The following is a 57,671-nucleotide window of genomic DNA, read 5'->3' as shown; positions in this document are numbered from 1 at the left end:
AAGCACATCCCGCACCGTGCGTGCGGCGAGTGCGGCCAGTACGGCGCTCGCGCCGAGCGTCGCCAGGTCCTCTGATCTGACACGCGGTTAGTCTCCTGACCAACTACGCCGAGCTTCGCAAAGCGCTCGGGGATCCGATTCTGGACCCCGAGCTGCTTGAGCGTTCGCTGACCCATCGGTCCTACGCCTACGAGAACGGTGGCCTGCCCACCAACGAGCGCCTGGAGTTCCTGGGCGACTCGGTGCTCGGCGTCGTGGTCACCGAGACCCTCTATCGCATCCACCCCGACCTGCCCGAGGGCAAGCTGGCCAAGTTGCGGGCGGCAGTTGTGAACGCCCGCGCCCTGGCCGAGGTCGGACAGGCCATCGGCCTCGGCCAGCACATCAAGCTGGGCCGTGGCGAGGAGGCCACCGGTGGGCGCGAGAAGGCGTCGATCGTCTCCGACACCGTCGAAGCGGTGATCGGAGCGGTCCACCTCTCCGGTGGCATCGAGGTCTCCACGGTCCTCGTCCACCGTCTCTTCGACCCGCTCATCGAGGCGGCTTCCGATCTCGGTGCCGGGCTCGACTGGAAGACCTCCCTGCAGGAGCTCGCCGCCGAGCGTGCCCTCGGTGTGCCTGAGTACGTCATCACCGACGAGGGCCCCGACCACATGAAGACCTTCACCGCGAAGGTCCGCGTCGGCGACCAGCTCTACGGCAACGGCGTCGGCCGCTCCAAGAAGGAGGCCGAGCAGGCCGCCGCGGAGACGGCCTACGGCGAGATCCAGGCCTCCGCCGCCTCGTCCGCCTGAGGGCCTGACCTGTGCCTGAGCTCCCCGAGGTCGAGGTCGTACGCGCCGGCCTCGAGCGCCACGTCCTCGGCGCCAGGATCGTCGCCGTCGAGGTCCTGCACCCCAGACCCGTACGCCGCCACCTCGCCGGTGCCTCGGCCTTCGCCGAGGAGCTGAGGGGCCGCGTCCTCATCGGCGCCCGCCGCCGCGGCAAGTATCTGTGGCTGCCGCTGGACTCGGGCGACGCCCTGATGGCCCATCTGGGCATGAGCGGCCAGATGCTCGTCCAGCCGCCCGCCTCGCCCGACGAGCGGCACCTGCGCGTCCGCCTCCGTCTCGACGGCGCCGCGGAGGGCCGCGAGCTCCGCTTCGTCGACCAGCGCATGTTCGGGGGCCTCTCGATCAGCCCCGGGGGAGCCGACCTCCCGCCCGAGATCGCCCACATCGCCCCCGACCCGCTCGAGGCCGCCTTCGATGAGGAGGCGGTCGTCCGGCGGATCCGGCGATCGTCCAGTGGCATCAAGCGCATCCTGCTCAACCAGACGGTGATCAGCGGCGTCGGCAACATCTACGCCGACGAGGCTCTGTGGCGCGCGAAGCTGCACGGCGAGCGGCCGGGGGACCGGCTGACCGGCCCGAAGGTGCGCGAGCTGCTCGGCCACGTACGCGACGTGATGACCGAGGCCCTGGGCCAGGGCGGCACCTCCTTCGACGCGCTCTACGTCAACGTCAACGGCGAGTCCGGCTACTTCGATCGGTCCCTGGCTGCGTACGGACGTGAGGGCGAGGCCTGCGACCGGTGTGGTTCGCCGATGCGCAGGATCGCCTTCATGAACCGCTCCTCCTACTTCTGTCCCACCTGCCAGCCGGCCCCTCGAGTCAGGCGAATCCAGGCGACGTAGCCCATCTGGGCTATGCCTCGGGGCCCCTTCGGGTCATCCGAATATTGCGGGCCGATGACAGTTCCCACGATTCTCAGCGTTGGTTAAGAAATCCGGATTCGGGTGGGTTAATCTCTTTGCCGTTCGTCCTGGGAGCAGCGCGCTGCACCTGCCGGGGGGCAGACGACATACCGCTGTGTTCGGGCCGGCGGTCCAGCCGGGTGGCGACGTGGTCACCCGGATCTCGGGAAAGACAAACCACGGCCCACCCCTACCGGCACAGGCGTGAACCACCACTCCCTGCCCTCGGTTGGTCAACAGCTCGACAGGACAACAGGTGGCTCCCCACAAGCTCGCCGTATCCGATCAAGCGCCCACGAAGCGCTCGCAGGATCTGGACTTACCGCAACCCCGTGTAGCCGACGCTCAGGCCGAGCGGACCCGAACCATCCCGGTCGCGATGGCGGCAGATCTCAACTACGCCAAGCCGATGTCGGTGACGATCACGTCACTGCTGGAGAACGCAGGGACCGACACCAGGTACGACCTCAAGATCCTCGTGGCCGAGGACTACCCCGCGGACGTACGCGACCAGATCCTCAGCTTCGAGACTCGCTATCCGGGCAACACGATCACGTTCGTCGTCGTCGACGACTTCGCCGACGTCAAGGTCAGCACCTCGCACCTGACGGCGCCTGCGTACTTCCGGCTCAAGCTGCCCGACCTCTTCCCGGACGTCGACAAGATCATCTACCTCGACGTCGACACGGTCGTCGAGAGCGATCTGTGGGCGCTCTACGAGCAGGACGTGCACGACGTCTACGTCGCCGCGGTGCCGGCTGCCGTCTACCACCTGCGCTCGACGGAGGCCGCCCAGGCGATGGGCCTGCCGTCCTTCCACCGCTACATCAACTCCGGCGTCATGGTGATGAACCTGGAGAAGATGCGTGAGCACGGCCTGGTCGAGGAGTTCCTGGAGCTCTCCGCCAAGGAGTTCGACTCCGATGACCAGGACATCATCAACATCGTCTGCTACGACGGCATCCGCCATCTGCCGCTCCGGTTCAACCTGATGACGAAGTACGGCCCCAAGAACGTCGAGGAGTTCTGGAGCAGGCCGGCCGTTCAGCGGGTCTGGTCCCGAGACGAGTACGACGAGGCGATGAGCTCGCCGGTCATCATCCACTTCGCCGACAAGCGCAAGCCGTGGATGGATGTCTCTGCCGACTTCGCCGACCGATGGTGGCAGTACGCGGCGATGAGCCCGATGTGCGCCGAGATCGTGGCCACCTATCTCGCCGACGCGGTCGCCGCGGCGGCCGGGACCGCCTCGGCCGTACGCACGCGGCTGAGGAGCCGGGTCGTCACCCTCGAGCAGGAGCTCCAGGGCCGTGATCAGGAGCTCGCCGACACCCGCGGCTCGGTCTCCTTCAGGATCGGGTCCCTGATGACGTCCGGACCCCGCGTCATCCGCAACTCGCTCAAGCGAGATGTCCGCCCTCCACAGCAGCGGGCCCGCGTCATCGAGAAGTAGCCCGATGCTGCGGCGGCTCATGCGCCGGTTCGATCGGAACCAGACCAACCGCGGGTCCGCCCGCACTGTCGTCACCCCAGAAACACAAGGAGGAACCATGCCTGTCGGTATGGGCGAGCAGCCGACCAACAAGCTCGGGCTGCGTCATCGGATGGTGCGCGTCGCAGAGGTGGACGGCGAGCACAAGCTGGTGCTGTTCGGTCGTCCGACCAACGGCGGTCCTGTCGTGTCCCGCTACACCCGGCTGCTCGACCAGCAGACGCGGCTGCAGACGAAGGTGGAACGCCTGCGTGGCCGGCTGGGGGAGACTCTCGCGGACGACCTGGCCCTCGATCGGCCCTACTACGTGAACCCCGACAGCGAGGAGCGGCTCGGCATCGACGAGATGGTCGCCACCCTGGCCGAGCACGACGTGATCTCCTTCGACATCTTCGACACCGCCCTTCACCGAACCGTCGAGCGTCCCAACGACGTCTTTCGGATCATGGGTTCCCGGCTGGGCATCGACAGGTTCGCGCGCATCCGCAAGAACGCCGAAGGTCACGCGCGGATGGAGAAGGGCCGCCTCCACGGCACGCGGGAGGTCACCCTCCGGGAGATCTACGCGGTGATGGAGCAGCGCTACGGCGCATCCCCGGCATGGGAGGAGATGGAGCAAGCCCTCGAGGTCGAGGTCTCCCGCGCGAACCCGTACATCAAGGCGGTCTTCGACCGGCTCGTCGCGATGGACAAGACCATCGTGTTCATGTCCGACATGTACCTCCCGCGGGACGTCCTGGAACAGATGCTCGTACGCAACGGATACACCGGCTACGAGAAGGTCTACGTCTCCAACGAGTATCTGCGCCGCAAGGGCGACGGGACCCTGCAACAGGTGCTCATCGACAACTACGGCAGCGAGATGTCGATCGTGCACGTCGGCGACGTATACGACGCGGACGTCGAGAAGTCCGTGAAGGCCGGGCTCGCGGCGGTCTACAACCCCGACCAGCACCAGCTCGTGCGGGAGCCGGACATGGGCAACCTCGCCGGGAGCTTCTACGGTGCGCTGGTCGACAACACTCTCGCCGCTGGTACCTGGACCGAGGGTCTCCACTACACGCACGGCTACCGCGTCGGCGGGATCCTCGCCCTGGGCTTCTGTGAGTTCATCGAGCAGGTCGTCCGCGAGAAGTCGGTGGACAAGGTCCTGTTCTGCGGTCGTGACTGCGACGTCCTCTCCCGGGTCTACGAGCGTGACTACGGCAGCGTGGACAGCGCCTACATCGACATCTCGCGCTACGCCGTCTCCGGGATCACGCTGGACCTGAACTTCGACGACTACATCGGCCGATCCTTCTTCCGCTGGTTCGGCGAGTCGCGCAACTCCAAGACCATCGAGCAGCTCATGTGCGACACCGGGTTCGACTACCTGGTGCCCTACCTGGAACAGGCAGACATCGAACGGTTCCTGTTCCCGGCCAGCGCCAACCGCCGGAAGCTCGAGCAGTTCTTCTGGGACCACAAGGCGGTCATCGAGGAGCACAACCGCACGAGTGCGGAGGCGGCCAAGCGCTACTTCGAGAACGCTGTCGGCGATGCTCAGCGCGTGCTGATCGTCGACATCGGCTGGAGCGGCACGTGCCTGACCGCATTGCGGCACTTCTTCCGTACGGCGATGGCCGATCGCTCGCTGGAGGTGTTCGGCGCACTGATGTGCACGAGCCGCTCCGAGCAGCTCACCGACGCCGTCGCGGACGGGTTCATCAGCCCCTATGTCTACTCGCCGTTCGCGAACATGGACCTGACCCGGTTCATGATGCCGGGTGGCCGGAACGCGGTTCGCCGCACCGACCTCCTCCACCACCCGCTGGAATATCTCTTCACCGAGGTGGCGTCCAGCGTCGTCGGCTACGGCTTCGACGAGGACGGCAACCCGATCGCGCTGCGCGGCAACAACGCGCCCCGCAATGTCGAACAGATCTCTGAGATGCAGCGCGGCATCGAGGACTTCGTGACCGCCTACCGCGACTACTCCGGTGCTCACGCCGACATCCGGCCGGTCTCACCGTACGTCGCGTTCAATCCGCTTCGGGCCGCGATCGAGAACGAGGCGTACCTGTACGAGGTCTACAAGGACTTCATCTACGACGCCACACCGGCGCTGTTCGGCGAGGAGACACACACGGAGCGTTTCGGCGATCTCTTCTCCCTCCCCGGCGCGACGACGTCGAACCCACTGGCGATCCGAGCCGCTGGGGAAGCCGGAGCGCTGGAGCCGGCAGCGTCCGCCACACCGCGCCGCATCGTCTTCATCTCGCCGGAGATGATCTATGCCGGTGCGCCACGCAGCCTCCTCCGGATGTGCAAGGTGGCAGCGGCCCGGGGCTTCGAGCCGGTCGTCTGGACGGCGAAGCCCGGCCCGTTCGCGAAGGAGTTCGAGGCATACGGCTTCCGGGTCGAGGTCGTCCGTACGAACCCCGCTCGACCGAACAAGGTGTTCAACCGCCTTCCCGATGGCGTCGAGCTGGTGGTGTGCAACACCGTCGTCACCGACGACTACGTCCGCGCACTCGAAGGTAGGGTCCCGGTCGTCTGGTACGTGCGTGAGGCCTCGAACCTCCCGGACTTCTTCAGGTCGAACCCGGAACGTCGCGAGACCCTGCGGCACAGCAAGAGCGTGTGCGTCGTCAGCGAGTACGCCGCGGCCGCCGTCGCCAAGTACGCCGAGGGCCCCATCGAGGTCGTTCACAACAGCGTCGAGGATGTCGCCGATCTCGCCGGCCCCTACGAGTTCGAGGCCGGCGGCAAGCACAGGTTCATCCAGCTCGGCACCATCGAGCATCGCAAGGGCTACGACCTGTTCGTGGCGGCGTACAAGTCGCTTCCTGCGGCCTATCGCGAGCGGGCCGAGCTGCACTTCGCCGGTGGATTCATCAACAGTGGTTCGAGCTTCAGCTCGTACCTGTTCGGCCAGATCGAGGGCGAGGAGGGAATCCACTTCCACGGACTCGTCGCCGACGAGCGCCGCAAGATCGAGCTGCTCTCGCGGATGGACACGGTGGTGGTCGCGTCGCGCGACGAGTCGTTCTCGTTGGTGGCACTCGAGGGTGCCATGCTCTCGAAGCCCCTGATCGTGACCGAGAACGTCGGCGCGAAGTACGTGGTCGATGACGACAACGGTCTGGTGATCGAGTCGGGCAGCGTCGAGGCGCTCCGCGACGCCTTCATCGCCATGATGGACAAGGACGAGCAGAGCGTCCGCGCCATGGGTGCGGCGTCGCGCCGCTCGTACGACGAGCGCGCGAGCATGGACGTGTATCACCGCGACCTGGGAGCGATGTTCAACCGCAGGATCGAGGCCGGCGTCGGCAGCAGGCGACGTGACTGGACGAGGCCGGAGGCGCCCTCGAAGCAGTCCAAGGCGGTGGCCAGGATGCGCCGCCCGCGGGTGATCGTCTCGCTGACCTCCATCCCGACGCGCACCGAGATGCTGGGCCGCTGCATCGACTCGCTGCTGCAGCAGACGATGCCGGCCGACCAGGTGGTGCTCTGGCTCTCGACTCAGAACTTTCCCCGCAAGGACGAAGATCTGCCCCGGGATCTGCTGGCCAGGGTCAGCGACCAGTTCCGCATCACCTGGGTCGACGGCGACATCGCGCCCCACAAGAAGTACTTCTACGCGATTCAGGAGTATCCCGACGACCTCGTCATCACCGTCGACGACGACGTCATCTACAGCGAGAACCTGATCGAGAGTCTCTACAAGGGACATCTGGAGAACCCCCACGCCGTCATCAGCGAGCGCGCCAATCTCGTCATGTTCCGTCCCGACGGGAGCCTGCGCGAGTACGACGGCTGGATCTACAACTGCCAGTTCCTGCGCGGAACGCCGTCCTACCAGCTGTTGCCGACCGGCATCGCGGGCGTGCTGTACCCGCCTGGTGCCCTGCCCGAGGCTGCCTTCGACCTCGATGCGATCCAGAGCACGTCCTTGCGTGCGGACGACTTGTGGCTCAAGGTCATGGCGACCCTGAACGGCTATCCGGTGTGGATGCCGCGCAAGGAGGTCGGCTACGAGACGATCGAGGAAGTGCAGTCGGTGGGGCTGTGGCGAGCGAACAGCTTCCAAGGCGGCAACGATGCGGCGCTCAACCGTGTTCTCGACCATGTCCAGGACTCCCTGGGCGTTTCCCGGGATGCCTTGCTGCAGCGCATCCGAGGCGTCGCCGAGGACGGTCGGATGATCGGCCCGGACGACATCGACACGGCGCCGCTGATCTAGCGGGACCGTACACAGTCATGTCTTCGTTCAGACGGCTCGATATCCAGGGGCTGCGCGCACTGGCCGTTGGTCTTGTCATCGCCGGTCACGCCGGAGTGCCGGGTATCCCCGGCGGATTCATCGGAGTCGATGTCTTCTTCGTGATCTCGGGGTTCCTGATCATGGGTCTGCTCGTGCGCGAGATCGATCGCGACGGTCGGGTCAGCATCTCCAGGTTCTATGTCCGGCGCGCGCTCAGGATCCTCCCGGCCGCGACGGTGACCATGGTCTCGGTCTTGGTGGCCAGCGCGCTCCTGCTTCCGGAACACCGGACCGAGTCGATCGCCGGCGACTCGGTGTGGTCGGCCGCGTTCATGGCGAATGTCCACTTCGCGCTGGATGCGGTCGACTACTTCAACACCGAGGCGCCATCACCGCTCCAGCACTACTGGTCGCTGTCGGTGGAGGAGCAGTTCTACCTCGTGTGGCCACTGGTGGTGCTGGCCGCCGCCCTGCTGGTGCGGAGATCGGCCAAGGCGTCGGCCGACACCGTGATCGCCGCGATGGCGGCGACTGTTGTCGTCGTGTCGCTCGGTTGGTCGATCCACGCCACAGCCATCAGCCCCGCGACGTCGTACTTCTCGACCTTCGCCCGTGCCCACGAGCTCGCTCTGGGCGCGCTCCTCGCCTGCCTGTTCAGGCGATACGGGCCATGGGATCGACGTGTCGGTGCGGTCCTCGGTGTCCTGGGCGCCTGCGCGTTGGTGTTCGCCGCTGCCACCTTCAGCGAGCATCTTCGGTTCCCGGGCGCGCTGGCTCTGGTGCCGGTGCTCGGAACCGTCGCCCTGTTGGCCGCGGGTCCGGATACCCCGACCGGCAAGATCCTCTCCGTCGCGCCGCTGAGGTACCTCGGAGATCTCTCCTACTCCCTGTACCTGTGGCACTGGCCGGTGCTCATCCTGGCGCCCGAGGTCCTGCCCGGCGGCGGTTGGCAGGTCGCGCTGGCCGAGATCGCTGCCGTGCTCGTGCTCTCGACGGCGAGCTACCACTGGATCGAGCAGCCGTTCCAGCAGCGACGACTCCCGGTCTTCCGGGGTGGACCCCGCACGCTGGTTCTGTGGCCGGCGGCCCTGGTGATCGCGCTGGTCGCGGGCCTCGGTGCCCAGGCGTACGCCGGGGTTCGTGCCGACCAACGTGCTGATGCGGCCGAGGCATGGTTCCAGAGCAATGGCCAGATGGCCGGGATCGATGAGCGAGCCCCTCTCGAGACGCAGATCCGCTCGGCGCTGAGGCTGGCGGACCAGGGTGCGCCCGTCCCCGCGGGAATGGCGATCGATCCCGAGGACGTCTGGGAGAAGCAGGGGTACGGATGCGCAGCCGCCACGGGTGAACGGTCCATCCCGCGGGCCGAGCACCGCAGTTCGTGTGCTTACGGCGACACCGCTAGCTCCCGGATCGTTGCTGTCGTCGGTGACTCGCACGTCGGCATGTGGCTACCTGTCCTGGACAGGATCGCCGCTGAAGAGGGCGTACGCCTGGTCGCCTTCATCAAGTACTCCTGCGGGCCCTACGACGTCGCGGTGGATACCGATCGCTTCTCCGACGAGGAGTGTGAGGACTTCCGTCGATGGACGATCCGACGACTGGCATCGATCCGCCCCGAGACCATCATCGTCGGGGCGCGCTCCGGCTTGAGGCCGCGCTCCGGCGACAGCAGGTCCTTGGACGAACAGTGGGAGGCCGGTGTGGCCCGATCCATCGACCGGCTGACGTCCATCTCGCCGGATGTGAGGATCCTTGCCGACATCCCCGACCGCGGCTCCAATCCGGCGGACTGCCTGGGAGAGGCCGATGCCCTGAGCGATTGCGTGACGAACGCTGCGAGCGAGGCGACTCGACGGAACGCGCTGGTGCGCCGTGCGATCAAGGGATCCGAGGCAACATTCGTGGCCACGGTCGACCTTGTCTGTGCCCGACGCTGCCCCTTGGTGGTCGGCGACAGGGCCGTCTACCAGGACGCGGGACACGTCTCTGCCACCTGGGCCCGATTCGTGCACGACGACTTCGCCGCCCGTCTCGGAAGTCTTGCAACGAAGTCCGGCGACGCCGTTCCCGGTCCGGACGAAGCGAATGCGGATGCGCCATGACCGGACTCCGCCCTAATCTGGCGCTGCGAAGGTGATCACGATGACTGACAGCACGACATCCCCGGCCCACCTGACCACGATCGAGGTCGGGGGACGTAGCTACGCGGTCTGCGTTCCCTACGCCGAGACCGACTACATCCAGTCGAACCTGGTGCGCACCGGTCGCCCCTACGAGGAGCAGATGCTCGAGGCGATGGTGACGGCGCTCGAGCCCGGAGATCTCGTCGTCGACGTCGGGGCGAACATCGGCAACCACACGCTGTACCTGGCGGTGGTCGGCGGGCTCCGCGTCGTCGCGTACGAGCCGAACCCCGAGCTGGTCGCGGGGATCAGGGCCAGCGTCGAGGCGAACGACCTCGGCGAGCGTGTCGTCGTCCGTGACGTCGGCGTGCACTCGAAGTCTGCGCGCGGCACGATGGCGGACCTGGACGCGGCGAACCTGGGCGCGCAGTCGGTCGCGGTCGCCGAGGAGGGCGACTTCGCGGTCGTCGCACTCGATGACGAGCAGTTTCCGGCCCGCGTGGCGGCGCTCAAGATCGACGTCGAAGGGGCCGAGATCGACGTGCTGGAGGGCGCAGCTGCACTCATCGACAGGGACCGGCCGCTCGTGTACGTCGAGTGCGGAACGCTGGCGGGATACCAGAAGGTCTCCCCATGGATGATCCGGATGGGCTACGCCCAGACGGGCACCTTCAACCTCACTCCGACCCATGCCTTCCGTCCGGCCACGGGAACGCCGGAGGAGGCAGAGGTGGTGACGGCGCTGGTGGCGGCGACCGAGGAGATCTACAGCCTCAACTCGTTGAAGCGGTCGCTCCGCGACCGGATCGGCGAGTACGAGAAGCGGCTGGGTGGGACTTCTCCCGCGGGGGACGGTGCGCCGTGAGCGACTGGCGCCAGCTGACCGAAGCCGGAGCCCGTCGGGCGCGAGGGCTGCTGCGTGGCAGGCCGACGCTCAGTGTGGTCGTGCCGGTCTACAACGTGGCGGAGTACGTCGAGAAGAGCCTGCGCAGCATCCTGGACCAGCCGCGGAGCGAGATCGCGAAGCTCGAGGTGATCGTCGTCGACGACGGCTCGACCGACGGGTCGGCGCAGATCCTGCGGCGCCTCGCCGCTGAGGAAGCCTGCGTCACCGTCATCACCCAGCCGAACTCGGGGGTGTCGACCGCGCGTCACACCGGGATCGATGCGGCGACCGGAGAGCTGCTGACGTTCGTCGATCCCGACGACACGCTTCCGCACGACGCCTGGTCGGCGATGGTGCGGTCGCTGCGGCGTACGGGCTCGGACTTCGCGGTCGGCGCGGCCGAGCGGGTCAGCGTCGAGAGCGGGGTGGAGCGCAGGTTCATGACACCGCTGATGCGCCGCAACCACGCGGAGGAGCGGCTCAGGTGCCGGATCGAGGACGCGCCGTTGATGCTTGCCGACATCTTCGTGTGGAACAAGATCTTCCGCCGCTCGTTCTGGACCGAGAACGCGATCGCCTTCCCCGAGCGCACCCGCTACCAGGACCAGGTCGCGCTCACGCAGGTGTTCCTCGCCGCGGACTCCTTCGACGTCATGACGGAGATCGTCTACGACTGGCAGGTCCGCGCCGACCGGTCCTCGGCGACGCAGCGGCGGGCGCAGATCGCGAACCTCGTCGAGCGGATCGACACCAAGCGCCAGACCGTCGAGCTCGTCCGCGCGGCCGGCTCGGCCAGGCTCATGGAGACCCTGCTCGTCGAGGTGCTGCCGATCGACATGTGGGAGCACTTCCGCGCGGCCGTTCACCCCGACACCGAGGAGCCGAGCCGCTACTGGCAGCTGCTGCGCGCCGCCGTCCTCGAGTTCTGGTACGACGCGGGGGTGCCGTTCGAGCACACGACGGTTCCGCGTGCTCAACGGCTGATGGCGTGGCTGGTCGCCCAGGACCGGGCCGAGGACCTCGTCGCGCTGATCGCGATGATCGACAGGTACGGACCCCGGGCGGCCTTTCGGCAGCATCCGTGGCGCAACGATCCGGCGCTGCCGCCGGATCTGGGCAACATCGAGAAAGTCGGTGGGAGTGCCCTGCTGACGCGGCAACCAATGCGTGGATAGGCTCGGCCCCGTGCGAGAACGTTTCCGGTTGACCCCAGGCGGCCGTTACCCCCACGAGCCTTGGTTCCACATCGGGTCCTTGGGGGTGACCACGACGTGGCTCGTCGTCTTCGCGAGCATCGTCGGGCTGGTGCTCTTCGCGGTGCTGGGCGGCGCGGGCGTCGCCGGGTTGGCTCTGGTCCAGCCCAACATCGCCGAGCTCAAGCTGTGGACGCTGCTGACGTGGCCGTTCGCCTACCCGCAGTTCGGCATCTTCGATGTCCTGGCGATCTTCTTCTTCTGGTACTTCGGCTCCGACCTCGAGCGCAACGAGCTCGGCCGGGTCCGGTTCGCCTGGCTGCTGGTGGTGTTCACCGCGGTGCTCTCGGTCCTGGCGGTGTTCTTCGGCGCGCTGCTGGATCCCTCGTACGCCCTCTTCGGTCTCGGCATGCTCGAGATGATGGTCGTGCTGCTGTGGATCGCGCAGTGGCCCGACCGGATGTTCATGTTCAACATCCCGGCCTGGCTCTTCGGCGTGATCCTGGTCGGCATCCAGCTGATCCAGTACCTCGGCTACCGCAGCTGGGTGATGCTGCTCGTCTTCGTCGTCGGGCTCGGCATCAACGCCTTCGTGGCGCGCCAGTTCGGGCTGCTCGACCGGTTCCCCTGGATCCCGCAGGTGGCCGGCTCGCCCGGGCAGCCGAAGCCGGCCAAGCCCGCCAAGGCCAAGAAGCGCAGGTCGGGTCCGACCGTGGTCACCGGTCCCTGGGAGTCCTCGACCGTCTCCAAGGACGACCAGCGGATGGACGAGCTCCTCGACAAGATCCACGCCGAGGGTGCCGACTCGCTGACGAGCAAGGAGAAGAAGGAACTCATGCAGCTGCGGGAGCGCCGGCGCCGCGGCTGAGGCGGAAATGAGCCGAAGTTGAGTGTGATCCACTCAGGTTTCGGCCGTATTCGCGGGGAATGCACGGACGTAGGTCCCGGCTTTGGACGCGTGACGTTGACGCTTGTCGATAACGGTGTCACCCTTGTAGACGGCCCGGTATCGCGGGAACTTCTAGTGATTCCAACGAAGGAAACGTATTCATGGCGAAGGCGCTGATCGGTTACATGAGCAGCGACCTGCGGACTCCCGCCCACCTCACAGCCGAGAACGCTCGGCTGCGTGCACGTGTGCGTGAGCTCGAGGAACTCGTTCTCACTCTGAAGACGGAGAACGACGCTCTGGTCGCGGCTCACACCGCAGATCTGGACACCTCGATGCAGGAGATGCAGCCCGCCTGACCTGCGGGCAACTCTGCAACACCACGAGCGAGCGCTATTTTCAAGGCTGGCCTCGCTCAGGGGGAACCGACTCTGTACCCAGGGTCGGTTTCGACCTTTTCGGGGGTCTCGACAGACTCGGCCTGCTCGACCGCCGGACGTAGATGGTCGCCGAGCGTTCACCTCGGGTTCGGCCGATGGGCGCCGGTGGCAACCCGGCGTCGCTAGGCTCGCGCGGTTCGCCACCGCCGGTGGCCCGTCTCGTGATCCCCCAGGAGCTCTCCGTTGTCCTCGTTGCGCCACCACCCGGTCCTGCGGTCCGCGGCTCGCCGCCTTCCCGACCCGCTCAAGGAGCAGATCAGGGCGGCGCTGGCCCGCCGTGAGCGACGCGGCCGCAAGCCGGTCATCGGGCTCGCCGGGTTCTTCGGGGCGGGCAACTACGGCGACGAGCTGTTCCTGTCGGTCTACGAGCAGTACTTCGGCGACGAGTTCGAGCTGCGGGTGCTCGCCGACAACATGACCAAGCCTTACTACGACCGGCCGCTGGCCCAGATCGTCGACGAGGTCGACGCCGTTCTCATCGGCGGCGGAGACATCCTGCAGTCGTGGCAGGCGGACCCGCGCTACTTCAACCACAAGATGCTGGCCAAGCCCGTCTTCGTGGTCGGGATCGGTGTGCCGATCTACCGCAACACCGAGATCAAGCCCCACATCATCGAGAGGCACAAGGCGTTCCTCGAGCACCCGAACGTGAAGTTCATCGGCGTCCGCGACCAGCCGACCGCCGACTGGATCCTCGCGAACATCTCCGCCGAGCTGGACATCAAGGTCTCCCCCGACATGGTCTGCGCGCTCGACCTTCCTCCGGCGACCAAGCCGGAGGGGGCGCCGATCCTCGGCGTGGTCACCCGCTACCGCCCCAACCTGGAGGAGCCCGACGACTACTCGCGCGTCGAGGAGATGGCCGGCAAGGCGATCGCGGACGGCTGGCGCGTACGTCATCTCATCCTCGGCACGATGGAGGTCGGTCGCCGCGACGTGGCCAACGCCGACGACCTCGACATCCCGGGCAAGGAGGTCGTCTACACCGAGGACCTCGACGAGCTCACCCGGGCGATCGGGGAGTGCACCGCGTTCGCGAGCATGAAGTTCCACGGCTCGGTGGTGGCCACGATGTACGGCGTGCCGTCGATCGTGATGATCGCGACCAACAAGAACCGCAACTTCATGAAGCGCATCGGGCTGGAGGCCAACGTCTCCGCCTTCGATGCCGCCGACCTGGCCGAGAGGTTCACCGAGCGGGTCGTCCCCGACCCCGAGGCGGTCGCCGGTCTGCGTACGGCCGCGGACGCCCACCTGCGGGAGCTGCGGGCCGAGGTGAAGCAGACGCTGGGGCTCTGACTCCGACTGTCGTGGGGCCGAGGTCCCCAGATCGACCGACCCGGCAGGTTATCCTCGACCCGCTGGGGTTCCCCTGAGCAGCGGCGATTAGATTTGCTGGCTCACCTCAGCCACGCTGATGTGTTGCGAACTGTGTACGACCACGTGGTCCTGAGCCGGGGGAGAAGCCGATGTACCTCAAGCGTCTGACGCTGAAGGGTTTCAAGTCGTTCGCCTCCGCGACGACCCTCGAGCTCGAACCGGGCATCACCTGCATCGTCGGCCCCAACGGCTCGGGCAAGTCCAACGTCGTCGACGCGCTCGCCTGGGTCATGGGTGAGCAGGGCGCCAAGAGCCTGCGCGGCGGCAAGATGGAGGACGTCATCTTCGCCGGCACCTCCGGGCGCGCGCCGCTGGGCCGCGCCGAGGTCTCGCTCACGATCGACAACACCGACGGCGCCCTGCCGATCGAGTACGCCGAGGTCACGATCTCGCGCACGATGTTCCGCAACGGCGGCTCGGAGTACGCCATCAACGGCAGCCCGTGCCGGCTGCTCGACGTCCAGGACCTGCTCTCCGACTCCGGCATCGGCCGCGAGATGCACGTCATCGTCGGCCAGGGTCAGCTCGACACGATCCTGCGCGCGACCCCCGAGGACCGCCGCGGCTTCATCGAGGAGGCCGCCGGCGTCCTCAAGCACCGCAAGCGCAAGGAGAAGGCGCTGCGCAAGCTCGACTCCACGCAGGTCAACCTGGACCGGCTCCAGGACCTGCTCGTCGAGATCCGCCGCCAGCTCAAGCCGCTCGGCCGCCAGGCGGAGGTCGCCCGGCAGGCCCAGACGGTGCAGATGGACGTACGCGATGCGAAGTCGCGCATCTACGCCGACGACCTGGTCACCGCCAAGACCGAGCTCGACAAGGAGCTGGCCGACGAGGGTGCCCTGCTGGCCCGGCGTGCCGAGGTCGAGGAGACCATCGCGGAGGGGCGCGAGCAGGAGGCCGTGCTCGAGGCCGCCCTGCGTGAGGACCTGCCGGCGCTGGCCGCCGCGCAGGAGACCTGGTTTGCGCTGAACTCGCTGCGCGAGCGGCTGCGAGGCACCCAGTCGCTGGCCTCCGAGCGGGTGCGCAACGCGGCCGGCTCCGAGGACCTGGAGGTGCGCCAGGGGCGTGACCCCGAGGAGCTCGAGGCCCAGGCCGAGGTGGCCCGCGAGCAGGAGGAGACCGCCGACGCCGAGGTCGAGGAGCTGCGCTACTCCCTCGAGGAGGCGGTCGAGTCCCGCAAGGAGGCTGAGGACGCTGCCGCCGAGGAGGAGCGCCGGGTCAAGGGGCTCGAGCGCGCCGCCGCCGACCGCCGCGAGGGGCTGGCCCGGCTCGCCGGTCAGGTCAACGCGCTCAAATCGCGGGCCGCTGCCGCCGATGACGAGGTCGGGCGCCTGACCGCCGCACGCGAGGAGGCGCTGGCTCGCGCCGAGCGGGCCCAGCGCGACTTCACCGCCCTGGAGACCAAGGTCGCCGGGCTGGACGCGGGGGAGGAGGGCCTCGACGCCGAGCACGAGGCCGCCGCCGCTGCGCTCGAGGACATCGAGGAGCGACTGGGCAAGCTGCAGGCCGAGGCTCAGCAGGCCGACCGGGACCGCTCCACCCTCGCCGCCCGCAAGGACGCGCTGGAGATGGGGCTGAACCGCAAGGACGGCGCCGGGGCCCTGCTCGGCTCCGACCTTCCCGGCGTGCTGGGTTCGGTCGCGTCGCTGCTGGCGGTGCGCTCGGGCTACGAGGCCGCGGTGGCCGCGGCGCTCGGCACCGCCTCCGACGCGGTCGTCGTCGAGTCCGCCGAGCGGGCAGTCGGTGCGATCGAGCACCTCAAGACCGAGGACCTCGGCCAGGCCGGCCTGCTCCTGGGCGGCTCGCCCGAGGAGACCGGTGGCTGGCCTTCGCTGCCTGCCGGTGCTGCGTACGCCCTGGACGTGGTCGAGTGTCAGCCGGTGCTGCGGCCCGCGGTGGCCCGGCTGCTCGACAAGGTCGCGGTCGTCGAGGATCTCGACGCCGCCCAGGCGCTCGTCGCGGCGAACCGCGAGATCACCGCGGTGACCCGCGAGGGTGACCTGATCGGTGCCCACTTCGCCTCCGGCGGCTCCTCCAGCGTGCCCAGCCTGATCGAGGTGCAGGCCGCGGTCGACGAGGCCACCGCCCAGCTCGCCGAGGCCCACGCGGTCTCCGAGCGGGCCACCTTCGAGACCTCCCGGCTGGAGGCCGAGCGGCTGGCCGCGCAGAAGCGGGTCGACGTGGCGCTGGCCAAGCTGCACGAGTCCGACGCGACCCTGGCCGCGGTGGCCGAGGAGCTCGGCCAGTTCGGTGCGCAGTCGCGCGCGGCTCGCGGTGAGGCCGAGCGGCTCCTGGCGGCCGTCGAGCAGGCCCAGGAGGCGCGCGAGAACGCCGTCGCCGGGCTCGCCGAGCTCGAGGAGCGCCTGGCGATGGCCGAGGAGGACCCCGAGGACGAGCCGGACGTCAGCGCCCGGGAGGAGCTGGCCCAGGCGGCCCGCGACGCGCGACAGCGCGAGATGGACGCGCGGTTGGCGCTGCGTACCTCCGAGGAGCGCGCCCGTGCGCTGGCCGGCCGTGCCGAAGGGCTGCTCCGTGCGGCTCGTCAGGAGCGGGAGCAGCGCGCCAAGGCCGCGGCCCGCCGTGAGCAGATGCGCCGCGAGGGTGAGGCCGCGCGAGCGGTCGGGACCGCGGTGGCGTACGCGCTGGACCGGCTCGAGGTCTCGGTGCAGCAGGCCGCCCGTGCCCGCACGGAGATCGAGGAGTCCCGCGCCGGGCGGGAGCAGGCGCTGCGCGAGTGCCGCTCGCTGCTGCGCAACCTCGGCAAGGAGCTCGAGGAGCTGGTCAACTCCGTCCACCGCGACGAGATGGCCCGCGCCCAGCAGCGGATGCGGATCGAGCAGCTCGAGGAGCGGATCCTCGAGGAGCTCGGCCTCGACGCCGAGGCGATCGTCAAGGACTACGGCCCCGACCAGCTGGTCCCGCAACACCCCGACGAGGACGGCAACGAGCGCGAGCCGATCCCCTACGTACGCGCCGAGCAGGCCAAGCGGCTCAAGATCGCCGAGAAGAACCTGCGCGCGCTGGGCAAGGTCAACCCGCTCGCCCTGGAGGAGTTCGCGGCCATGGAGGAGCGCAACAAGTTCCTCACCGAGCAGCTCGAGGACCTCAAGCAGACCCGCAAGGACCTCATGGACATCGTCAAGGAGGTCGACAACCGCGTCGAGCAGGTCTTCACCGAGGCCTGGGAGGACGTACGCGTCGCCTTCGACCACGTCTTCGCGCGGCTCTTCCCGGGCGGTGAGGGTCGCCTGGTCCTCACCGATCCCGAGAACATGCTCACCACCGGCATCGAGGTCGAGGCCCGGCCGCCGGGCAAGAAGGTCAAGCGGCTCTCGCTGCTCTCCGGCGGCGAGCGGTCGCTGGTCGCGGTCGCCTTCCTGGTGTCCCTGTTCAAGGCCCGTCCGTCGCCCTTCTACATCCTCGACGAGGTCGAGGCGGCGCTGGACGACACCAACCTCGGCCGGCTCCTGGAGATCTACGAGGAGCTGCGCGAGAACTCCCAGCTGATGGTGATCACCCACCAGAAGCGCACCATGGAGGTCGGCGACGCCCTCTACGGCGTGACCATGCGCGGCGATGGTGTCACCACCGTCATCTCGCAGCGGCTGCGCGACGCCCAGCCGGCCTGATCGCTGCTTCCCGCCGACCAACCCGGGGCGGGGACGGATATCCCGCAACCGGCACCCGGAAACGGTGCCGGACTGGTTGAATCGGTGTGTGTCGACACCAACGCCGATCGTTCGTGGATACCTCGGCCTGGTCGCGCTCGGCATGGCGATCGGCATCCCTGCCGCGCTCGCTGCAGCACTCTTCCTCGCGGTGGTCCACTGGGCCGAGGACTGGCTGTGGCACGACCTTCCCGCGGACCTGGGCTACGACTCGGCGCCCTGGTTCCTGGTGATCGGCCTGCCGATCACCGGTGCGCTGATCGTCTGGCTGGCACGTCGCTTCCTGCCCGGTGACGGTGGGCACTCGCCGGTGGACGGGCTCTCCCTGGCGCCGACACCGGTCCGATACGCGCCATCGATCGTCCTGGCGGCGCTGGGGTCGCTGCCGTTCGGTGTCATCCTCGGACCGGAGGCTCCGGTGATTGCGATCGGTTCGGCGGTCGGGATGGTGTTCGCCGGCCGCCGAACGATGAGTCCCGAGACCCAGGGTGTGCTCGCCTCGGCAGGTTCGTTCTCGGCCGTCTCGGCCCTGTTCGGCGGCCCGCTGGTCGGTGGACTGCTGCTGCTCGAGGCCGGACTGGCCACCGGCGCCCAGCTCGTGCCGGTCCTGGTCCCGGGTCTGGTGGCCGCCGCCACCGGATACCTGCTGTTCGTCGGACTCGGCGACTGGGGTGGGATCAGCTCGGCCGGTCTCCAGGTGCCTGACCTGCCGGCGTACGACGGCACACGCCTCGTCGACGTCGCGCTCGCGATCGTGGTGGGGATCGTCGCTGCGATCCTGATGGGGGTGGCCCGCAGGGGCGCCGAGCGGGTGCACACCGTTGTCACGAACAGCCGCCGGCTGCTGGTTCCGTTGGTGCTGGGCGGTCTCGCGATCGGGCTGCTGACCCTCCTCACCGAGGCATTGGGCGGTGAGCTGGACGACGTCCTCTTCTCCGGCCAGAGCGCGATCGGCGAGGTGGTCAACCAGTCCGCGGGGGTGATCGTGGTGGTCCTGCTCGCCAAGGCGCTCGGCTTCGCGGTCTGCATGGGTGTCGGCTTCCGCGGCGGAGCGGTCTTCCCCGCCGTCTTCCTCGGGGTCGGGATCGCGAGCCTGTGCGTCGCGATGTTCGACTGCTCCCCGACCTGGGCGGTTGCGGTCGGCGCCGCAGCAGGCATGACGGCGGGGACGGGCCTGCTGTTCTGCGGCATGCTCTTCGCGATGCTGCTGGTCGGGAAGGAGGGCGCCGATGCGCTGCCGGCGGCCGTGTTCGCGTGCGTCGCCGCCTGGCTGGTCCGATCCAGCATCGCCGCCCGTCTGGGCGCCCGCGAATGAGCAGCGCCCCGCAGAGACCGAGTCACCGCGATGGCCGACCGGGACACCGGCGAGACCTTGTCTCCAGCCCGCCTGACGCGGCCCCTACCGTCCCTGCACGCGGCTCAGCGCCCGCGGCGGTAGGAACGGATGAGGCAGGAGGTCGACGCGACGTACGCCGCACTGCGCGCAGCGCACATAGACGACGAGGCCCTCTGAGGTCTGGTGGCTGGACTCGGTGAGCCAGCCGTGCTCGTGGAGGGCGTCCGCGTGCCGTGACTGCTCGATTGCGCTGTCGGTCATGGTCGCCACTCTGCTGTAATGGTCTTATGCATCTCAACCCTTACGGGGAGTACGCCGTGCTCCTGGCCGCCTCGCTCGCCGACGACTGGCCCGAGGACCGGGCCGGCATCGAGGCGCGGACCCGGGAGTTCGGGATGACGATGGGCTTCGCCGCGTCCCCGGATGACCACGGGCGTACTAGGCAGGTGATCGACGAGTGGCTCCGCGTCGTCGATGCGCCCGAGCCGGGTGCAAGGGCGCGGCTGCTCAACGACCTGATGGCGCAGGCGACGGCGTATCCGCGGCTGACCGACCATGACCGGGAGGGGTGGCACCTGCACTACCGCGACGACACCAACGACTCGCTTCCTGACGTGCTGCGAGCGGTGATCAGCGTGGGCACGGCGCTGCACCTGACCACCCGGGGCATCCACCGCTTGAGCCGGTGCGCCGCGGGGAGCGTCGAGGGCGACCCGTGCTCCGCGGTGGTCGTGGACGTCACCCGCAACGGACGCCAGCGCTACTGCTCGGTCCGCTGCGCTAACCGCGCGGCCGTGCGCCGGCACCGTGCCCGACGCTCCGTCTCCGCCGGCTGATCGGCCTGGGGAGTTCGCTGACGGACAGGGCGGACCCGGGGCACACTGACCCCATGAAGTCCGTGCCGGACGGGGGCCGTGAGCTGCGGGTGCGCCTTGCCGCCGAGACCGCGAGTGTGCCCGGTGCGCGCAGATTCGTCACCGACGGGCTCGCCGAGTGGGGCCATGGGCACCTCGTCGACGATGCCGCCCTGTGCGTCACCGAGATGGCGGCGAACGCCGCCCTGCACAGCGGCAGCCCCTACATGCAGGTCCGGCTGCGCGACCTCGAGCCGGGCGTACGGCTCAGCGTCGAGGACGACGGCGCACTGATCCCGCTCCCTGCCGTCGCCCCGCCTCCGGTCGAGAGTCAGGGCACCACCGGGCGCGGGCTGGCGATCGTGTCGGTGCTGGCGAAGTCGTGGGGGATCGAGGAGCGTGCCGACGGGCGGCGCATCTGGGCCGAGCTCGCCGGCGACGGGGTCGAGCACGACGTACGACCGCCGATGGTGGCGTACGGCGATCAGGCGATGCCTCCTCAGCCGACGGCCCTGCCCGCGGACTGGGTCACCGTCCGGCTGCCCGCCTGCCCGGTGCAGCTCGGGCTCCAGATCGACCAGCGCCTCGACGACCTGGTCCGTGAGCTCCAGCTCATCGACTCCGAGGACGGCCCCACCCCGCCGCGCGAGCTCGGCGAGCTCATCGAACGGCTCGTGACCCGACCGGCCTTCGCCCGACACCTGGGTCGTCGAACGGCTTTGGACGCAGCCGCCGCGGGGCTGGAGTACGTCGACATCGAGATGACCCTTCCCCGCGAGATGGCGCCCCTGCTCCGTGAGCTGCTGGCCGCGGACAACCTGGCCGACGAGATCAGCGAGACCCACCAGCTGCTCACCCTGCGCTCCACGCCGGAGATGGTCTCGCTGCGGACCTGGTTCACCGAGAGCATCGTCGACCAGGCGGAGAGCGACGCCGACCCGGTGCCGTATGACGAATGGGTGCGGATGAGAGGCGGCCTCAGATGACGGATGGCTGGCCGAGCCCGGTCAGAGGCGGGCTCGGCGCAGAGACGTGACGTCAGGCCATCTCGGGGACGTGCAGGTGCGCGTACGCGAGGTCGAACTCGTGCACGTCGACGATCTCGCCGCCGGCATCGCTCGCGGCCCGGCTGCGCATGTCGTCGGCCGCCGAGCGGCTGGCCTCCATCGCGGCGCGGGACTCCCAGGCCGTGGTGGCGCAACCCAGGCCGGAGGACCGGTTCACCAGCAGGCTGGCGCTGCAGAACCCAGCGGTCTGCTCGAGCTCGGGAAGGATCCCGACCCGGAAGGTCTCCGCCATGGCGTCGAGGTCACCCTGCAGCCAGCTGACTCGGGCGCACTCGCCGTGCTGGCTACGGTGCATGACGAGGATCTCCCACTCGTCGACCTGCATGGAGCCGCCGAGGATGTCCTTCCCCCGATCGCGAAGCGGACGAAGCTGCTCATCGCTGGCGCGCATGGCCGCCTCGTCCTCCCACGAACTTGTTGCGATGCACTGACCAGTCTCACGGTCGACCAGCATCGAGAGGCCGCGACAGCCCTCGACGCTGTCGAGCATGGGCCCGACCTCGTTCTTGACGAATGCGATGCCCGCGTCGATGTTGCCGGGACTCCCGCGGAACGTAGTGGAACGTGCGTACACAGCCCGCTCCTTTCTGGGACAGGGCAGTGCCCGGACCGGCACCGCCGGTTCTTCCCTGTCTACTCCTCCGGGCGCGGGGACGCCATACCCAAGCTATGCACTTCCAGCCCCCGTCGGGCTCCACGGTGACGGTGTGACTTGCAGGAGCCGAGAGGTCAGTCGCCGTCGTCGGTCAGGGTGTTGGAGGGGAGCCAGTCGGCGCCGAGGAGCTGGGCGACGCCGGTGAGGCCGGTGGTGTCGCCTCCCACCGTGTCAGAGGCGGCAGCGATCCGCTCGACCATCACCCTGCCGACCTGCTCTTCGACGGTGTCCTCGGCGTAGGCGATGTGCCAGGGCGAGAGCTGGTGGTCGCGGTGGGTGCGGCCGGTCACCTGCCGCCCCGCGATGCCTGAGAAGCGGGCTTGGTGGAAGACGCCGACCCGCGGCTCGCTGCTGGCCCGGCGACCGTCGGCGAGGGTTTCGCCGGCGTGCAGGCTGATCGAGGCGACAGTGGTGAAGACGCAGACCTTCGCCTGTCCGGTCTGGAACCGGAGCCGCTCGGCCTCTGCGTCGAACCGGTCGCGGCCGTAGATCGTGGCGACTTCGAGGCCGGAGTCACGCAGTCGGTCGGCGATCGGGTCGGCGGCGGTCGCGACGAACTCGACCGAGCACGCCACCTGTCGCTCGGCCTCGACCTGCTGGACGATCCAGGCGACCGTGGAGTCGACGCGTATCAGCCCGGCCTTCTGTCGGAAGCGCAGCAGCGCTGCCCGCCCCTTTGCGACATTGCGGCCACGCCGGGCGATGTCCATCTCGCGGCAGAACTCTCCCCATTCGGCCTCGTACGCCGTCCGCTCCGACGGCGTGAGTGCCACCGGCATGCCGGAGATCGGCACCGGTCCCCATGGTGCCGCGCGGTGCAGCATCGCGGGCGGTCGCTCGTCCTCGAGCCAGCCGCGTACCAGCTTGAGGTCGGCGGCGCGCCGCGCCGGATCGGCGGTCCAGGTTGCGCCGTAGCGTCCCCGCTCGACCCCGATCCCGTTGCGCTCGAGCGCGGTGGCGAACGTGGCGCCGGGCTGGGTCGCCGAGGTCCACTCCTGCATCGGCTCGCCGAGGACCTGCGCATAGGCCGGGGCGAGGTAGGGCAGGTCGAGCGGCGTGTGCCCGGGCGTCGCGGTCGTCGCGATGACGAAGGGGGCTTTGTCGTGCGGCCGCCCGTGGCCCGAGATCCGCGCCCAGAGCTTCCACCGCTTCGTCGTCGTACGTCGCAGCGCGTGCGCCTCGTCCGCGATGATCACGTCCCACGCGTGATCCTTGACCTTCTCCAGGCGGTCCCACGTGATCACGACCCATTCGAGACCGCCGTCGCCAAGCGCGGCGATCGTGCGGCACCAGTGGCCGATCGTGATCGCGGCAGGGCGGTCGGCCACGACCAGCACCCGTCGCGCACCGCGGAGGTCGCCCACCGCTGTCGCTCCGAGGACCGCGGAGATCGTCTTGCCCACGCCGGGCTCGTCGGCCAGCAGGAACTGCCGTCCGCCTGCCGCAGCACGCGCCGCGATGGCGTCAGCAGCCTCGTACTGGATCTGCCGCGGCTCGAGCGCGTCGGTCGGCTCGAGGCTCGGTGTCGGCATGTCGGGACTGAGGGTGCTCTCGATGAACCGACCGAGCGTGTACGGACGCGGCGCGTAGGGCGCGAGGTGCGCCGGCAGCGCGCGCCCGACGTAGAGGTGGGTCTTGACTCCCGGGTGCCACGCGGCGCCTTCGACCTGGGTGCCGTACGGAACGTCGAGCACCCACAGCCGCTCGCCGGGACCGACGGCGGGCAGCGGCCGGTCCGGTTGCCGCGTCCCGCTACGGCGCGTACGCCCGCCGCGGCGACGAGCACTGGATCGGCGAGGACTGGCCACACCCAGACGCTATCCTCCAGGCGAGTCGACCCGCCGCTCATCCTCGGCGGCGGGGATTGTTCGTACGCGCGGTGGCCGGTGCGCTGCGGGGATCCTCCGGCCAGGCGTGCTTGGGATAGCGCCCGCGCAGATCAGCACGAACGCCGGGGTAGCCGTTGTCCCAGAAGGACTCCAGGTCTGCAGTGACGGCTGCCGGACGTCGCGCGGGGGAGAGCAGATGCAGCAGGAGCGGGACCCGGCCGTCCGCGAGGGCCGGCGCTGCGATCCAGCCGAAGACCTCTTGGATGCGCACAGCGAGCACCGGTTGTTCGGCGGAGTAGTCGATCCGCACGCTCGACCCGCTGGGGACCTGCACTCGCTCGGGAGCCAGATCGTCGAGCCTGCCTGCCTGCGGCCACGGCACCATCGCGCGCAGCGCGGCAGCCACGTCGACGCGACGAAGATCCTGGGCCGAGCGAACCCGCGCCAGCTGGGGCCCGAGCCACGACTGGAGGTTCTGCGTCAGTGCCGCGTCGCTCACATCGGGCCACGGGTCACCGAGCGCACGGTGCAGGAAGTCGAGGCGGGCGCGCAGCGCCGTGGCCGCCTCCGACCAGGTGAAGAGAGCGATTCCCTCCTTCGCCACGGCCTCCCGGATCGCGTCGGCCACGGCCTGCGCGGGTGGATCGCTGAGCGGGACGGAGCGGAGCTCGATCGCGCCCAGCAGCGTACGTCGGCGGGCCAGCACCCGCCCTTCGGTCCAGGTGACCTCGTCCACCTCGGTCCACAGGGACCCGGCCGCCTCCAGTGCGAGGTCCTCGGTCAGCGGGGCCGCCGATCGGATCCGGGCTTCACGCTGCCCCGCCCGCCGCTCCGCGTCGCCGACCGCGAGCCACTCCAGACCGGCCAAGGGGCCCGGGGCACGCGGATCGAGCGCCGCGCCCGTCCCGGACGCCATCAAGTAGCTCGAGTTACCGGAGCGCTTGCGTGCAATCCGGTCCGGATGCGCCAGGGCCACCACCAGGCCCACGGCCACGTCATCGGTGATCGCCCGGGCGTGGTCCGACACACCGCTCCGGCCGTCGGCGGTGCCGTCCTTCTCCACGATCTTCGCCAGCCGGGTGACCTGGCTGCGCCACGCGCTGGCCCGCTGGTCAGCGCGCAGCGACCGGAGCGCCGCAACCAGGTCTCCGCCGGGAGCGCCTACGTCCTCGCTCAGCATCGCGACCACCTCTGAGGCGCGCTTGGCTCCGACGAGACCGGCCCCGTCGATGAGGGCACGCGCCAGCCTGGGGTCGGCCGGTACGCCAGCGATCAGCCGTCCTCGCGGGGTGGCTCTCCCGTCCTCGGTCATCGCCCCCAGATCCACCAGCACCTCCTTGGCTGCCGACAGTGCGTGCGCCGGTGGCTGGTCGAGCAGCGCCAGGTCGTGCAGGTCGTGACTGCCCCAGCACGCCACCTCCAAGGCGAAGGCCGTCAGATCGGCGGTGGCGATCTCGGGCTCCGGGTGAGCGGCCAGGTGCGCGTGCTCCGTCTCGGACCAACAACGCAGCACGGAGCCCGGCCCCAGCCGTCCGGCCCGACCTGCCCGCTGCTCGGCCGCTGCCCGGCTCACCGCGACGGTGACCAGAGAAGCCAGTCCGCGACGGTGGTCGGTGCGCGGCTCGCGCGAGAATCCGGCATCCACCACGACACGTACCCCAGGTACGGTCAGCGACGACTCGGCGACCGCGGTCGAGACGATCACTCGTCGACGCGGGCCCTCGCTGAGCGCACGATCCTGCTCGGCGCCGGACAGCCGCCCGTGCAGGGCGTGCACGTTCGCGTCCACGCCGGCAAGGCGTCGTACGGTCGCCTCGACCTCCGCGACACCCGGCACGAAGACCAGGACGTCACCCTCGTGCTCGACGAGCGCACGACGTACGGTCGATGCGACATGGTCGTGGAAGGCCGGGGTGATGCCCCGGTCGTCGGTGCGGCGTACCCCCGCAGGTGGCGGGCACCAGATCGCCTCGACCGGGTGGAGCGCACCCGGGACCCGGATCACCGGAGTGCCGCCCCCACCGAGCAGCTCGGCCGTCCGCTCGGCCTCGATGGTGGCCGACATCGCCACCAGCGCCAGGCCCTCACGCAGGTTGGCCCTGATGTCGATGAGCAGCGCCAGGGTCATATCCGCGTCGAGGTGGCGTTCGTGCACTTCGTCGAGTACGACGGCGCCGACGCCGGGCAGCTCGGGATCGTGTTGGATCCGCCGGAGCAGCAGCCCGGTCGTGACGATCTCGACACGTGTACGTCGACTGGTGCGTCGGTCTCCGCGCACGGAGTATCCGACCGTCTCGCCAACCGGTTCGCCCAGGAGGTGCGCCAGCCGACGGGCAGCAGAACGGGCTGCGATGCGGCTGGGCTGCGTGACGACGACCCGTCCGGCGACCACCTCGGCGACCGCGGGCGGGACCAAGGTCGTCTTGCCGGTGCCGGGTGGCGCCTGGACCACTGCGACTCTGCGGGCACGAAGCGCTTGGTCGAGAGTGGCCAAGCCGGCGGTGACCGGGAGATCGGGCGGCGCGGCAAGCAGACTGCGCAGAGGGTCGGACACTCCTGCAGTGTGCCTGACGTCCCTCGGCCGGTGTCGCGTCGGCGCCGAGGGCTGTCACCACGGCGGCGCCCGAGCAGACGATCCCCATCGTCCGAGGCATCGCATCGGAGGTGACGATCTGGGACTGGTGGATGTGGGGAGCAATGCTGAAGGGGTCATGTGTCTCAGGCCCGTCGTGTCCACAGCCGGTCGCTGTCCGGTGTCCTCAGCGCTCCAGCCGATCGTTGCGGCATCGGCCACTCGCACTTCCGTCCATCACCGCCTCAAGCCTCGACACAGTTGGTGCGCCCCACTGGCGGCGGTGTGACTCACCTGAGCTGAGCGCGTACGACCGTCTCAATGTGCAGCCCAGGTTTCGCTCGTGTCTGGCCGTTGCCGCCAGGGTGATGCCGGATCACATCCTGGTGGCCGGCCACGGACCGTGTTAGCCGCGCGCGTGCGGCGAACTAGCCATGGTTCCCGAGTGGCCCCAGCGCCAGATCGAAGAGCACCAAGACACCTCCATCGTCCTGGAACGTGAGGGTTCTCGGCGCGGACTCTGGGGACCGGTCCCAGGACTCGGGGGCCGCGAAACCGTCAGCGGCATACTTGTGCAGCCGTGCGTCGATTGCCTCGAGAGTTCCTGCTGGGGTCGGCTCGGTAAAGGCAAGAACGAGTACGACCTCGCCTCCGGGAAGACGGATCGCATCGACCAAAGCCGCGAAGTCTTCGGAATCGAGGTCGAATGACCGCACGACTACCTGTTCGGCGTCAAGTGGAACCAGCACTACTTCGAACATCAGGGTGTGCCCGGGCCGCAGTGCCCTAATCCAGCGCACGTCGGAATACTTAACGCCGTCATTGGGGACGACGGATAGATGTTCGAAGGGGATTTGGATCGTGACGGCGCGTGTCCAACCCGCCGCGTCGGCCGTGGGCCTCGTCCACTGGTGCAAGAGCCTTCCCTGCACGGGATCAAGGCCGCCGAAGTGGGTGTCGTTCTCCTTGCGCAGGTCGATCGCTTGAAATCTCCAGTCCCCCGACTGGTGCAGGCTCACCTTGAACTCGCCTGCCGATGCCCGGCTTGCCAGGTAAACGTCGTCCGCGTTCTTCGCACCCCAGAGACGCCAAATTGTAGAGCGATGACCAGGCTCGCCTGCAGCGAACCGCAGCGCGCGGTCTTTCTTGACCGCCGGGATCGGGTGGCGTTCAACGTCCTGCCCCTCCCACTCGACCATAAGCGTTGGTTGGTCATCTATGAGTGCGACGGCGATGCTCATGTAGGTGGGCACCAAACAGATCTTAGGGTGAATACCCCGCGTTCATCGTTGTTCGTGCCGTAATGAGTGGGGGCTGATGTGCCGCGGTAGCCCTGCGGCCTCGCGATCCGCGTGACCATCCGGCAGGCATCGCGACGGTCGATCGGCTTTTCCGAAACCGGGCGCTGGATCAACGGACCGGTGGTCCGTTCGAGGAGGGCCTCCAGAACGCGGAGGACCGGGACGGCCAGCGGCATGGGTTGCGGGTTTGTCGCCCTTGCCGATCAGGTGGAGCACTCGGTGGCCCGCAGCGTTCGGCGGTAAGCGATGGCACGGACGCAGGCGCGCGGTATAGCGGTATAGAGACAAGCCGCAGCGGTGGAGACCCTAGATCCCCATCGATGACAGCACGTGTGGTCACGTTGTCAGGTGCAGAAACGCGCCATTATGCGGTATGAGCCCAACGATCACGGGATCTCGTCAGTCTGTGTGGCTCGCCGGGTCACCCGCACGCGGTACGGATATCCGTCCGCCGGGCGCAGAGTCACGCCGTACGTGGCTCCTGAACCATCGCGAAACCGTCCCGTCCACTCGTCGTCGGCCGCTGACTCCTCAACCAATGTGAGGCTGACGTCCTCAGGTATCCAGTTGTCGTAGGCCGCTCGGACGCACCACTCACCGTACTCGGTCAGTTCTTCTCGAGTGTTCAAGAACTGACCACTGGGCGAGGCTGACTGGAGCGCTGTGCGAATACCCCCCAGTGCCTTCATGGCTGCGGCACCCACCAGCGCCCCGATAGCACCGGAAGCGAGTTGGTCCGCCAGGTACAAGAGAACGCTGGCGCTTGCTCCGTCAGCGCCCCACGAGAAGTGCGCCTTTCGCACGTCGAGGTCGTAGGGCACCTGATATCGCGTCCCACGTTCCTCGGCCCAAGTCAGAGCCTCGAGTTGGCCAACGACCTCGTCGTCAGCCAGCGGCTTGCCACCCAGGTCAGGCTCGCCCAAAACCAGTAGGAAGACGACCTCCGGCGGCTGCTGGGGGTAGGCGCCGTATGCAACGCGGATGCGAACCTCGTCGAGCCGTGAGAACTCCGGGATGGACATGACTACCATGCTAGGGCGATCAGCTCGTGGTGAAGCCGGTGAACGCAACAATCACTCCATTCGCCTCGCCCATCAGCGGACAGACCTTGGGGAGTGAGGCGGCGAGTTCGTCACAGACCTCGTCCCGTGCGGCAGCAACCGCCTGGGGCAAGTCTCGGAGATAGTTTTCGCGCGGCGGAGCGAACGGGGAACAGAAGAACGACGGTGATACCGCTGGCGTGGGACGAAGACAATTGCGGAATGACGCATTCCCAGGCGGCTACGGCCCTGATGCGGTATTCTTTGGTGGCGTGACAAACTTCCTCGGGATGCTGCCGCTGAGCAGTTCCTGAAGCTCCTCTTGGAGACCTGCAGCGCAGTCGAGGCCCCCTGGTTTGTTGTGCCTGTCGAGGGGAAGGGCCGTGCTCCCGCGTATCGCGAGCGCGTGTACTGCTACGAGCTTTATCACCAGCTTCGTGTCCGAACAGAAGGCCACGCCCTTGCGGGTTCGTCGGAGTGTGTCCTCGGGGGAGATGGACAAGGCGGGACTGCACACAGTCGTCATTAACGGCAAGCACAAGCCCGACCTCGTTTGGCACGTTCCAGGCACGAACCACAACGCCGTGGTCGCTGAGGTGAAGACCACCTCCAGGTGGAACCACGCCGGTGTGAAGAAGGACCTTCAGACCCTCGCAGCGTTCCTCACAGCTGGTGATCGTTCCTATGCGCTGGGCGTGCTCTTGATGTTCGGTCCAGACGAGGAGGGCATCATCGCTGATCGCGTTCGCAAGTTGATTCCGCCCAGCGAACAATCTGCGCTTACACGGGCACGCCTGGTGTGGCATCCGAAGGCCGGCGCCACTGCCCGCGATCTCGGCCCGATCGTAGGGTGATCTCGCCGTCGTCGCGGGCTGACGCCGTCACTGTCACGGTTGGGTGACGTCCAATTTGAGGTTCTTGAAGACTGTCTGGATCGTGCTGGCGGGCATCCGACGGCGCGTCAGTGGATGTCCGAACCGCATCCGCCAACGTTGGGAGAAGCTCGCCCTCGAGCTGCGCGCGCTGGCCGCATCCCAGCTCTCGGTCATACTCTGCTCGGCGATCGCGGCGAAAAGATGCACGTCTGTGGAAGATCCCGCGTTTCACGCGTCGTAGTTGACTCGTTTGGCCTTTCCGAAGAAGTTACTGGAGGTGGTGTAGCCCAAGCTGGGCAATACGCTGAGCGCCTTCTGCTCGAGGCTCTTGCTGCCTGTGACCGCTGCCTTCACGCGCTCACCGAGTGCGCCCTTGATCCTCGGCGGTAGCGGCTTGCCAACGCTTGCGAGTGCGTTGAGCGCGATCTCTGCAGCACCGTTGTTTCCGCCGTTGGCTTGCAGGTCAAGGAGGCCATAGATCACGCTCTCAACGAGCCTGCGGCGTGAGGCGTTGTCTTGAATGTTCGCTTTGCTCCAGAGGGTGATGATCGCTTGGCGTTGGGTGTTGTTGGTCGCGCCTGAGGAGCGGGAGATGAGGAGGTCTGCAACTTGGTCATCGTCGGCGGTGGCGAGTCCGAGCGTCCTCAGTGCCGAGTCGTTGGGAAGGTCCACGTCGGCTGCTGCGAGGTACTTGTCGAGCAGCGCGCGGTGCTGCTCGTGTGTCCATTGTTTCTGCACGGTGTGGGCGGCGGTCACGAGTTCTGCCGCGTGGGCGTCAGCACGCCACAGGGGGTCGTAGACGGCTGCGAAGTCTTCTGGATTCGGCTGGGTGAGTTCGAACCAGAGAGCGGTGGCGTGGATCGCTCGGTGCTCGTAGTTGTAGGTGATGTCTGCCATGGTCTCGGCGTTCGGCAGATCTGCGGTGCTAACGTGGGCTGGCCCCGCCGCCTTGGCGAGTTCGAGGGGAACGGTGACATGGCCGAGGTCGTTGAGCCATGGACTGGCTGCTGCTTCGGCGAGCAGTCCTTGTACCTCGTGGTCCTCCAGTTGGTCGTCGCAGGTTCGCACTGCCTCGACACCGTTCTCGACCAGGTAGAGGTAGAGCGCGTCGTCGGTGTCGACCGGCGAGACCGATTCCGCGAGGGTGTCCTGGAGTGTGTGTGCGACAGCCGACAGAATTTGGCCGTAGCTGAGGACTCCGGCATCAGCGAACAGTCGGGCGCGGTCGAGGATGTCTCGGCGCTCGGTTGCCTCCTCACTGCTCGTGACGTAGGGCTCGACGAGTTCGAACACGTCGGGGTTCAGGGTGGGGGCCTTGCCGTCGGGGAGGGCCGCAACGAACGGGCTGAGCGCATCGAGCGCGGACCTCGTGGCGTCCAGCGCGGCCTTCTCGTTCCAGGCCTTTGCCACGAGCATCGTCAGAGGCTCGATGTGGGCGGCGGTCATCGTTGAGGGGACGATGCTGCCAAGCCAGCCGGGCCAGTCGCTCAGGCCCCGGTTTCGCGTCGCATTGAGGATGCGGGAGGCGAGGTCCGGGTCGCTGGTGGGTTCTGTCCTGCCGAGCAGTCGGAGTGCTGCGTGACGAGCGTCTCGTGAGTCAGACTCCAACAAGACGTGCAGCACATGGTGCTGGACGGGTGTTTCCCGTGCCCCGGCCTCGTCGGCGAGCGCATCCAGCACGGCCTTAGGGTTGAACGGCTCAGGTTCGGGATCCTCGGTTCCCGTCGCCGCCGCTGCGGTCGTGGTGGCCTTCTGTTTCGTGACCCACGCGGCGTGGCTGCGCGCGGCTTCTCGCGCGAGGGCGGATGTCCGGTCCTGAGTTGCGGTGATGACCTTAATGAGGTCGTCATCGGGGAGTTCGAAGAGCCGACTGATGGTCGCGGGACCGGTCGTGGATACCACTCGGGCGGAAAGAAACTCGGCTACGACCTCTGGCGCGGCATCGAGCGCTAGCGCGGCATCTTTGAAGAAGAAGCCTGGGGTCGTGAAACCTGGGCGCGTGATCGCCGCAACAACGCGGCGACGCAGTGCTGATGCGCTGGCCTCGGAGCCAACTTTGGCGAGTGTCCACGCACTTGTGGCGGTGTCTTCGTCGAGAAAGTCGTTGGTGTCGTCTTCGAGAACGCAGATTGCTTCTGCGACGGTGTCCGCCACGGTCGCGAGGGGAAGGCTCGGTTCGGCTTCCGCCAGTAGCAGGAAGGACCGTGCGGCGTTGGGCCCGGCAAGTCCAATGCCTGTTCGGATCTGGTTGGTTAGGACCTGCAGGACACCCTCTCGCTCCGCGTCTTCGAGCCCGTCGATGCGGCGCTGCAGCATATCGATATCCGCGTCTTCTGCGGCGCGCTCGATCGCGAGCGCAAGTTCACCGTCCAGCCCGAAGACTGTTCCAGTGCTCTGCATGTAGATGAGGTCTCGGGACGGCCCCCGTACCTGGCGGGTCCGGCTCAGGTAGTTGAGCAGTTGCTTGTTGTGCGCGTTGCCGATCTGCGTGGCGCGGTCTTCCGCTTCATCGCCACCGTCTGCTTCGTCCCCAACAAGAACCGTGCTTGGGGCGGCACTTTCGAGCGCGTAAGACTCGGCAAGTTCTACGGCGCGATCGGGAGTGCCTGCGGGCAGTTCGGCGTTCCGGTCCCGCTTGAGTTGAAGCACCAGTGCGGGAAGGTTGGCATCGACTTCGAGGTGCCGAGCGAACAGTGGGAACTCCACACGGAGGCACACGAGCCGCGCGATGGCAGCTGCATTCTTGCGTGGGTCGTCGGCCAGGAGGTCAGCCTTGTGGCGCTCCTGGGCAAGTCGATACGTCAGTGCGAACGTGTTGAGCAGGTGCTTCACACGCCGGGGACTGGTGACGTGCGTGGGGATGAGGACTGAGAGCACGTACTCGCGGTTGATCTCTGCCCACAAGCCCTTCCGGCCCTCGACAAGGGTCGTTGCGTACTTGCTGACGCTTTGCGTCAGCAGCGGCGGCAGGCTGAGTTGGTATTGGAAGACCTTGTCCAGATAGGCGCTCCCGGTGCTGTAGTAGGGGTTGGTTTCATCGGCGGGGGTTTCCTGTTTGGCAGCTCGAGTGAGTGCGCCCTCCAGGACGTTCTGGTCGGCGGCAACGATGAAGACGCACCGGTTGATGCCCAGAAATGTCCGGATGGTGTCGAGGGTGGTTACGACTTCGCTGGCTGAGCATCGGTCGAGTTCGTCCACGAAGATGACCAGGCGTTCAGCCCCGGCGTCTGAGACGAGGTCTTTGAAGATTCCTTCGAACTGTTCGTCGCTCTCTGCCTTCGCGAAACTGCGGTCGACGCTGAACGTCTTGCTCGCGAGGGCGATCAGGGCGGCGAGCAGAGTGGCGGGCACGAGGCCCGCCAAGACGACTTGCTTGGACAGTGACTTGAACTCGACCCCGAAACTAGTGTTCGCGCCAATGCGGCTCTGGCCAAAAGCGACTCCTGAGACCACTCCAGCAAGGATGACGGTGAGCCCGAGGAGAAGCAGGGCGAACACACCGAGCAGTTTCAGGACGGTGGCTGGTGGGACCTTGATCTCGGTCTTGGTTCCCCCGCTATAAAGGTCTCCGTGGTACTTCGGCTTCGTGCACTTGAGTTCAGTGGCGACGGCGCTGATGAAGTTGCGCCTCAGCGGCACGTCCGCGTACTTGAACGCGTCGAACCTCACGAAGCGGACACCGGCGCGGCCGTCGATCTTGGTCTTGAGCAGGTTCGCGATGCCGCTCTTGCCAGAGCCCCACGGGCCGTAGAGGGCGATGTTCGAGGGCGTCGTCACGGCGGTGACGAGGGCGGCGAGTTGGTCGACGATGCCGTCGTGCGCGAGACGGTCGTCTTTTACCGCGGCGAGCTCGCGGTCGTCGACGAGGTCTTCGGCGTGAAGATTCGGCACCCCGGTGTGCCCGGTCGATCCTCGTGACATGCAGCGTGCTCCGTCGGTGTTTTCGGGGTAGTTGGTCAATGACTGGGACAGCAACGGTAGGCGCGACCACCGACAATTTTCGGCGGACGCCCCAGCCGTGACAGCTTGAAGCGCCCTAGATTTTCCGGCGCTCCTATGCGGGTTACGACTCTCGGTTGAGGGCTGCGTAGTGGGCTTGCTCGAACTCCACCAGGGTCATCATTCCAAGGTGCCGTGGATCCTGCGGATGTTTCACCAATCGACCCAGCCGGCGGTGGCGTACTCGACGTTACCGACGCTGCGGCATGGTCCGGCGTGGAAGACAGTGGTGCGGACACACACCCGGTCTTGCCGAGCCCGATCACACATTTCATGAGCGCGTTGTCGTACGCCTCGGCAATGGACTAGATCGAGGGTCGGATGCCCTTGTCGGCGAGGTGCTCGGTGAATGTGATGGATATGTATTCCTAGGTTCAAGCCCGTTGGCAAAGGAACAGCCAGCGACGCAACCGCCTGCCTCTCCGAGGCGTGGCTAGCGTCGGCGTCGCTGGCCTCTGGTTCGGGCATCCGTCCAGGACTGACGATGGGGCCTCTCGCCTCGCCGTTGCGCCGCCCATCGGCGTGGGAGAAGACCGCAATTCGCGCCGCGTCATAGTGGGCGATATGCCCGTCGGGTGCAGGCGTGGATCGCGGCGCATGGATGCGTCCTGCGAGTGGTGGCGTGATGCCGGCGGCTGGGGTCGGGCGGGCGTACGAGGTAGTGACTTCTCGACGCGAGGTTCGGACTTCAGGGCGCCCATCGCGCGCGCTGAGGCCGGTATCTCTAGTTCGATGAATCCCCGGGGCGGGTCGGCCCGTATTACTGGCATGAGACCTTCGACTTCGTACTTGGCAAGGGCCGTGCTGGCGGCTGCGGCGACGGCGCTCTTAGCCGCGGGGTGCGGCAGTGGCGAGGGCGGGGATGGAGAGGATGCCGGTGGGGCGGGGATCGTCTCGACGGCTGAGGTTGACGGGACCAAGGTGCTTGTCGATGTGGAGGGGCACACGCTCTACAGCGCAGAGGTCGAGAAGGGTGGGGAGATCCAGTGTGTCGACGCGTGCGCGAAGTTCTGGGAGCCGGTGGTCGCGTCGGACGCTGATGTGAAGGCGGCGAAGTCCGCGCTGGGTGAGGAGTTCGGGACCGTGGAGCGGCCGGACGGAGAGGCCCAGCTGACGCACGACGGGCTGCCGCTGTACACGTTCGCCGAGGAGGGTGCCGGGGAGCTCAAGGGGGACGGGTTCACGGATGACTTCCAGGGCACCCAGTTCGTGTGGGCGGCGGCGCGGACGGACGGGTCCTCGGCCCCCTCGGAGTCGTCTACGCCGGAGGACAACGGGGGCGGCTATGGCTACTGACGGGCGTACGGTCATTTCGTGGCATCGCGACGCGGGACCGCGGAGATGACCATCCGGCGTACGGCCGGAGGGTAGGGCCGGCGTGGGGGCCGTGTCGGACGAGTCGCTGCTGGCCGCGATGGCCGGTGGCGACCAGGATGCGGCCGCGGCGTTCGTACGCCGCCATCAGGCACGCGTCTACGGCCTGGCCCTCACCATCGTTCGGCTGCCGGCCCTCGCCGAGGACGTCGCCCAGGACACGTTCGTCAAGGCGTGGCGGCACGCGGCCACGTTCGACCCACGACGTGGGCGTGCCTCGACCTGGCTGCTGAGCATCACCCGGAACGCGGCGATCGACGCGATCCGCTACCGCCACGACGATCCGATGGACCCGGATCTTCTGGTGGCCCTGTTGACGGTGCGGGACGAGAGTGCGGAGGGCGATGACCTGGACACCGATCTCGCGCTGCGGCAGGCGCTGGCGGAGCTCCCGCACGAGATGGCCGCGCCGATCGTGCTGATGACCTACTTCGGGCTGACGGCACAGGAGATCGCCAGCCGCGAGGACGTACCGGCGGGCACGGTGAAGACCAGGGTCCGCCGGGGCCTGGAGAGGCTGCGGCAACGAATGGGGGTACGCGATGCCTGAGTCCGAGCGCTGCCGGGAGGTGCGAGAGCTGATCCCGGAGCTGGCGATGGGGGTGGCGTCCGGCGAGGCGCGTGCTCGTGGGCTGGCGCACCTGGCCACGTGTGCGAGCTGTCGGCGCGAGCTCGAGGACGTCTCGGGCACCGTCGACGCCCTGCTGCTGCTCGCGCCGGAGCGCGAGCCGCCGGCCGGGTTCGACGTCAGGGTGCTGGCGGCGCTGGACCGGCGCGCACCCCGGCACCGGATCCGCAGCGGCCTGCTCGTCGCGGCGGCGATGGTGCTGGTCGCGACCCTGGCCGCCGGGCTTACCTGGTGGCGCGGCGCGGAGGACCGCGACGTCGCCGACGACTACCGCGGCGTGCTCTCCACCGCCGACGGGAGCTACCTCCGGGCCGCCGACCTGACCATCGACGGGGCCGGCGCCGGGAGTGTCTTCGCCTACCAAGGACGACCGTCCTGGCTGTTCATGTCCGTGGAGGACGCCCCGAACGGCACCTACCACGTACGCCTGGTCGGCACCGACGGGCGAAGCCGGTGGCTCGGGACGTGCACCGTCCGAGACGGCACCGGCGCCTGGGGGACCACCGTCGATGTGCCGATCCGATCCGTCGACCGCGTCGAGATGTACGGCAAGCGGCTCCCGACAGTGGTCGCGGACCTCCGCCGCTGAGCGGTTCTCGACCGGTTCGACCACCAGGAGGGGTGGGTTCCATGAACCGTCGATGAACCCGTGATGAAGGCATGCGGGCAAGCCTTCCGAGTGGTCAGAGTGAGTCTTTTCGGCTGCCTAGAATCGCCCGGTCGCCGGCCCGACCGGGGCACCGGCGAGACGTTGTCTCGACGTTCGGGGGATCGTCACGGTTAAGCAATTTGAGGACCCCCACACATGCCTTCGACCCTGCTGTCGTTCCCCTACTACCGGAGCAATCCCTACCTGACGATGCTCACCGTGGCACCGCGGGCGGCGGGCTGGGACGTGGTCGAGGGAGTGCAGGGTCTGCACCGGCTCGAGGCACGCGCGGCGCACATGGGACGCGGAGACGTGCTCCACGTCCACTGGACCTCGCCGGTGACCGCCGGCTGCGAGAGCCTCGAGGAGGCCTGGGCCAACGCGGCCCGGTTCGAGGACGTACTGAGCGGCCTGCGCGACCGCGGGGCCGACGTGCTGTGGACGGTGCACAACTCGATCGCCCACGAGGCCGACTACGTCGACGTCGAGCTCGCGGTCGCCAAGGCGCTGGCGAGCTACGCGACCCGGATCATCCAGCTCAACCCGGCGACCGTCGAGGAGACCGCGGCCTACTACACGCTTCCTCCCGACAAGGTCGTCGACCTGCCGCACTCGTCCTACCTCGGCGTCTACCCCGACGGCGGTGACGACGCCGCCTCGCGCGAGCGCATCGGGGTCCCGCAGGGGGTGCCGACGGTCGGCTTCATCGGTCAGATCCGGGCGTACAAGGGGCTCGACGTCCTCTGCCGCGCGGTCGAGATCGCCGCCGAGCAGGTGCCCGACCTGACCTTCGTCGTGGCCGGCAAGGTGGTCCCTGTCTCCGACGTCGAGACGGTCGAGGAGATGCTCTCGGCGCCCAACATCGTCAAGCGGCTCGGGTTCGTGGAGACCGCCGACTTCTCCGACTGGCTGCGGGCCAGCGACGTGGTCGCGCTGCCCTACCGGCGCATCCTCAACTCCGGCTCGCTGCTGGCCGCCGGCACCTTCGGCCGCACCGCCCTCATCCCCGAGGACACCCCGGTCGCGCGGCAGTTCGCCGACCAGCCGTGGGTGGTGACGTACGCGCCGGAGCCCGATGAGCCGGTCGCCCTGGCGGCGGCGATCCTGGAGGCCCTCGACGGGCAGGACTCGCGGCATCGGGCCGCTCATGAGTTCACCCGTGCGTACACGCCCTACGACATGTCGCGCGACTACCTGCGGCTGCTCGACGGGCTGAAGGAGGAAGCCCGATGACCACACCCGAGCTCTCCGTCGTCGTCCCGACGCACGACGTCGGCCTGTGGGTCGGCGAGCTGCTCTCCTCGATCCTCGAGGACCAGTCCTCAGCCGTCGACCCGGTGGACCTGGAGGTCATCGTCGTCGACGACGCCTCGAGCGACGACACGTTCGAGATCGCCCAGGCGTACGCCGCCCGCGACCCCCGTCTGAAGGTGGTCCGCTCGCCCGGAAAGGGTGGGGGACAGGCGCGCAACCTCGGCGTCTCGCTGGCGCGGGGCCGCTTCCTCGCGTTCGCCGACGGCGACGACCTGGTGCCCCGCGGGGCGTACGCCACGATGCTGCGCAAGACGCGGGAGACCGGCTCGGACATGGTCGTCGGCCGGTTCTTCAAGCTCTTCAGCGACCGGGTCTGGTGGCCGGTGCGGGCGTGGCCGGCCTTCGACGAGGAGCGCACCCTGGTGCGGCTGGCCGACGCGCCGTCCGCCCTGCGCAACCGGGCCTGCTGGAACCGGATCTTCCGGCGTGACTTCTGGGACTCCGCGGGGATCTCGTTCCCCGACGCCTCTCGTTCCAACGACATCGAGCCGATGGTGCACGCCCTGACCACGGCGCGCTTCGACGTCGTGACCGAGACGGTCTACGTCTACCGCGACCGGCCCGGACCGGGGTCGATGACGGCGAAGTCGCACTCGCCGGCGGGGATCATCAGCTACCTGGAGCAGGAGCTGCGCTGTGCCCGCCGGATCGTCGCGCTGGGCGACCCGGCGGTGCGCGCGGAGTACGCCTCGCTGATCTTCGACGCCGACGGCTGGATGGCGATCGTCCGCGCGCTGCGGGGGATGTCGGTGATCGACCCGGTCGCGCTCGAGCCGGCGCGAGTGCTGGTCGCCGAGCTGGTCGCGCTCTTCGACGACGGCGTCGTCGACGACCTGATCGACGACCTCGAGCGTGACAAGCGGTGGGGCTGGCGGCTGGTCGCGTCGGGCCAGTGGGGCACCGCCGCCCGGCTGATCGGCGACGACGTGCGCTGGGGCGACCGGACGGTCGCCGACATCCTGGAGACGCTGCAGCTGGTCGCCGACAGCGGCGTGGTGCCGCTGCTTACGCTCCAGCGGCCGCTGGTCAACGCCGTCGCGTCGATCTCGCTGGGTGACGAGACGCTGGTCGGGGACGACCTTGCCGACCTCGTGCTCAAGCACCGCGACCTGTTCACCGCGGTCGCCGAGGCGGTCGCGGCCGAGGAGGTGCCCGGCTGGCGGCTCGGCCGGATCATGGCCGCCCTCGAGGACGGTCCCGAGCTGCTGCGCCGGGTGGTCTCCGGTGCCACCGATCCGGTGACCGCGACCTCGCTCTCGCTCGTCGACGGCCGTGCCCACCTCAAGCTGGCTCACACGATGGTCGAGTCCGTTAGGCTCCGCGTCGTGTTTCTCCACGACCGTCGGCGCCGGACGCTGGACTACGACGCCACCGAGCTCGCCTCCGGCAGTCTCGAGGTCGCGCTGCCCACCGGCGCGCTCTCGGGCGGTCGCTGGCGGGTGCGGTTCGAGGGCCGTGACGCGCTCGGCGAGTTCGACGGGCCGGTGATCATCCACGAGGACGTCATCGGCGAGCGCATCGGCGACCGGGCGCAGATCGTCCAGCTCGACGGCCGCCCGCGCCACGGGATCGAGATCCCGCTGAGCTTCGGCGAGCGGGGCGTACGCAAGGCCCGCCGCGTCGCCGGCCGGATCGTCCGTCGGGTGCGCCGGTGACCGCAACCGCCGTCGCGCCCGCCGCCGAGCAGGCCGGGACGTCGACGCCGGTCCGCGACAAGCGGCCGGAGATCCAGGCGCTGCGCACGGCCGCGGTGCTCGGCGTCGTCCTCTTCCACCTGTGGCCGGGGACGATCAGGGGAGGGTACGCAGGCGTCGACGTCTTCTTCGTCATCTCGGGCTTCCTGATCACCTCCCACCTGGTCCGCGAGGCCGCCAAGCCCGGCGGGGTGCGGTTGGGTGCCTTCTGGGCCCGCCGGATCCGTCGGCTGCTGCCGGCGGCGCTGCTGGTGCTCGTGTTCGGTGCGGGCGCGACGTACGTCCTGGTGCCGGAGGCGCTGTGGCAGCAGTTCCTGCGAGAGACGGTCGCGGCCGCGTTCTATGTGGAGAACTGGCAGCTGTCCTGGGCGGCGGTCGACTATCTCGCCGCCGAGGACCCGCCATCGCCGGCGCAGCACTACTGGTCCCTCTCGGTCGAGGAGCAGTTCTACTTCATCTGGCCACTGCTGATCGTCGCGGTGGCGTTCCTGACCCGGCGACGGCCGCACATGCGGCTGACGGCGATCCGGGCGGTCTTCCTCGCCGTCTTCGTGGCCAGCTTCGTGGCCTCGGTCTATGTCACCGCGACGGACGGCGCCGACTCCTACTTCGTCACCTACGTGCGCGCCTGGGAGTTCGCGGTCGGCGGTCTCATCGCTGTGCTGCCGCTCTCCCTCGAGCGGGTGCCTGGGCGCTGGGCGCCGTACGCAGCAGTGGCCGGCTGGTTCGGGATGCTCGGCGCGCTGCTGCTCTTCGACGACTCGCTGCCGTTCCCGGGCTGGGTGGCGCTGCTGCCGGTCGGCGGCACCGCGCTGGTCATCTGGGCGGGCGCTCCCCGCGGCCTCGGGCTTCGGGTCGTCGGCCATCCGCTCGTGCAGTGGATCGGGACGGTCTCCTACTCGCTCTACCTGTGGCACTGGCCGCTCGTGGTCGTGCTCCCCGAGACCGGCCCCGTGCTCGGCACCTGGCTCCGCGAGCCGCTGATCCTCCTGGTCACCATCGGCCTCGCGGCCCTGACCTACCGGTTCGTGGAGACGCCGTTCCGCACCGGACCGATCCTGGGGACCACCCTGCGGGCCTTCCTCTTCGCGGTGCTCGGAGCGGCCCTGGTCGCCGCCGTCGCGGTCCCCGGGATCCTGCATGGACGCAAGATGGTCGAGGAGAGTCGCGCCCAGGCCGAGGCGCTCGGATCGGGAGACACCGAGTGCTTCGGCGCCGCCGCCCTGATGGAGGGGTGCCGGAACCCGGAGCTCGACGGCGTACTTCTCCCTGCGCCGATCGCCCGCAAGGACGACACCGGCCGGGCCTACCGGTGCTATCTCCCCGAGATCGAGACGTACGCCGCCGACGCCCGCCCCGAGGTCTGCCACCTCGGCTCCGACGACCCGGATGCGCTCCGGGTCGCGCTGGTCGGTGACTCGCACGGCGCTTCGCTGATCCCCGGCCTGACCCGGGTCGCCGAGAGCTCAGGATGGTCGGTCGACACGTTGGTCGCCAACGGCGGCGGGCTGCTCCCGGCCACCGCGGGTGACCCGCGCCGCGCCTACCGCGAGGCGCTGATCGAGCAGCTCGAGCAGGAGGCGTACGACGTCGTGCTGGTCACCCAACGCCGCAATCCGAACCTCGCGGCCGGCGAGCCGGACCCGGTCGCCGAGCAGCTCGCGCAGGCCTGGAAGCCGATCCTCGCGCGCGGAACGAAGATCGTCGCGCTCGCCGACAACCCGTACCTCACCCCCGAGGCGGCGACCTGCCTCGACGAGATCGAGACGCTCGCGGACGCCGGCGCGTGCGAGATGACCCGCCAGGAGGCGTACGCCACCTCTGACCCGCTCGCCGAGGCGGTCCGCCTGGCAGGGCCGGGCGCTTCGCTGGTAGACCTCTCTGCGGCCTACTGCGACGAGGACCGGTGTCCCCTGGTGGTCGGCCACGTGCAGGCCTATCGCGACCGGAGCCACATCACCGCGACCTTCTCGATGACGCTGGCGCCCTATCTGGTCCGTGCGGTCGAGGACGAGCTCTAGGATCTAAGATCAGCCGCGATGAGCACTCCTGACCGCAAGGCCCCGACCCGCGCCGACTACGTGCACTGGCGCACGATCACCACCCGCTGGCGCGACGACGACGCGTACGGTCACCTCAACAACGCGACCTACTACGAATACTTCGACACCGCGGTCAACGCCTACCTCTTCGAGACGACCGGCGTGAACGTACGGAAGCTGCCGAAGATCGGGATCGTCGCGGAGACCTCGTGCCGCTACCTGCGCGAGATCGGGTTCCCCGAGCCGGTCGAGGCCGGGCTGGTCGTCGACAAGGTCGGGAGCTCGTCGGTCATCTACCGGATCGGGCTCTTCCAGGGGCCGGGCGAGGAAGCCGCCGCCGAGGGCCGGTTCGTGCACGTCTACGTCGACAACACCGACCCGTCCCGTCCGGTGACGCCGATGCCCGACGAGATCCGGGAGGCGGTCATGCCGCTGTGGCGGCAGAATTGACCTTGACAGTTGGGTGAACGTGCGTGGCGGCGTTCACCGCCACTCGGCACTGTGACAGTCTGACCCACTGCCGAAGCACGATCTAGAGCGTCTTGGGGGACCTTTAGTGGACGAAGAGTTGAAGCGCATCGCACGTGGCGGACTGCGCAGGGGGCGCGACCTTGCCCGCAAGGTCTACAACGACTCGCCCCTCTACAGCCGCGCCGACGACGTGCGGCTGCTCGTCGACTGCCCGCTGTTCGACCACGAGTGGTACGCCGAGCAGGTCGGCCAGCGCCTCGACCGCAAGCGCGCCGCCCGGCACTATCTCGAGCAGGACCGCAGCAAGCCGCTGGCCCAGCCCAGCCCGCTCTTCGACCCGGAGTTCTTCCTCGCCCGGCTGACCCCGCGGCTGCGCAAGCAGATGGGCGACCAGGACCCGTTCCTCTACTGGCTGCGCGCCGAGCTGTGGCTGCAGCCGACCCACCCGCTCTTCGACACCGACGGCTACACCGAGCGCCGCAAGACCGAGAACTTCTACGGCGGCGCGATCGGGCACTACGTCGACCGGGGCGCCCGCAACGGGCGGCGGGCCAACGACTGGATGGAGCAGGTCGACGGCCGCTTCCCCGACCTGCGCGACTGGATCCGCGACCGGCGTGCGGAGTGGCAGGCTCGGCAGGGCGGCCCGAAGACCTGGCGGCCGGTCATCGAGTCCCGTTCCGTTCCGGCTGGTCGTGAGCCGGTCGGCACCGTCACCGTCATCGTCGACCTCGGCGCCTCCGACGAGCTCGCCCGGGCGACGCTGGGCAGCGTCGCCGCCCAGAGCGGAGTGAGCACCGAGGTCATCGTCATCGACCGGGGCCTGACCCCGTCGGTCGCCCAGGTCATCTCAGATGGCATCCCCGACGCCCGGATCGTGCTCGGCGACCCGGACCGTGGTGAGCCCGGCGTGGTCGCGGCGTTCGCGCAGGCCAGCGGCGACTTCGTCGCGTACGTCGCCGGGGGAGACATCTGGAAGCCCGGCCGTCTCGCGCGGCTGGTCTCGGTGGCCGAGGCCGGCAGGCCGCTGGTCGCCGACGTGCTGGAGCGCCCGTGGCAGCCCGAGCAGCGGTTCGCCGTCGACGTACCTCCTGCCTCGCCGGGTCCCGACGTGCCGGGTCCGCTGATGCGGACCCTGCTCTCGCGACTGCTCATCTCGGCGCCGCTGCTGGCCGAGGTCGGTGGTCCTCGTGACGACATCGGCGTCGGCTGGGCCTACGACCTCGCGCTGCGGCTGACCTCGAAGGCGGAGGTCGAGCTCGTGCCCGAGGTCGGCGTCGAGCGGCGTCAGGGCATCAACCCGCGCCGCCCGCGCCAGGACCGGCTGCCGCTCGACCCCTTCGACCTGGAGTCGTGGGAGGACGTCGTCCGCAACCGGACCTTCATCGACTGGGCCGCGCTCGGCTCGCGCACCCCCGACCCGGACGTGGTCTCGGTGGTGATCCCGACCTACGACGACTCGCTGCTGACCGTGGGTGCGGTCGAGGCTGTGATGGAGCACGGCGCGGGGGAGAAGCGGCTCGAGGTCGTGGTCTGGGACAACGGCTCATCTGCCGGCGTCTCGGCGGTGCTCGACTCGCTGCCGCTGCGGTTCCCCGAGGTGAAGGTGGTGCACAGCACCGTCAACCACAACTTCGCGCTCGGCAACAACCTCGCCATCCCGTACGTCACCGGCGAGACCGTCGTCTTCCTCAACAACGACACCACGGCGCTGGCCGGCTGGCTCTCACCGCTGGTCTCGGCGCTCGAGGACCCCGAGGTGCTCGCGGTGCAGCCGCTGCTGCTCTACCCGAGCGGGTCGGTGCAGTCGGCCGGCGTCGCCTTCCCGCCCTACGGCGGGCTGCCCTACAACATGCTCGCCGAATACCCGCCCGAGGACGCCGCCGGCCTCGAGGGCCACCGGTTCTCGGCGCTGACCGGTGCGGCGCTGGCGATGCGCTACCGCGACGTCGTCGCGCTGCAGGGCTTCGACCCGATCTTCACCAACGGCATGGAGGACGTCGACCTGTGCCACCGGCTCGCCTCGCTGCGACCGGGGTCCTTCCGGGTCGTGACCTCCGCCGAGGTCGTCCACCACGAGTCGAAGTCGAAGGGGCGCTTCGCCCGCGCCCCGCGCAACCGGCTGATCTACCTCGACCGCTGGGTCGGGCGCACGGAGCCTCGCGACGACGTGGCCGCCTGGGAGGCCTGCGGCTACCGGGTCGTCGGCCGGGCGACGGCCGGGGACCCGACCGGCCCGGCGAAGACGTACGCCGCCACCCGGCCGATCCTCGCGCCCCTGCCGCGGGCCTCGGTGGTGGAGGGGATCCCGCAGCTGCGCTGGTCGATCAAGATCTCCGCGCCCGGGGCGCCGGAGGGGGAGCGGTGGGGTGACACCCACTTCGCCCGTGCGCTGGCCCGCTCGCTGCGCAGGCTCGGCCAGTCGGCCGTCGTCGACCACCACTACGAGTGGGAGCGGCCGAGCGCGCTCGACGACGACGTCGTGGTGACCCTGCGTGGTCTCTCGCGCTACTTCCCGGCGCCCGACGGCCGGATCAACATCGGCTGGGTGATCTCCCACCCCGACGCGGTCACCCGTGCCGAGGCGGCCGGGTTCGACCGGCTGCTGGCGGCCGGGCCGGCCTGGGCCGAGCGGATGTCGGCACGATGGGGGATCCGCATCGACCCGCTGCTGCAGGCCACCGACCCCGAGCTCTTCAACCCCGACCGGGCGCTGCCCGACTCCGGACACCCGGTGCTCTTCGTCGGCACCTCGCGTGACGTCGAGCGCCCGATCATCCACGACGCGGTCTCCGTGGGGCTGCCGCTCTCGGTCTACGGCCACGGCTGGGAGCCCTACATCCCGCGCCACTACGTCAAGGCCCAGCACATGTCCAACACCCAGCTCGGTGCTGAATACCGCGCCGCCGGGGTCGTGCTCAACGACCACTGGGCCGACATGCGCGACTACGGCTTCATCTCCAACCGGCTCTTCGACGCCGTCGCCTCCGGAGCCCGGGTCATCTCCGACGACGTGGTCGGTCTCCGCGACGTCTTCGGCGACACCGTACAGGTCTATGAGACCCCCGAGGACCTGGTCAAATGGTCCTCCATGCCCGACCCCTCCGTCGTCTTCGGCACCGACGAGCACATCCGCGCCGAAGCCGCCCGCATCCACCGCGACCACGGCTTCGACGCCCGCGCCCGCTCCCTCCTCGACATAGCCCTCGAGGAGCGCGCCAAGCGATAGCCGAGGCGTCACGTACGTCGGCCGAGACGTCACCCCGGTCGGCCGAGGCGTCACGTACGTCGGTCGAGAGGTCTCGCGGGTCGGCCGAGAGGTCAGGTCGTCGGGCGAGGCGTCACGTACGTCGGGCGAGGCGTCACGTACGTCGGGCGAGGCGTCACGTACGTCGGGCGAGGCGTCACGTACGTCGGGCGAGGCGTCACGTACGTCGGTCGAGAGGTCACGCGCGTCGGCCGAGACGTCGGCTGCGTCGACCGAGGCGTCACGCCGGTCGGTCGAGAGGTCACGTACGTCGTTCGAGGCGTCACGGCCCGCGGAGCCCGAACCTGTCAGAGTGTCCGCATGACGAAGCTCTCCGTGATCCAGTCGCGCGAACGAGACGCGCTGGTCGAGGACCTGAGGTCGCTCTCGCCCGACCGGTGGAGGTCGGCCACCCTCTGCGGGGAGTGGGACGTGGAGGAGGTCGTGGCACATCTCGGCGCCGCCTCACGACTCTCGTTCCCGGGCTGGCTGCGCAGCATGATCGGGGCACGGTTCGATCCGGACGTACACAACCGCAGGCGCCTCGAGGAGTTCCGCGGGTCCACTCCCGAGGAGACGCTGGCGAGGTTCGCCGAGGTCGGCCCCATCAGGCTGCCCCGTCGGGAGAGCGTCGGCGGGCTGGGCGAGATGATCGTGCACAGTGAGGACATCCGGCGGCCGCTCGGCATCCGGCGCGACCCCGACCAAGAAGGACTCCTCGCCGTCGCGACCTTCTTCGCCACCAAGGACTTCGCGGTCAACAGCAAGTCGCTGGTCGAGGGCCTTGGGCTCAGAGCGGTCGACGCGGAGTACGCCGCCGGCGACGGCCCCGAGGTCAGCGGCCGCCTGCTCGACCTGGTCATGGCGATGGCCGGGCGGCGCGAGGTGCTCGAGGACCTGAAGGGGGAGGGCGTTCCCGAACTCCGGCAGCGGCTCGCCTGAGACTCCGAACCAACTGGTTCGTCCGGGTCGCCGTAAGGTGTCGGATGGCAATGGCGGCACGGCAGCATGGGGGAGACGGGTTGGGAAGCGACGGGAGCCGGCTCGAGCGGTTGATGCAGGAGTCCGTCCGGGTCTCCTCGGCCCCGGGAAGCCACTCGCCCGCCTGGCGCGCGAGCGTGACGCTGCTCGTCGGGTTGGTGGCACTGGCCGTGACGGGACACATCGAGCTGGCCGCGTACGCCTGTTTCGGCACCTTCGCCTCGATCTACGGCGGTCGTCAGCCGTTGCGAGGACGCTGGCGAACCCAGGCCGCGGCCGGGACGCTGATGTGTGTCGCGGTCCTGTGCGGCGCGCTCGTGGCGACCTCCTCGCACCGGGCCTGGCTCGTCATCCCGGTCGCCGCCGTGTGGGCGGCGGTCGGGTCGATGCTCTCGGACCGGTTCGTGCTGCGGCCGCCGGGACCGATGTTCCCGGTGTTCGCCGTCGCGACGTGCGCCGCGCTTCCGGTGACCCTGTCGGGCGTCGCGGTGGCCGTCGGCGTAGCCGCCGCGGCAGCACTGATCGCAGTGCTCCTCCGTCTGCTCGAGGAGCGGCTGGTCGGCAGCGGCGCCTCGGTCGAGGCGAGCCGTGGTGAGGTACGCCTCGACCACGCGACCGCGGTCGTCCTCGCGGTCGTGGTCGCCGGCACGATCTCGACTGCGCTCGGGCTCAGCCACACCTACTGGGCCATGGTGGCCGCGGCGGTGCCGTTCGGCGTCACCGGGCTGCTGGCCCAGACGACCCGCGGACTGCAACGCGTCGTCGGCACCCTGGTCGGCCTGGTCCTGGCGGCGGTACTGCTCTCGATCACCCTGCCCCCTCTCGTCGTCGCGGTGGTCGTCGCCGCACTCCAGGCGGTCACCGAGCTGCTCGTCGGGCGCCATTACGGCCTCGCCCTCGTCGTCATCACCCCGCTCTCGCTGCTGATGGTGCAGCTAGGCCACCCGCAACCGGTCGACGCCCTGCTCTGGTCCCGCCTCGCCGAGACCCTCCTCGGTGTCGTCGTAGGCCTCGCCGCAGCGCTCGCCCTCCGGGAGTACCGCCGCCGCTGACCGCCGAGCCGTCACCTACGCCGGCCGAGCCGTCACGTACGTCGGCCGAGCCGTCAGGTAGGTCGGTCGAGCCTTCAGGTAGGTCGGTCGAGCCGTCAGGTAGGTCGGCCGAGCCGTCACGTCCGTCGATCGAGCCGTCAGGTACGCCGATCGAGCCGTCAGCTGCGTCGGCCGAGCGGTCGCCTATGTCGGTCGACCCGTGGCCTACGTCGGCCGAGACGTCAGTCGCGTCGGCCGAGACGTCACGTACGTCGTTCGAGGCGTCAGGCCACTGCCCGGTCGGCCGGCCTAAGTGACGCTTCGTCCGGCGTAGCTGACGTTTCGTCCGGCGTAGCTGACGTTTCGTCCGGCGTGGGTGACGGTTCGTCCAACGTAGGTGACGGCTCGACCGACGTACGTGACGCTTCGACCGGCGTACCTGATGCTTCGCCCGACCTACGTGACGTCTCGTCCGGCGTAGGTGACGCTTCGGCCGACGGGGGTGACGTCTCGCTCGGCGTACGTGACGCTTTGCCCGATGCGGCTGACGCTTCGGCCGACGGGGGTGACGTCTCGCTCGGCGTACGTGACGCTTCGCCCGACGCGGCTGACGCCTGGCCGACGAGGGTGATGTCTCGCCCGGCGTACGTGACGCCTCGGCCGACCTAGCTGACGCCTCGCCCGACGTAGCTGACGCCTCGCCCAACGCGGCTGACGCCTCGCCCGACGCGGCTGACGCCTCGCCCAACGCGGCTGACGCCTCGCCCGACGCGGCTGACGCCTCGCCCGACGCGGCTGACGCCTCGGCCGACGGGGGTGACCTCTCGGCTACTTCTCGAAGACTGCCTGATCGAGGACGCGGCGCTCGTCGTCGGCGAGTACGACGAGCTCTTCGCGGGTCAGGCCGGTGCCTTCGCCGGAGGGGGAGAGGTTGATGAAGAACTCGTGCTTGACGGTGTCGTGGAAGGAGGTCTCCCGCATCGAGATGAAGTCGAGGTCGGCGAGGTCCTGGAGGAGCAGGCGGAGGTGGTGGGGGGTGCAGACCCAGTTGTGGGTGTCGATGTAGCGCTCGCCGCGCTGGGCTTCAGCGCCGTTGGCCTTCACCGTCTCCAAGGTGTTGGCGAAGGTGTAGTCGCCCTTGTGGCGCGGACCCCAGGCGGTGATGCCGCCGTGCTTGGCCGCGTTGAGCCGCTCCTCGATGACCGCACCCATGGTGTGCACCGAGGTCGGGTAGAGCGAGGCGTCGATGACGCGCGAGAGCGAGGCGCGCTCGCGGAACCGGTCGAAGCAGTAGCGGTGGTCGGGGATGACCAGCGCCAGCACCCCGTCAGGACGCAGCAGCTTCTCGCACTCGTTGAGGAACTCGATCATCGAGGTGGTGTGCTCGATGACGTGGGAGGCGACGACCAGGTCGAACCGCTCCGGAATCACCTCTGACCAGGGGGTTCCCGGCCGGAAGACGTAGTCGACCTCCTCGATGTCAGCAGGGTCGTACTGGGAGAAGCCCGAGTAGCGCTGCACCAGACCCTCGCGGTCGAGGTAGTCGACGATGCGTACGTCATAGCCGTCCCGCTTGGGCAGGATCGCGTTGTGCGCGGGGCCGATCTCCAGGATCAGGGCGTCGGGCTTGACCCCGGCGAGCACCTGCTCGCGACGCAGCTCGAGCCGGTCCAGGCCGGGGATGGCCGGGACCGCGGTGGTGCGGTTCCGGTCGCCCTGCAGCCCCTCCACCTTCGTACGCAGCTTCTGGTTGCGCTGCTTGAGCTCGTCGATCCGGCCGTGCAGGCGAGCGGCCTCGGCATCGGCGGCACGGACGGTCTGCAGACCCGCGGCGGCGAGGCCGCGGCGTACGGCGCCCCTGAAGGTGGGCAAGACAGGTCCTCCTGAGAAAGAGTTTCAGCGTTTGCGGGGTGGGATGTAGGGCTCGGCGGCCAGCGCGGCCCGGCCGCGCTCGGCACCGAGCGCGTGCTCGTCGTCGGGTACGGCCTTGTCGTTCTGGGGGTCGAGCACGTCGCGCATGAGGTCGGGGACGAGCGAGCGGCCGAGCACGATGTGCAGGTGGTTGGTCAGCCAGTCGTCGAAGGAGTAGTCGCCCGAGAAGGCGCCGGCGGCGAGCTCGGCCCGGGTGGGGGTGCGCGCGAGGTAGGCGTCCTGCAGGGTGCCGTTCAGATAGCGCTGGTAGTCGCGCATCCCGTGGTGGCGCGGGCTCGGCTTCAGGTCCGGGTTGGCCTCGTAGCCCTTGCCGGCGTTGATCACCTTGCGCTCGAGCTGCGCCCAGGAGCGCCAAGGGAGGTGGAGCACCTCGAGCGCGACCTCGTCGGCCGGCTGGCCGTTGCTCGGCAGCGAGACGAAGTGGTTGCCCTGGACGACCTTGATGTCCGACTCGCCGCGGTGGACGGCGTTGGGCGTGGGGTGGGCGTGGAGCCCGACCGCCTCGAGACGCTCGTCGGGGCGCCGGTCGCGCCACTGGAGCCGGTTGATGCCGCCGCCCTTCCAGGCCGGCGGACCGACGAGGTTCTCCACCTCGACGGTGAACGCGTTCAGCGACAGGGGAGTGGCCTCGAGCGCCTGGCGTACGGTCAGGCCCTTGTCCTTGGGCACCAGGAACTCGTCGGCATCGAGGTTGAGGACCCAGTCGGCGCGGAAGTGGGTGCGGGCACGCCGGGCCATCGAGGTGACGACCTTGCCCTGCTGCTTCTCGTGGACGGGGTCGTGGTGGAGCTCGACCCGCCCCGTCGCGGCGTAGCGCTCGAGCACCTCGGTGGTGCCGTCGACCGACGCGTTGTCCGTGACGATCAACGTGTCGACACCCTGGTCCAGGTGGTGCTCGATCATCGCGGCGACGATGTCGACCTCGTCCCGGACCATCATTGTCCCGATGATCCTCATGCCGTGAAACCCTACCGGCCCGGTCGACGTTGTCGATATCCCGCGCCGTACGACGGGACGCCCGGGGCGCGGGCGCTCGTGCCCGCGTGCCGTTGTGTGCTCCGGACCCGAGGTGTGCGAGGGTTGACGCCGTCCGTGCGTATCCAGAAGGGGGCTGGCCGAGCCAGTGTTGACCATCCTTGTCATCTTCGTGGCGATGCTGCTCATCGTCACGCTGGCCGGACTCGTGATCGTCTACACGGTCTTCCCCCACCGCGGACAGAAGATGCCGTACGCCACCAGGCTCGGCGAGGCGATGGAGCGGGCCGTCGACACGGCCCCCACGCTCGGACCGGCCACGCGCCTGCAGACCCGCCGCGAGGACCATCTCGCCGAGCTCTTCGGTGAGCGCAAGCCAGGAACTACGGAAAAGAACGCGTAGTTTGATTGGATGAGGCCCATGGAAATGGTCACCCTCATCGTCATCATCGCGGTCGCCGCTGTCGCGATCATCGGCGGCGGCATCGTCGGTCTGGTCACCAGCACCCGGCGCCGCAAGGACCGTTCGCTGCCGGCCGAGGCGGGGACCGATGTCATCACCCGGCCACAAGCCCCGACCGTCGAGGAGCCCTCCGTCGAGGAGGGCGAGCCCGAGACGGCTCCGGCGGCCCCGGTCATCGAGAAGCCGGAGAGCACCGCCTCGCGCCTGGTGCGGCTGCGCCAGCGCCTGGCAGGCTCCAACGCGCTGGGCCGCGGGCTGCTCAACCTGCTCTCGACCGACCGCCTCGACGAGGACACCTGGGAGTCCATCGAGGACTTGCTGCTCACCGCCGACATCGGCGTCGCCCCGACCCAGGAGTTGGTGGAGGGGTTGCGGACGAGGCTGCGCGTCGAGGGCGGCAAGGTCGACGCCAAGACGGCGCTGCGTGAAGAGCTGATCAAGCTGGTCGACCCCGGCATGGACCGCCGCCTCCAGGTCAGCGGCGCCGACGGTGCCCCCGGCGTCGTGCTGATGGTCGGCGTCAACGGCACCGGCAAGACCACCACCACCGGCAAGCTCGCCCGGATCCTGGTCTCCGAGGACCGCAAGGTCGTCCTCGGTGCCGCCGACACCTTCCGCGCCGCCGCCGCCGAGCAGCTCACCACCTGGGGCGAGCGTGTCGGCGTCGAGGTCGTACGCGGCCCGGAGGGCACCGACCCGGCCAGCGTCGCCTTCGACTCGGTCAAGGAGGGCCTCGACACCGGCGTCGACACCGTCATCGTCGACACCGCCGGACGGCTTCAGAACAAGGCCGGCCTGATGGACGAGCTCGGCAAGGTCAAGCGCGTCATCGAGAAGCAGACCCCGGTCACCGAGGTCCTGCTCGTCCTCGACGCCACCACCGGCCAGAACGGCCTCATCCAGGCTCGTGTCTTCAGCGAGGCCGTCGCCGTCAGCGGCATCGTCCTGACCAAGCTCGACGGCTCGGCCAAGGGCGGCATCGTCGTCGCCGTGCAGCGCGAGCTCGGCGTCCCGGTCAAGCTCGTCGGCCTCGGCGAGGGCCCCGACGACCTGGCCCCGTTCACTCCTGAGGCATTCGTCGACGCGCTCCTGGGCTAGGTCGCCCGTCCGCATGGCAAGATCGCGGTTATGCGCCATTCACTCGCCGGCCGGGCCGAGACCTCCATGCAGGCACGACTGCTCGCCCAGCTGCGTGACGAGGGCCCGCTGTCGCGGGTTCAGCTCGCCGACCGGCTGAACGTCTCCCGCACCACGATCGCGGCCGAGGTCGGCCGACTCACCGAGCTGGGCATGGCCCACGAGGTGGGTCCGGCGGCCTCCCGCGGCGGCCGGCGCTCGACCCTGGTCGACCTTGCGCCGGACATCCGGTTCGTCGGCATCTCGATCGGCGCCACCAGCATGTCGGTCGGCCTCACCGACGGTCGGCTGTCGGTGATCGGCACCCGCACCCGGGCGTGCGACATCCGCAGCGGCCCCGAGAAGGTGCTCGCGACCGCCCTCGACGAGGTCCGCGCGCTCCTGGACGAGCACGACGTCACCCAGCCGATGGGCGCGGGCGTCGGCGTACCCGGACCGGTCGACTTCCACCGCGGCGTCTCGGTGTCCCCGCCGATCATGCCGGGCTGGGACGGCTACCCGGTGCGCGACGCGGTCGCCCGGGAGCTCGGCTGTCCGGTCGTGCTCGACAACGACGTGAACGTCCTGGCGGCGGGGGAGCAGCACGCCGGCGTCGCCCGGACCGCCCGCGACTTCCTCTACGTCAAGATCGGCACCGGCATCGGCTGCGGGATCGTCGTCGACGGGGAGCTCTACCGCGGCGTCGACGGCTGTGCCGGCGACATCGGCCACATCCGCGTCGAGGACTTCGGGCCCACCTGCGCCTGCGGCAACACCGGCTGCCTGGAGGCGTTCTCCGGGGGAGCGGCCCTGGCGCGCGAGGCGCTCGCCGCGGCCCGGTCCGGCCGCTCCCCGGTGCTGGCCGAGCTGCTCGCGGAGAAGGGCGAGCTGAGCGCGGAGGACATCGCCATCGCGGTCGCCCGCGGCGACGCCCAGGCGGTCCAGCTCATCCGGGAGAGCGGACACCGCATCGGCCAGGTGCTGGCCAGCCTGGTCTCGTTCTTCAACCCGGGCCTGATCGTCATCGGCGGCCGGGTCAGCAAGCTCGGCCACGGGCTCCTCGCCGAGATCCGCAGCGTGACCTACCGCCGCTCGCTGCCGCTGGCGACCGGCAACCTCCCGATCGTGCTCAGCGAGCTCGGCGACGAGGGCGGCGTCATCGGCGCCGCTCACCTGATCAGCGCCTCGGTCTACGCCCCCAGCAGCGGCGAGGCGTAGACCCGGCTCCTGACCGCCCCAGAGGCGCACTTTTGTCCCATCTTTCGAAATCTTCTTGCGAAAGTAGTCAAGTCACTTGACGTGACAGGCGTCACATCGCTACGTTCGCGGACGATCTCGCTCCCCTCCACGACAGCGAGAGAAGGAGATGGACCGTGCGCAGATTCACCCTTTGGAGCGTCGCCACGACCGTGGTCTCAGGGCTCCTCGTTCTCCCCCTCACGACGTCCGCGGACGCGGCCCCCACGGCCGCCCCGCCGCCGGACACCGACTTCGAGAAGGTGACCCTCAACGACCGCCCCGGTGAGCCGATGGACCTCGCGGTCCTGCCCAACGGGGACGTCCTCCACACCACCCGGGCCGGGAAGGTGTGGCTCAACGACGCCGACACCGGCGTCAACAGCGTCGCAGCGGAGTTCGACGTCTACCAGCACGACGAGGAGGGTCTGCAGAGCATCGCTCTGGACCCCGGGTACAACGGCCGGACCAACAAGTGGGTCTACGTCTACTACTCGCCGCCGATGAACACCCCTGTCGACGACCCGGCCACGCCGGACGTCAACGAGGGCGACGCCCCCGAGTACGGCACGCCCGCCGACTTCGCGCCCTTCAAGGGTGCCATCCGGCTCTCGCGCTACCAGTACGCCGGCGGCAGGATCGACCTGTCCACCGAGCAGCAGATCATCGACGTACCGGTGGACCGGGGGCGCTGCTGCCACGTCGGCGGCGACATCGTCTTCGACTCCGCGGGCAACCTGATCCTCGCCACCGGCGACGACACCGACCCGTTCCAGTCCGACGGCTACGCCCCGCTCGACGACCGGGAGGACCGCAGCCCCGCCTTCGACGCGAGGCGTACGGCGGCCAACACCGCCGACCTGCGCGGCAAGCTGCTCCGGATCAAGCCGAAGGCGGGCGGCGGCTACACCGTTCCCGCCGGCAACCTGTTCGCGCCGGGCACCGACAAGACCCGCCCGGAGATCTACGCGATGGGCCTGCGCAACCCGTTCCGGATCGAGATCGACCCGGAGACCGACCGCGTCTTCGTGGCCGACTACTCGCCCGACGCCTCCTCGGCGAACCCGGACCGAGGCCCGGCCGGCCAGGGCAAGTGGACGGTCGTCAGCAAGCCGGCCAACTACGGCTGGCCGCTGTGCGCGACCGCCGAGCTGCCTTACCGCGACTACGACTTCGCGACCGGAACCGCGGGGCCGGCCTTCGACTGTGACGCCCCGGTCAACGACTCGCGGCACAACACCGGCCTGACCCAGCTCCCGCCGGTCACGCAGCCGACCGTCTGGTACACCTACACCCAGTCCGAGGAGTTCCCCGAGCTCGCCACCGGCGGCATCGCCCCGATGGCCGGCCCGGCGTACGACTACCAGAAGTCGGCGACGAAGGACCCGCTCTCCGGTGCCTGGCCGAAGTACTACGACGGCATCCCGCTGTTCGCGGAGTGGGGCCGGGACTACATCAAGGGCATGCGGATCGACGAGGACGGTGAGCTCACCGGCATCGAGTCCGTGCTCTCCACGTTCGCCACGGACAACGTGATGGACCTGGAGTTCGGCAAGGACGGCTCGCTCTACATGCTCGAGTACGGCGACGGCTTCTTCAGCGAGAACGAGGAGGCCCAGGTCTCCCGGATCGACTACATCGCCCGCACCGGCAACCACAGCCCGAAGCCGGTGATCAGCGCCGACAAGACCGCAGGTCAGCCGCCGCTCACCGTCGCCTTCGACAGCGCCGGGACGACCGACCCCGACGGCGACAAGCTCGTCTACCAGTGGGACTTCGACGGTGACGGCAGGTTCGACGCCACCGGGAAGACCGCCACCCACACCTACGAGGAGGCGGGGGCCTACCGTGCGACCCTGACCGTCACCGACAAGGGCAAGGCGGGCCGCGGCAAGCACGCCTCGGCCGACGTCGACGTGATCGTCGGCAACGACGTGCCGGTGGTGACCCTGACGACCAGCCCCGCGCCCGGCGAGGCGTTCCACTTCGGCGACACCGTCCAGTTCCAGGTCGAGGTGACCGACGACCAGGCCGTCGACTGCGACCGGGTCTCGGTGACGTACGTCCTGGGCCACGACGAGCACGGGCACCCGCAGACCACGGCGAACGGCTGCAGCGGTTCGATCGTCACGACCGTCCCCGGTGGCCACGACCCCGGGCAGGACGAGCTGAACGCCGTCTTCGTGGCGGAGTACACCGACCCCGGTGAGGGTGACATCCCGGCGCTCACCGGCACCGACGAGGTGGTGATCGCTCCCAGCGAGTGACCCTCGCGATCGACCCGAGAGGGGCATCCGGCCAACCGTGGCCGGGTGCCCCTTTTCGGCTACTTTGTCCAATTACTTTTCAAAGTTCGACAGAAACTTTGCAGAAACCGCCGCGAAAGGGTTGTACAACGTGAGTCGGGTCACTAGTTTGTCTCTCGGTCACAGAATTCTGTGACTGCCATCACAGGCTGTCTGTGATGGTCGATTCCCATGAGCCGGGACAGGAGGCGACCGTGCGCGACGCAGACATCTCCGTGCGGGTCTCCGCCACCGCCGACCCGGCCGCCGTCCGGCGTGCGCGGATGGGGCTGCTCCTGCGGTCGCTGCGCGAGCGCGGCCCGCGCTCGCGTGGCCGCCTGGCCGAGGAGACCGGCTTGACCCGCACCGTCGCGACCGGACTGGTCGACGAGCTGGCCGAGCTCGGGCTGGTCTCCTGCGAGGACGCCGGCCGCCGCGGCGCCGGCCGCCCGGGCGTCCAGGTCCGGATCGTCGGCGGCTCGGTCTGCGGGGTGGGCGCGGAGATCAACGTCGACCACCTCGCCGTCGTGGCCGTCGACCTCGCTGGGTCCGTGATCGCCGAGTTCCGTCGCGGTATCGACGGACGCAGTCTTCCGCCCGAGGGCGTCCTGGCCGAGCTCGCCGGCCTCGTCGCCGACGCCCTCGCCGAGGCACGTACCGCCGGCGTCACCGTCGCGGGCATCACCGTCGGCGTCGCCGGCCTCGTCGACACCGCCACGCAGCGGGTCACCCTCGCCCCCAACCTCGGCTGGCGCGACATCGACGCCGCCGAGGACGTACGCCGCCGGCTGGCCGCCACGGCCGAGCAGGGGCAGCCGGTGCCGCCGGTGCGCCTGGCCAACGAGGCCACCCTCGCCGCCACCGCCGAGCTGGACCCCGCCGACGCCGACCGCGCCGACATGGTGGTGCTCTACGGCGAGGTCGGCCTGGGCGGCGCGGTCGTCAGTGGTGGCCGGGTGGCCGCGGGGCGGCACGGCTGGGCCGGGGAGATCGGCCACCTCCCGGTCGACCCTCGCGGTCGCCTCTGCGGCTGCGGCCGCACCGGCTGCTGGGAGACCGTGGTCGGCCTGCGGGCGCTGCTCGAGGCGGCCACCGACCCCGACGACCCGGTGCGCGATCCCGTGCTGACCCTGGAGGAGCGGCTCGCCACCCTGGTCGAGCGGGCCCGGCTCGCCGACGGCCGCACGCTGGCCGCGCTGGACGAGGTCGGCACCTGGCTCGGCACCGGCGCCGCCGTCCTGGTCAACACGCTCAACCCCGGCACCGTCGTGCTCAGCGGCTACTTCGCCGTGCTCGGCGAGTGGCTGCGCCCGGCGGTCGAGGCTCGGCTCGCCGCCGACGTCCTCGCCCCGCGTGCCGGCGGCACCCGGGTCGCGATCTCGGCCTTCGGCCCGACCGCCGCGGTCCGCGGCGGCGCACTGGTCTCCCTGGAGCCGGTGCTCTCCGACCCCACCGTCCTCGCCGACCTGCCCGAACTGCACGGAGGAACCCGATGACCCAGACCCCTCAGCCGTCGCCGGACGGCCCCGCCGCCAGCGCATACGGGGGTGACGTACTGCTCCAGATGACCGGGATCGTGAAGCGGTTCCCCGGCGTGCTCGCCCTCGGCGGCGTCGACCTCGACGTCCGCCCGGGCGAGGTGCACTGCCTGCTCGGGCAGAACGGCGCCGGCAAGTCGACCCTCATCAAGGTGCTCTCGGCGGCCTACCAGCCCGACGAGGGGGAGATCCTCTGGGACGGCGAGCCGGTCCGGCTGACCACCCCGGTCGCCGCCATGAAGCGCGGCATCTCCACGATCTACCAGGAGCTCGACCTGGTGCCCGGGCTCACCGTGACCGAGAACATCTTCCTCGGCCACGAGCTCGCCACCGCCGGGTTCAGCCGCCGCGCGGAGGCGACCCAGCGGGTGCGTACGCTCCTGGCGCGGCTCGGCCACAGCGAGGTCGACCCGAACCGCCTGGTCGGCGACCTCTCGCCGGCCGGGCAGCAGATCGTCAGCATGGCGCGGGCGCTGTCCCACGACACCCGCCTGCTCATCCTCGACGAGCCGTCGGCGGTCCTCGACCAGGAGGAGGTGGACAACCTCTTCCGGGTGATGCGCGGCCTCACCGCGGAGGGCGTCGCGATCATCTACATCTCCCACCGCCTCGAGGAGATCCGCCAGATCGGCGACCGGATCACGGTCCTCAAGGACGGCCGCACCGTGGCCACCGGGCTCTCGGTCGCGGAGACGCCGACCCGGGAGCTCATCACGCTGATGACCGGCCGCGAGATCGAGTACGTCTTCCCGAACCGCCCCACGACGCGACCCGGTCGGGACACCACGCCGGTGCTCGAGGCCAGCGGCCTGTCCGGCGACCGCTTCCACGACGTCGACCTGCGCGTCCACGCCGGCGAGATCGTCGGTCTGGCGGGCCTGGTCGGCTCCGGTCGCTCGGAGATCCTGGAGACCATCTACGGTGCCCGCCGCTCGACCACGGGCACGGTCACCGTCAACGGTCGCCGGCTGCGCCGTGGCTCGGTCCGCGCGGCGGTCGCCGCCGGGGTCGGCCTGGCTCCGGAGGAGCGCAAGAGCCAGGGGCTGCTGCTCGACCAGGCGGTCTACCGCAACGTGACGGTCTCCTCGCTGAGCAGGTTCTCCAAGGCCAGC

At 69.2% G+C, this 57,671-nt stretch carries 43 protein-coding genes (2 of these 43 only partly in view); 33 read left to right on the top strand and 10 right to left on the bottom strand.

What is annotated here, in order from left to right; genetic code table 11:
* The 13 genes from rpmF to ACZ6WN_RS18985 all read left to right on the top strand — a co-directional run.
* Window positions 1-75, top strand: the end of a protein-coding gene (gene rpmF / locus ACZ6WN_RS19045) for a 50S ribosomal protein L32 (protein WP_008358292.1). Its footprint begins 111 nt before the window's first position; 75 of the gene's 186 nt are visible here — the last part of the coding sequence; its start codon lies off the left edge, out of view; its stop codon occupies window positions 73-75.
* A 20-nt stretch (window positions 76-95) separates the two neighbouring features.
* A complete protein-coding gene (rnc, locus tag ACZ6WN_RS19040; protein ID WP_465867244.1) occupies window positions 96-794 on the top strand; it encodes a ribonuclease III in 699 nt (232 codons plus the stop codon).
* Window positions 795-805: 11 nt separating this feature from the next.
* A complete protein-coding gene (mutM, locus tag ACZ6WN_RS19035; RefSeq protein WP_465866751.1) occupies window positions 806-1,675 on the top strand; it encodes a bifunctional DNA-formamidopyrimidine glycosylase/DNA-(apurinic or apyrimidinic site) lyase in 870 nt (289 codons plus the stop codon).
* A 439-nt stretch (window positions 1,676-2,114) separates the two neighbouring features.
* Window positions 2,115-3,188: a glycosyltransferase family 8 protein gene (locus ACZ6WN_RS19030; RefSeq protein WP_465866750.1), complete on the top strand. Its 1,074-nt coding sequence runs from the start codon at window positions 2,115-2,117 to the stop codon at window positions 3,186-3,188.
* 97 nt (window positions 3,189-3,285) lie between these two features.
* Window positions 3,286-7,452 (top strand): glycosyltransferase, encoded by a 4,167-nt coding sequence (locus ACZ6WN_RS19025; RefSeq protein ID WP_465866749.1) that lies wholly within the window; start codon window positions 3,286-3,288, stop codon window positions 7,450-7,452.
* Between the two features lie 17 nt (window positions 7,453-7,469).
* Window positions 7,470-9,578, top strand: coding sequence for an acyltransferase family protein (locus ACZ6WN_RS19020; protein WP_465866747.1), 2,109 nt, complete (start codon window positions 7,470-7,472; stop codon window positions 9,576-9,578).
* A 40-nt stretch (window positions 9,579-9,618) separates the two neighbouring features.
* On the top strand, window positions 9,619-10,464 hold the full coding sequence (locus ACZ6WN_RS19015) for an FkbM family methyltransferase (RefSeq protein ID WP_465866746.1): 846 nt from the start codon (window positions 9,619-9,621) through the stop codon (window positions 10,462-10,464).
* Window positions 10,461-11,660: a glycosyltransferase family 2 protein gene (locus ACZ6WN_RS19010; protein WP_465866744.1), complete on the top strand. Its 1,200-nt coding sequence runs from the start codon at window positions 10,461-10,463 to the stop codon at window positions 11,658-11,660. Before ACZ6WN_RS19015 ends, ACZ6WN_RS19010 begins: the two co-directional genes overlap by 4 nt.
* An 85-nt stretch (window positions 11,661-11,745) precedes the next feature.
* The gene (locus ACZ6WN_RS19005) at window positions 11,746-12,546 is read left to right on the top strand and encodes a DUF6576 domain-containing protein (RefSeq protein ID WP_465866742.1); all 801 of its coding nucleotides are present in this window, start codon (window positions 11,746-11,748) and stop codon (window positions 12,544-12,546) included.
* A gap of 182 nt (window positions 12,547-12,728) precedes the next feature.
* Entirely contained in the window at window positions 12,729-12,926 is a 198-nt protein-coding gene (locus tag ACZ6WN_RS19000) for a hypothetical protein (RefSeq protein WP_465866741.1), read from the top strand.
* Between the two features lie 264 nt (window positions 12,927-13,190).
* Window positions 13,191-14,306: a polysaccharide pyruvyl transferase family protein gene (locus ACZ6WN_RS18995; protein ID WP_465866739.1), complete on the top strand. Its 1,116-nt coding sequence runs from the start codon at window positions 13,191-13,193 to the stop codon at window positions 14,304-14,306.
* Between the two features lie 170 nt (window positions 14,307-14,476).
* On the top strand, window positions 14,477-18,016 hold the full coding sequence (gene smc, locus ACZ6WN_RS18990; RefSeq protein ID WP_465866738.1) for a chromosome segregation protein SMC: 3,540 nt from the start codon (window positions 14,477-14,479) through the stop codon (window positions 18,014-18,016).
* Window positions 18,017-18,104: 88 nt separating this feature from the next.
* Window positions 18,105-19,370 carry a chloride channel protein gene (locus ACZ6WN_RS18985; RefSeq protein WP_465866736.1) on the top strand — a complete coding sequence of 422 codons (1,266 nt, stop codon included), beginning with the start codon at window positions 18,105-18,107 and terminating at the stop codon, window positions 19,368-19,370.
* A gap of 84 nt (window positions 19,371-19,454) precedes the next feature.
* On the opposite strand, the gene ACZ6WN_RS18980 is transcribed toward ACZ6WN_RS18985, so the two are convergent.
* Window positions 19,455-19,652, bottom strand: coding sequence for a hypothetical protein (locus tag ACZ6WN_RS18980; RefSeq protein ID WP_465866735.1), 198 nt, complete (start codon window positions 19,650-19,652; stop codon window positions 19,455-19,457).
* A gap of 26 nt (window positions 19,653-19,678) precedes the next feature.
* Here ACZ6WN_RS18980 and ACZ6WN_RS18975 point away from each other — a divergent pair, with 26 nt between their 5' ends.
* Window positions 19,679-20,227, top strand: coding sequence for a CGNR zinc finger domain-containing protein (locus ACZ6WN_RS18975; protein ID WP_465866734.1), 549 nt, complete (start codon window positions 19,679-19,681; stop codon window positions 20,225-20,227).
* A 53-nt stretch (window positions 20,228-20,280) separates the two neighbouring features.
* A complete protein-coding gene (locus tag ACZ6WN_RS18970; protein WP_465866732.1) occupies window positions 20,281-21,231 on the top strand; it encodes an ATP-binding protein in 951 nt (316 codons plus the stop codon).
* A 52-nt stretch (window positions 21,232-21,283) separates the two neighbouring features.
* Here ACZ6WN_RS18970 and ACZ6WN_RS18965 read toward each other — a convergent pair whose 3' ends face one another.
* From ACZ6WN_RS18965 to ACZ6WN_RS18945, 5 genes are all read right to left on the bottom strand, one after another.
* The gene (locus tag ACZ6WN_RS18965) at window positions 21,284-21,886 is read right to left on the bottom strand and encodes an antibiotic biosynthesis monooxygenase family protein (protein WP_465866730.1); all 603 of its coding nucleotides are present in this window, start codon (window positions 21,884-21,886) and stop codon (window positions 21,284-21,286) included.
* A 155-nt stretch (window positions 21,887-22,041) separates the two neighbouring features.
* On the bottom strand, window positions 22,042-23,775 hold the full coding sequence (locus ACZ6WN_RS18960; protein WP_465866728.1) for a DEAD/DEAH box helicase: 1,734 nt from the start codon (window positions 23,773-23,775) through the stop codon (window positions 22,042-22,044).
* A gap of 37 nt (window positions 23,776-23,812) precedes the next feature.
* A complete protein-coding gene (gene hrpB, locus ACZ6WN_RS18955) occupies window positions 23,813-26,350 on the bottom strand; it encodes an ATP-dependent helicase HrpB (RefSeq protein WP_465866726.1) in 2,538 nt (845 codons plus the stop codon).
* A 446-nt stretch (window positions 26,351-26,796) separates the two neighbouring features.
* A complete protein-coding gene (locus ACZ6WN_RS18950; protein WP_465866724.1) occupies window positions 26,797-27,621 on the bottom strand; it encodes a hypothetical protein in 825 nt (274 codons plus the stop codon).
* A 434-nt stretch (window positions 27,622-28,055) separates the two neighbouring features.
* Entirely contained in the window at window positions 28,056-28,691 is a 636-nt protein-coding gene (locus ACZ6WN_RS18945) for a hypothetical protein (RefSeq protein ID WP_465866722.1), read from the bottom strand.
* 455 nt (window positions 28,692-29,146) lie between these two features.
* Between ACZ6WN_RS18945 and ACZ6WN_RS18940 the strand changes: the two genes are divergently transcribed.
* Complete coding sequence (locus ACZ6WN_RS18940) at window positions 29,147-29,563, top strand: hypothetical protein (protein WP_465866720.1); 417 nt, start codon at window positions 29,147-29,149, stop codon at window positions 29,561-29,563.
* 249 nt (window positions 29,564-29,812) lie between these two features.
* Here ACZ6WN_RS18940 and ACZ6WN_RS18935 read toward each other — a convergent pair whose 3' ends face one another.
* A complete protein-coding gene (locus ACZ6WN_RS18935) occupies window positions 29,813-33,505 on the bottom strand; it encodes a KAP family P-loop NTPase fold protein (protein WP_465866718.1) in 3,693 nt (1,230 codons plus the stop codon).
* Between the two features lie 867 nt (window positions 33,506-34,372).
* Here ACZ6WN_RS18935 and ACZ6WN_RS18930 point away from each other — a divergent pair.
* The 8 genes from ACZ6WN_RS18930 (at window position 34,373) to ACZ6WN_RS18895 (ending at window position 44,984) form a co-directional block, all read left to right on the top strand.
* Window positions 34,373-34,879 (top strand): COG4315 family predicted lipoprotein, encoded by a 507-nt coding sequence (locus ACZ6WN_RS18930; RefSeq protein WP_465866717.1) that lies wholly within the window; start codon window positions 34,373-34,375, stop codon window positions 34,877-34,879.
* Between the two features lie 82 nt (window positions 34,880-34,961).
* Window positions 34,962-35,507 (top strand): RNA polymerase sigma factor, encoded by a 546-nt coding sequence (locus ACZ6WN_RS18925; RefSeq protein ID WP_465866715.1) that lies wholly within the window; start codon window positions 34,962-34,964, stop codon window positions 35,505-35,507.
* Complete coding sequence (locus ACZ6WN_RS18920) at window positions 35,500-36,174, top strand: zf-HC2 domain-containing protein (protein WP_465866713.1); 675 nt, start codon at window positions 35,500-35,502, stop codon at window positions 36,172-36,174. Before ACZ6WN_RS18925 ends, ACZ6WN_RS18920 begins: the two co-directional genes overlap by 8 nt.
* A 216-nt stretch (window positions 36,175-36,390) precedes the next feature.
* A complete protein-coding gene (locus ACZ6WN_RS18915; RefSeq protein ID WP_465866712.1) occupies window positions 36,391-37,467 on the top strand; it encodes a glycosyltransferase in 1,077 nt (358 codons plus the stop codon).
* The gene (locus ACZ6WN_RS18910; protein ID WP_465866710.1) at window positions 37,464-39,203 is read left to right on the top strand and encodes a glycosyltransferase family 2 protein; all 1,740 of its coding nucleotides are present in this window, start codon (window positions 37,464-37,466) and stop codon (window positions 39,201-39,203) included. The genes ACZ6WN_RS18915 and ACZ6WN_RS18910 overlap by 4 nt, the downstream gene beginning before the upstream one ends.
* Window positions 39,200-41,263 (top strand): acyltransferase family protein, encoded by a 2,064-nt coding sequence (locus ACZ6WN_RS18905; RefSeq protein ID WP_465866708.1) that lies wholly within the window; start codon window positions 39,200-39,202, stop codon window positions 41,261-41,263. Before ACZ6WN_RS18910 ends, ACZ6WN_RS18905 begins: the two co-directional genes overlap by 4 nt.
* A gap of 18 nt (window positions 41,264-41,281) precedes the next feature.
* Window positions 41,282-41,734 (top strand): acyl-CoA thioesterase, encoded by a 453-nt coding sequence (locus ACZ6WN_RS18900; protein ID WP_008358262.1) that lies wholly within the window; start codon window positions 41,282-41,284, stop codon window positions 41,732-41,734.
* Window positions 41,735-41,852: 118 nt separating this feature from the next.
* A complete protein-coding gene (locus ACZ6WN_RS18895; RefSeq protein WP_465866706.1) occupies window positions 41,853-44,984 on the top strand; it encodes a glycosyltransferase in 3,132 nt (1,043 codons plus the stop codon).
* A gap of 92 nt (window positions 44,985-45,076) precedes the next feature.
* On the opposite strand, the gene ACZ6WN_RS18890 is transcribed toward ACZ6WN_RS18895, so the two are convergent.
* Window positions 45,077-45,205, bottom strand: coding sequence for a hypothetical protein (locus ACZ6WN_RS18890; RefSeq protein WP_465866704.1), 129 nt, complete (start codon window positions 45,203-45,205; stop codon window positions 45,077-45,079).
* Window positions 45,206-45,323: 118 nt separating this feature from the next.
* Here ACZ6WN_RS18890 and ACZ6WN_RS18885 point away from each other — a divergent pair, with 118 nt between their 5' ends.
* From ACZ6WN_RS18885 to ACZ6WN_RS18875, 3 genes are all read left to right on the top strand, one after another.
* Window positions 45,324-45,944 (top strand): maleylpyruvate isomerase family mycothiol-dependent enzyme, encoded by a 621-nt coding sequence (locus ACZ6WN_RS18885; RefSeq protein WP_465866703.1) that lies wholly within the window; start codon window positions 45,324-45,326, stop codon window positions 45,942-45,944.
* 80 nt (window positions 45,945-46,024) lie between these two features.
* Window positions 46,025-47,035 (top strand): FUSC family protein, encoded by a 1,011-nt coding sequence (locus ACZ6WN_RS18880; protein WP_465866701.1) that lies wholly within the window; start codon window positions 46,025-46,027, stop codon window positions 47,033-47,035.
* A gap of 351 nt (window positions 47,036-47,386) precedes the next feature.
* The gene (locus ACZ6WN_RS18875) at window positions 47,387-47,683 is read left to right on the top strand and encodes a hypothetical protein (RefSeq protein ID WP_465866699.1); all 297 of its coding nucleotides are present in this window, start codon (window positions 47,387-47,389) and stop codon (window positions 47,681-47,683) included.
* A gap of 159 nt (window positions 47,684-47,842) precedes the next feature.
* Here ACZ6WN_RS18875 and ACZ6WN_RS18870 read toward each other — a convergent pair whose 3' ends face one another.
* Window positions 47,843-48,886 (bottom strand): methyltransferase domain-containing protein, encoded by a 1,044-nt coding sequence (locus ACZ6WN_RS18870; RefSeq protein WP_465866697.1) that lies wholly within the window; start codon window positions 48,884-48,886, stop codon window positions 47,843-47,845.
* A gap of 24 nt (window positions 48,887-48,910) precedes the next feature.
* Window positions 48,911-49,903, bottom strand: a complete 993-nt coding sequence (locus tag ACZ6WN_RS18865; RefSeq protein WP_465866695.1) for a glycosyltransferase family 2 protein — start codon at window positions 49,901-49,903, stop codon at window positions 48,911-48,913.
* 169 nt (window positions 49,904-50,072) lie between these two features.
* Between ACZ6WN_RS18865 and ACZ6WN_RS18860 the strand changes: the two genes are divergently transcribed.
* From ACZ6WN_RS18860 to ACZ6WN_RS18835, 6 genes are all read left to right on the top strand, one after another.
* On the top strand, window positions 50,073-50,324 hold the full coding sequence (locus ACZ6WN_RS18860; protein ID WP_465866694.1) for a hypothetical protein: 252 nt from the start codon (window positions 50,073-50,075) through the stop codon (window positions 50,322-50,324).
* A 9-nt stretch (window positions 50,325-50,333) separates the two neighbouring features.
* The gene (gene ftsY, locus ACZ6WN_RS18855; RefSeq protein ID WP_465866692.1) at window positions 50,334-51,482 is read left to right on the top strand and encodes a signal recognition particle-docking protein FtsY; all 1,149 of its coding nucleotides are present in this window, start codon (window positions 50,334-50,336) and stop codon (window positions 51,480-51,482) included.
* A gap of 30 nt (window positions 51,483-51,512) precedes the next feature.
* Window positions 51,513-52,718, top strand: coding sequence for an ROK family transcriptional regulator (locus ACZ6WN_RS18850; RefSeq protein ID WP_465866690.1), 1,206 nt, complete (start codon window positions 51,513-51,515; stop codon window positions 52,716-52,718).
* A gap of 155 nt (window positions 52,719-52,873) precedes the next feature.
* Window positions 52,874-55,003, top strand: a complete 2,130-nt coding sequence (locus ACZ6WN_RS18845; protein WP_465866688.1) for a PQQ-dependent sugar dehydrogenase — start codon at window positions 52,874-52,876, stop codon at window positions 55,001-55,003.
* A 197-nt stretch (window positions 55,004-55,200) separates the two neighbouring features.
* On the top strand, window positions 55,201-56,517 hold the full coding sequence (locus tag ACZ6WN_RS18840; RefSeq protein WP_465866686.1) for an ROK family protein: 1,317 nt from the start codon (window positions 55,201-55,203) through the stop codon (window positions 56,515-56,517).
* Window positions 56,514-57,671 carry the 5' portion of a sugar ABC transporter ATP-binding protein gene (locus tag ACZ6WN_RS18835; protein WP_465866684.1) on the top strand. The gene runs 402 nt beyond the window's last position, so the window shows 1,158 of its 1,560 coding nt (coding positions 1-1,158); the start codon lies at window positions 56,514-56,516; its stop codon lies beyond the right edge, outside the window. Before ACZ6WN_RS18840 ends, ACZ6WN_RS18835 begins: the two co-directional genes overlap by 4 nt.

The sequence above is a fragment of the Nocardioides sp. NPDC054178 genome (assembly GCF_055585005.1).
The sequence above is the reverse complement of the archived record's forward strand: the minus strand, read 5'-3'. Positions and strand labels throughout refer to the sequence as shown.

Bases quoted from the DNA above. Each gene is read 5' to 3' on its own strand.
- ACZ6WN_RS18900 (WP_008358262.1), top strand. From the start codon at position 41,282: ATGAGCACTCCTGACCGCAAGGCCCCGACCCGCGCCGACTACGTGCAC.
- ACZ6WN_RS19025 (WP_465866749.1), top strand. From the start codon at position 3,286: ATGCCTGTCGGTATGGGCGAGCAGCCGACCAACAAGCTCGGGCTGCGT.
- ACZ6WN_RS18915 (WP_465866712.1), top strand. From the start codon at position 36,391: ATGCCTTCGACCCTGCTGTCGTTCCCCTACTACCGGAGCAATCCCTAC.
- smc (WP_465866738.1), top strand. From the start codon at position 14,477: ATGTACCTCAAGCGTCTGACGCTGAAGGGTTTCAAGTCGTTCGCCTCC.
- ACZ6WN_RS18920 (WP_465866713.1), top strand. From the start codon at position 35,500: ATGCCTGAGTCCGAGCGCTGCCGGGAGGTGCGAGAGCTGATCCCGGAG.
- ACZ6WN_RS18850 (WP_465866690.1), top strand. From the start codon at position 51,513: ATGCGCCATTCACTCGCCGGCCGGGCCGAGACCTCCATGCAGGCACGA.
- ACZ6WN_RS18865 (WP_465866695.1), bottom strand. From the start codon at position 49,903: ATGAGGATCATCGGGACAATGATGGTCCGGGACGAGGTCGACATCGTC.
- ACZ6WN_RS19030 (WP_465866750.1), top strand. From the start codon at position 2,115: ATGGCGGCAGATCTCAACTACGCCAAGCCGATGTCGGTGACGATCACG.
- ACZ6WN_RS18980 (WP_465866735.1), bottom strand. From the start codon at position 19,652: ATGACCGACAGCGCAATCGAGCAGTCACGGCACGCGGACGCCCTCCAC.
- ACZ6WN_RS18970 (WP_465866732.1), top strand. From the start codon at position 20,281: ATGAAGTCCGTGCCGGACGGGGGCCGTGAGCTGCGGGTGCGCCTTGCC.
- ACZ6WN_RS18885 (WP_465866703.1), top strand. From the start codon at position 45,324: ATGACGAAGCTCTCCGTGATCCAGTCGCGCGAACGAGACGCGCTGGTC.
- ACZ6WN_RS18910 (WP_465866710.1), top strand. From the start codon at position 37,464: ATGACCACACCCGAGCTCTCCGTCGTCGTCCCGACGCACGACGTCGGC.
- ACZ6WN_RS19020 (WP_465866747.1), top strand. From the start codon at position 7,470: ATGTCTTCGTTCAGACGGCTCGATATCCAGGGGCTGCGCGCACTGGCC.
- ACZ6WN_RS18840 (WP_465866686.1), top strand. From the start codon at position 55,201: ATGGTCGATTCCCATGAGCCGGGACAGGAGGCGACCGTGCGCGACGCA.
- ftsY (WP_465866692.1), top strand. From the start codon at position 50,334: ATGAGGCCCATGGAAATGGTCACCCTCATCGTCATCATCGCGGTCGCC.
- ACZ6WN_RS19015 (WP_465866746.1), top strand. From the start codon at position 9,619: ATGACTGACAGCACGACATCCCCGGCCCACCTGACCACGATCGAGGTC.
- ACZ6WN_RS19000 (WP_465866741.1), top strand. From the start codon at position 12,729: ATGGCGAAGGCGCTGATCGGTTACATGAGCAGCGACCTGCGGACTCCC.
- ACZ6WN_RS18945 (WP_465866722.1), bottom strand. From the start codon at position 28,691: ATGTCCATCCCGGAGTTCTCACGGCTCGACGAGGTTCGCATCCGCGTT.
- ACZ6WN_RS18935 (WP_465866718.1), bottom strand. From the start codon at position 33,505: ATGTCACGAGGATCGACCGGGCACACCGGGGTGCCGAATCTTCACGCC.
- ACZ6WN_RS18975 (WP_465866734.1), top strand. From the start codon at position 19,679: ATGCATCTCAACCCTTACGGGGAGTACGCCGTGCTCCTGGCCGCCTCG.